This window comes from Salsuginibacillus kocurii DSM 18087 (assembly GCF_000377705.1).
Classification (GTDB): domain Bacteria; phylum Bacillota; class Bacilli; order Bacillales; family Marinococcaceae; genus Salsuginibacillus; species Salsuginibacillus kocurii.
Genome location: NZ_KB898623.1, coordinates 288358 through 346028 on the forward strand (window position 1 = coordinate 288358; position 57671 = coordinate 346028).

56 protein-coding genes and 2 other annotated features (2 of these 58 only partly in view) are annotated in these 57671 nt (G+C 41.6%); of the genes, 8 read left to right on the plus strand and 48 right to left on the minus strand.

The window, feature by feature from the left end:
* Positions 1 to 617: the 3' portion of a hypothetical protein gene (locus D469_RS0101485; protein WP_018921584.1), read on the plus strand. Its footprint begins 34 nt before the window's first position; 617 of the gene's 651 nt are visible here — the last part of the coding sequence; the start codon falls outside the window, past its left edge; it ends in the stop codon at positions 615 to 617.
* Positions 618 to 850: 233 nt separating this feature from the next.
* On the opposite strand, the gene D469_RS0101490 is transcribed toward D469_RS0101485, so the two are convergent.
* The 4 genes from D469_RS0101490 to D469_RS0101505 all read right to left on the minus strand — a co-directional run bounded on the left by D469_RS0101490 (position 851) and on the right by D469_RS0101505 (position 5633).
* Positions 851 to 2386: an S-layer homology domain-containing protein gene (locus D469_RS0101490; RefSeq protein WP_018921585.1), complete on the minus strand. Its 1536-nt coding sequence runs from the start codon at positions 2384 to 2386 to the stop codon at positions 851 to 853.
* Between the two features lie 297 nt (positions 2387 to 2683).
* Positions 2684 to 3328, minus strand: a complete 645-nt coding sequence (locus D469_RS0101495; protein WP_018921586.1) for an SDR family oxidoreductase — start codon at positions 3326 to 3328, stop codon at positions 2684 to 2686.
* Between the two features lie 92 nt (positions 3329 to 3420).
* Positions 3421 to 4596: an FtsW/RodA/SpoVE family cell cycle protein gene (locus D469_RS0101500; RefSeq protein ID WP_018921587.1), complete on the minus strand. Its 1176-nt coding sequence runs from the start codon at positions 4594 to 4596 to the stop codon at positions 3421 to 3423.
* A gap of 224 nt (positions 4597 to 4820) precedes the next feature.
* A complete protein-coding gene (locus D469_RS0101505) occupies positions 4821 to 5633 on the minus strand; it encodes a polysaccharide deacetylase family protein (RefSeq protein ID WP_018921588.1) in 813 nt (270 codons plus the stop codon).
* Positions 5634 to 5813: 180 nt separating this feature from the next.
* On the opposite strand from D469_RS0101505, the gene glnA reads away from it, so the two are divergent.
* On the plus strand, positions 5814 to 7175 hold the full coding sequence (gene glnA, locus D469_RS0101510) for a type I glutamate--ammonia ligase (RefSeq protein WP_018921589.1): 1362 nt from the start codon (positions 5814 to 5816) through the stop codon (positions 7173 to 7175).
* A gap of 223 nt (positions 7176 to 7398) precedes the next feature.
* Here glnA and D469_RS19400 read toward each other — a convergent pair whose 3' ends face one another.
* Entirely contained in the window at positions 7399 to 7914 is a 516-nt protein-coding gene (locus D469_RS19400) for a uracil-DNA glycosylase family protein (protein ID WP_338053730.1), read from the minus strand.
* Between the two features lie 259 nt (positions 7915 to 8173).
* On the opposite strand from D469_RS19400, the gene D469_RS0101520 reads away from it, so the two are divergent.
* Positions 8174 to 8512 carry a hypothetical protein gene (locus tag D469_RS0101520; protein WP_018921592.1) on the plus strand — a complete coding sequence of 113 codons (339 nt, stop codon included), beginning with the start codon at positions 8174 to 8176 and terminating at the stop codon, positions 8510 to 8512.
* Between the two features lie 81 nt (positions 8513 to 8593).
* On the opposite strand, the gene D469_RS0101525 is transcribed toward D469_RS0101520, so the two are convergent.
* The 4 genes from D469_RS0101525 to D469_RS0101540 all read right to left on the minus strand — a co-directional run bounded on the left by D469_RS0101525 (position 8594) and on the right by D469_RS0101540 (position 12110).
* A complete protein-coding gene (locus D469_RS0101525) occupies positions 8594 to 9064 on the minus strand; it encodes a chemotaxis protein CheX (protein ID WP_018921593.1) in 471 nt (156 codons plus the stop codon).
* A 71-nt stretch (positions 9065 to 9135) separates the two neighbouring features.
* Positions 9136 to 9495 (minus strand): response regulator, encoded by a 360-nt coding sequence (locus tag D469_RS0101530; protein ID WP_018921594.1) that lies wholly within the window; start codon positions 9493 to 9495, stop codon positions 9136 to 9138.
* 63 nt (positions 9496 to 9558) lie between these two features.
* Positions 9559 to 10014, minus strand: coding sequence for a chemotaxis protein CheW (locus tag D469_RS0101535; protein ID WP_018921595.1), 456 nt, complete (start codon positions 10012 to 10014; stop codon positions 9559 to 9561).
* A gap of 20 nt (positions 10015 to 10034) precedes the next feature.
* On the minus strand, positions 10035 to 12110 hold the full coding sequence (locus D469_RS0101540) for a chemotaxis protein CheA (RefSeq protein ID WP_018921596.1): 2076 nt from the start codon (positions 12108 to 12110) through the stop codon (positions 10035 to 10037).
* Between the two features lie 339 nt (positions 12111 to 12449).
* Here D469_RS0101540 and D469_RS0101545 point away from each other — a divergent pair, with 339 nt between their 5' ends.
* Complete coding sequence (locus D469_RS0101545) at positions 12450 to 12674, plus strand: KTSC domain-containing protein (protein WP_083910690.1); 225 nt, start codon at positions 12450 to 12452, stop codon at positions 12672 to 12674.
* 109 nt (positions 12675 to 12783) lie between these two features.
* On the opposite strand, the gene D469_RS0101550 is transcribed toward D469_RS0101545, so the two are convergent.
* From D469_RS0101550 to D469_RS22735, 14 genes are all read right to left on the minus strand, one after another.
* Complete coding sequence (locus D469_RS0101550) at positions 12784 to 12993, minus strand: CDGSH iron-sulfur domain-containing protein (RefSeq protein WP_018921598.1); 210 nt, start codon at positions 12991 to 12993, stop codon at positions 12784 to 12786.
* 353 nt (positions 12994 to 13346) lie between these two features.
* Positions 13347 to 13733 carry a DUF1516 family protein gene (locus tag D469_RS0101555; protein ID WP_018921599.1) on the minus strand — a complete coding sequence of 129 codons (387 nt, stop codon included), beginning with the start codon at positions 13731 to 13733 and terminating at the stop codon, positions 13347 to 13349.
* A gap of 223 nt (positions 13734 to 13956) precedes the next feature.
* Positions 13957 to 14781 carry a phosphate ABC transporter ATP-binding protein PstB gene (gene pstB, locus D469_RS0101560; RefSeq protein ID WP_018921600.1) on the minus strand — a complete coding sequence of 275 codons (825 nt, stop codon included), beginning with the start codon at positions 14779 to 14781 and terminating at the stop codon, positions 13957 to 13959.
* 22 nt (positions 14782 to 14803) lie between these two features.
* A complete protein-coding gene (gene pstA, locus D469_RS0101565) occupies positions 14804 to 15658 on the minus strand; it encodes a phosphate ABC transporter permease PstA (protein WP_018921601.1) in 855 nt (284 codons plus the stop codon).
* Positions 15651 to 16652 carry a phosphate ABC transporter permease subunit PstC gene (gene pstC / locus D469_RS0101570; RefSeq protein WP_018921602.1) on the minus strand — a complete coding sequence of 334 codons (1002 nt, stop codon included), beginning with the start codon at positions 16650 to 16652 and terminating at the stop codon, positions 15651 to 15653. The genes pstA and pstC overlap by 8 nt, the downstream gene beginning before the upstream one ends.
* Before the next feature lie 77 nt (positions 16653 to 16729).
* A complete protein-coding gene (locus D469_RS0101575; protein WP_018921603.1) occupies positions 16730 to 17668 on the minus strand; it encodes a phosphate ABC transporter substrate-binding protein in 939 nt (312 codons plus the stop codon).
* A gap of 224 nt (positions 17669 to 17892) precedes the next feature.
* Entirely contained in the window at positions 17893 to 18630 is a 738-nt protein-coding gene (locus D469_RS0101580; RefSeq protein ID WP_018921604.1) for an MBL fold metallo-hydrolase, read from the minus strand.
* A gap of 123 nt (positions 18631 to 18753) precedes the next feature.
* Positions 18754 to 19041: a 50S ribosomal protein L27 gene (gene rpmA, locus D469_RS0101585; RefSeq protein ID WP_018921605.1), complete on the minus strand. Its 288-nt coding sequence runs from the start codon at positions 19039 to 19041 to the stop codon at positions 18754 to 18756.
* Complete coding sequence (locus D469_RS0101590; RefSeq protein ID WP_018921606.1) at positions 19038 to 19388, minus strand: ribosomal-processing cysteine protease Prp; 351 nt, start codon at positions 19386 to 19388, stop codon at positions 19038 to 19040. Before D469_RS0101590 ends, rpmA begins: the two co-directional genes overlap by 4 nt.
* Before the next feature lie 11 nt (positions 19389 to 19399).
* Positions 19400 to 19708, minus strand: coding sequence for a 50S ribosomal protein L21 (gene rplU, locus D469_RS0101595; RefSeq protein WP_018921607.1), 309 nt, complete (start codon positions 19706 to 19708; stop codon positions 19400 to 19402).
* 13 nt (positions 19709 to 19721) lie between these two features.
* Positions 19722 to 19796: a sequence feature (ribosomal protein L21 leader region), on the minus strand.
* 48 nt (positions 19797 to 19844) lie between these two features.
* Positions 19845 to 21068, minus strand: a complete 1224-nt coding sequence (locus D469_RS0101600; protein WP_018921608.1) for an Rne/Rng family ribonuclease — start codon at positions 21066 to 21068, stop codon at positions 19845 to 19847.
* Between the two features lie 25 nt (positions 21069 to 21093).
* Complete coding sequence (locus tag D469_RS19405; protein WP_018921609.1) at positions 21094 to 21945, minus strand: M50 family metallopeptidase; 852 nt, start codon at positions 21943 to 21945, stop codon at positions 21094 to 21096.
* Positions 21938 to 22711: a M23 family metallopeptidase gene (locus D469_RS19410; RefSeq protein WP_018921610.1), complete on the minus strand. Its 774-nt coding sequence runs from the start codon at positions 22709 to 22711 to the stop codon at positions 21938 to 21940. The genes D469_RS19405 and D469_RS19410 overlap by 8 nt, the downstream gene beginning before the upstream one ends.
* Before the next feature lie 106 nt (positions 22712 to 22817).
* On the minus strand, positions 22818 to 23180 hold the full coding sequence (locus D469_RS22735) for a CHY zinc finger protein (protein ID WP_040606406.1): 363 nt from the start codon (positions 23178 to 23180) through the stop codon (positions 22818 to 22820).
* Between the two features lie 524 nt (positions 23181 to 23704).
* On the opposite strand from D469_RS22735, the gene D469_RS0101620 reads away from it, so the two are divergent.
* Positions 23705 to 24328 (plus strand): trimeric intracellular cation channel family protein, encoded by a 624-nt coding sequence (locus D469_RS0101620; RefSeq protein ID WP_018921612.1) that lies wholly within the window; start codon positions 23705 to 23707, stop codon positions 24326 to 24328.
* A gap of 147 nt (positions 24329 to 24475) precedes the next feature.
* Here D469_RS0101620 and D469_RS0101625 read toward each other — a convergent pair whose 3' ends face one another.
* The 15 genes from D469_RS0101625 to D469_RS0101695 form a co-directional block, all read right to left on the minus strand.
* Positions 24476 to 24655 (minus strand): hypothetical protein, encoded by a 180-nt coding sequence (locus D469_RS0101625; RefSeq protein ID WP_018921613.1) that lies wholly within the window; start codon positions 24653 to 24655, stop codon positions 24476 to 24478.
* Between the two features lie 256 nt (positions 24656 to 24911).
* Positions 24912 to 25715, minus strand: coding sequence for a septum site-determining protein MinD (minD, locus tag D469_RS0101630; protein ID WP_018921614.1), 804 nt, complete (start codon positions 25713 to 25715; stop codon positions 24912 to 24914).
* A 38-nt stretch (positions 25716 to 25753) separates the two neighbouring features.
* Positions 25754 to 26425, minus strand: a complete 672-nt coding sequence (gene minC, locus D469_RS0101635) for a septum site-determining protein MinC (RefSeq protein ID WP_018921615.1) — start codon at positions 26423 to 26425, stop codon at positions 25754 to 25756.
* Between the two features lie 137 nt (positions 26426 to 26562).
* Positions 26563 to 27081: a rod shape-determining protein MreD gene (mreD, locus tag D469_RS0101640; protein ID WP_018921616.1), complete on the minus strand. Its 519-nt coding sequence runs from the start codon at positions 27079 to 27081 to the stop codon at positions 26563 to 26565.
* Entirely contained in the window at positions 27078 to 28025 is a 948-nt protein-coding gene (gene mreC, locus D469_RS0101645) for a rod shape-determining protein MreC (protein WP_018921617.1), read from the minus strand. The genes mreD and mreC overlap by 4 nt, the downstream gene beginning before the upstream one ends.
* 176 nt (positions 28026 to 28201) lie before the next feature.
* Entirely contained in the window at positions 28202 to 29236 is a 1035-nt protein-coding gene (locus D469_RS0101650) for a rod shape-determining protein (protein WP_018921618.1), read from the minus strand.
* A gap of 326 nt (positions 29237 to 29562) precedes the next feature.
* Positions 29563 to 30264: a RadC family protein gene (gene radC / locus D469_RS0101655; protein ID WP_018921619.1), complete on the minus strand. Its 702-nt coding sequence runs from the start codon at positions 30262 to 30264 to the stop codon at positions 29563 to 29565.
* Positions 30265 to 30292: 28 nt separating this feature from the next.
* The gene (locus tag D469_RS0101660) at positions 30293 to 30859 is read right to left on the minus strand and encodes a Maf family protein (RefSeq protein WP_018921620.1); all 567 of its coding nucleotides are present in this window, start codon (positions 30857 to 30859) and stop codon (positions 30293 to 30295) included.
* A 120-nt stretch (positions 30860 to 30979) separates the two neighbouring features.
* Positions 30980 to 31945, minus strand: coding sequence for a hypothetical protein (locus tag D469_RS0101665; protein ID WP_018921621.1), 966 nt, complete (start codon positions 31943 to 31945; stop codon positions 30980 to 30982).
* A gap of 308 nt (positions 31946 to 32253) precedes the next feature.
* Entirely contained in the window at positions 32254 to 33018 is a 765-nt protein-coding gene (locus D469_RS0101670; protein WP_018921622.1) for a prepilin peptidase, read from the minus strand.
* Between the two features lie 157 nt (positions 33019 to 33175).
* The gene (locus D469_RS0101675; protein ID WP_018921623.1) at positions 33176 to 34885 is read right to left on the minus strand and encodes a sensor domain-containing diguanylate cyclase; all 1710 of its coding nucleotides are present in this window, start codon (positions 34883 to 34885) and stop codon (positions 33176 to 33178) included.
* A gap of 125 nt (positions 34886 to 35010) precedes the next feature.
* On the minus strand, positions 35011 to 36306 hold the full coding sequence (locus tag D469_RS0101680) for a bifunctional folylpolyglutamate synthase/dihydrofolate synthase (protein ID WP_018921624.1): 1296 nt from the start codon (positions 36304 to 36306) through the stop codon (positions 35011 to 35013).
* A gap of 127 nt (positions 36307 to 36433) precedes the next feature.
* Positions 36434 to 39076: a valine--tRNA ligase gene (locus D469_RS0101685; RefSeq protein ID WP_018921625.1), complete on the minus strand. Its 2643-nt coding sequence runs from the start codon at positions 39074 to 39076 to the stop codon at positions 36434 to 36436.
* Positions 39077 to 39320: 244 nt separating this feature from the next.
* Positions 39321 to 39535 (minus strand) — a binding site (T-box leader).
* Between the two features lie 636 nt (positions 39536 to 40171).
* A complete protein-coding gene (locus D469_RS0101690; RefSeq protein WP_018921626.1) occupies positions 40172 to 41158 on the minus strand; it encodes a protein kinase family protein in 987 nt (328 codons plus the stop codon).
* Positions 41148 to 42422, minus strand: coding sequence for a LysM peptidoglycan-binding domain-containing protein (locus D469_RS0101695; RefSeq protein WP_018921627.1), 1275 nt, complete (start codon positions 42420 to 42422; stop codon positions 41148 to 41150). The genes D469_RS0101690 and D469_RS0101695 overlap by 11 nt, the downstream gene beginning before the upstream one ends.
* Before the next feature lie 275 nt (positions 42423 to 42697).
* Between D469_RS0101695 and D469_RS22495 the strand changes: the two genes are divergently transcribed.
* Both D469_RS22495 and D469_RS19415 read left to right on the plus strand, forming a co-directional pair.
* The gene (locus tag D469_RS22495) at positions 42698 to 42997 is read left to right on the plus strand and encodes a hypothetical protein (RefSeq protein WP_051081156.1); all 300 of its coding nucleotides are present in this window, start codon (positions 42698 to 42700) and stop codon (positions 42995 to 42997) included.
* Entirely contained in the window at positions 42970 to 44004 is a 1035-nt protein-coding gene (locus tag D469_RS19415) for an MFS transporter (RefSeq protein ID WP_051081157.1), read from the plus strand. Before D469_RS22495 ends, D469_RS19415 begins: the two co-directional genes overlap by 28 nt.
* Before the next feature lie 195 nt (positions 44005 to 44199).
* On the opposite strand, the gene hemL is transcribed toward D469_RS19415, so the two are convergent.
* The 6 genes from hemL to hemA form a co-directional block, all read right to left on the minus strand.
* Positions 44200 to 45492 carry a glutamate-1-semialdehyde 2,1-aminomutase gene (gene hemL / locus D469_RS0101705; protein WP_018921628.1) on the minus strand — a complete coding sequence of 431 codons (1293 nt, stop codon included), beginning with the start codon at positions 45490 to 45492 and terminating at the stop codon, positions 44200 to 44202.
* 69 nt (positions 45493 to 45561) lie between these two features.
* Entirely contained in the window at positions 45562 to 46539 is a 978-nt protein-coding gene (hemB, locus tag D469_RS0101710) for a porphobilinogen synthase (protein ID WP_018921629.1), read from the minus strand.
* Positions 46536 to 47261 (minus strand): uroporphyrinogen-III synthase, encoded by a 726-nt coding sequence (locus tag D469_RS0101715; protein WP_018921630.1) that lies wholly within the window; start codon positions 47259 to 47261, stop codon positions 46536 to 46538. Before D469_RS0101715 ends, hemB begins: the two co-directional genes overlap by 4 nt.
* Positions 47262 to 47323: 62 nt before the next feature.
* Positions 47324 to 48256 carry a hydroxymethylbilane synthase gene (gene hemC / locus D469_RS0101720; RefSeq protein ID WP_018921631.1) on the minus strand — a complete coding sequence of 311 codons (933 nt, stop codon included), beginning with the start codon at positions 48254 to 48256 and terminating at the stop codon, positions 47324 to 47326.
* 69 nt (positions 48257 to 48325) lie between these two features.
* Positions 48326 to 49153: a cytochrome c biogenesis protein CcsA gene (locus D469_RS0101725; RefSeq protein ID WP_018921632.1), complete on the minus strand. Its 828-nt coding sequence runs from the start codon at positions 49151 to 49153 to the stop codon at positions 48326 to 48328.
* A 20-nt stretch (positions 49154 to 49173) separates the two neighbouring features.
* Positions 49174 to 50583: a glutamyl-tRNA reductase gene (hemA, locus tag D469_RS0101730; protein WP_018921633.1), complete on the minus strand. Its 1410-nt coding sequence runs from the start codon at positions 50581 to 50583 to the stop codon at positions 49174 to 49176.
* A 282-nt stretch (positions 50584 to 50865) separates the two neighbouring features.
* Between hemA and D469_RS0101735 the strand changes: the two genes are divergently transcribed.
* Entirely contained in the window at positions 50866 to 51342 is a 477-nt protein-coding gene (locus D469_RS0101735; protein WP_018921634.1) for a LiaI-LiaF-like domain-containing protein, read from the plus strand.
* A gap of 23 nt (positions 51343 to 51365) precedes the next feature.
* Here the strand turns inward: D469_RS0101735 and yihA are convergent, their stop codons facing one another.
* The 4 genes from yihA to tig form a co-directional block, all read right to left on the minus strand.
* Entirely contained in the window at positions 51366 to 51965 is a 600-nt protein-coding gene (gene yihA / locus D469_RS0101740; RefSeq protein WP_018921635.1) for a ribosome biogenesis GTP-binding protein YihA/YsxC, read from the minus strand.
* Positions 51946 to 54285 (minus strand): endopeptidase La, encoded by a 2340-nt coding sequence (gene lon, locus D469_RS0101745; RefSeq protein WP_018921636.1) that lies wholly within the window; start codon positions 54283 to 54285, stop codon positions 51946 to 51948. The genes yihA and lon overlap by 20 nt, the downstream gene beginning before the upstream one ends.
* A 657-nt stretch (positions 54286 to 54942) precedes the next feature.
* Positions 54943 to 56223, minus strand: a complete 1281-nt coding sequence (gene clpX, locus D469_RS0101750; protein ID WP_018921637.1) for an ATP-dependent protease ATP-binding subunit ClpX — start codon at positions 56221 to 56223, stop codon at positions 54943 to 54945.
* A 574-nt stretch (positions 56224 to 56797) separates the two neighbouring features.
* A protein-coding gene (gene tig, locus D469_RS0101755; RefSeq protein ID WP_018921638.1) for a trigger factor crosses the window boundary here: on the minus strand, positions 56798 to 57671 show its 3' portion. 443 nt of this gene lie beyond the right edge of the window; 874 of the gene's 1317 nt are visible here — the last part of the coding sequence; the start codon falls outside the window, past its right edge; it ends in the stop codon at positions 56798 to 56800.

A 57671-nucleotide genomic window follows, 5' to 3' on the forward strand; every position in this document is an offset into this window, starting at 1 on the left:
AGCGTGCAAAGGCCCAACTGTTTACGTATGGAGCAACTGAAGGAGAAGCCACTTTTTTATCTTTGCATCCTGATCATTATTCATCACCTGACTTCGCCAAAAGCTGGCTTAATGAACATTTAAGACAAAGATACTTTTTTGGGTTTGGTCAATCTTCGCAAACGGACGGAGGACATGGATACCATTGGACAGACGCAAAACAGGCGCTCACAGATGTAAGCACCCATTTCCATAGTTTAAAATTACTTCAACCAGAGATTATAGAAAGACCCATCATTATGGGCGGAGCAGAAAGTGGAGGAGACATTGCGCTGCGTGCCCTTATCGGCCACCAACTAGTTCCCTCTTCTACCTTTCTTGTTGTTCAACCTTCACTCATGCATCTTGATTTATGGGACAAGTGGTTAAATGAATTATCTCAACCTTTGCAAGGTACTATTGTAGCGTATGAACATTCACAGGCTGCAAAAAGAGCCGATAGTTTTGTTAACATGGCAGCTTATTACGGTATAGACTTAACTCTTTATCTCCGCCAGCAGCCATGCACAGGCTGGAGTGAAGATTTTCATGCTCTTCTTAATGAGAGAGCTCAACAAGCTGTAAATAGTCAACATTAGCGTACTCTCCCTAAAACGCACGTCAATAGTTTGAAAAAGCTCTGTCGACGAGTAGCGCTTCCATAGCCTCCGTTTCCACGGGTGGACTGGGAGCTTCTCTTCAAGCTGATGAGCTGCGAGGGCTCGCCAGGCTTCTCTCGCGCGTGGATATATGATGTCCAAAGAGGCCAAAGCGCGAATCTACGCTAACGTTGAACAGAGCCTTCTTAATAAATATCATAAAAAGATGTAGTTTATTCTTCTTCTAATAAAGGAGCAAAATGCCCACTTTCAGTAACACGTTTGACCGGGAATGAATAATCCTCTCCGACACCATCAAAGATCACCGTATATAATGAAGGATCATAAACAACGTAAATTCCATGCTCGGCAAAAGATACGCTCTCTTCGGTTATTTGCTCTGGTTCTGGCTCCCCTCCCGGTTCACGGTCCAGCCGATATAGTGGCGAGCCAGGGGACACTAGCGATGTAGCTGCCTGTCCAAAATATAAATGTTCTCCATATACATTAAATGGAAGCATAGGTCCTTCTCCTGCTGTCAAGATCGACTCTTCTTCCCCACTACGTGGGTTAATCCGTACAAGTTCCCCATTGTAATTACCAACATAAACGTAGCCTGCATCTTCGAACGCCATCCCAGCTTGAAGAGAAGATAAATGAGTTTTTTCGCCACTTGCAAGCTCATTAACGAATATTCCTTCTTCAATGTGTGTTGAAATTAGCTGCTCTCCATCATACGTAGTTAATAATGCCTCTTCTCCTTCACTCACACTGCCTATAGGTTCCCATTGCTCAGGCGCATCACTTTTGGCTCTTTGCACTTCTTCTCCAGTTTGAATCAATAATTGTTCACTATCTACGTAAAGCTGATCCACTGCGCCTTCATATAAAGTCTCCAATTGTTCTCCATTTTTGTTTATACGATGAACATTTTCTCCATCATTTATAAAATACAGCTCATCCCTCACACTATTTATATATTCGACATTTTTACCCTCTAAGAGTTCTTGTTGCATCGTCCCATCTAAAGATATTTTTTGCAGCGATTCTCCATTCGGGTTAACAAATACTTCGTTATTCTCAAAAGCTACCAGCCCTTCATTTGCCAAATTAGCTGGAGAGTTTCCTTCTTGAGGAATGCGAAATGCCTCTTCAAATATTCGAGATACAAAAGCAGCCCATTCAGCACGGCTGACTTCATTATCCGGTTGAAATGTTCCTGCCTCGTACCCTTCAGCCACCCGACTTGCTACTAAAGCATGAATAGCGTCATATGACCAGTTATCCTCACTTATATCCCTTAAATATGTACCAAAACGTTCTTCTGTCAATTCGTTTTCGAAACGCTCATGCAAGATCGCTGCCATTTCTTCACGACTTAAGGGTTCTTCCGGCCGGTACGTTCCATCGGGGTACCCATCAATCCAGCCTTCGGAAAACGCATGGCACACAGCAGCACTATAATACTGCTCAGCTTCGATATCTTCTAGCTCACACGTAGTGGCTTCCTCATTAACGCCGCCATCAATTCTTGTTAAGAGCAAAGCAGCATCGCCCCGTTTCACCTCGTTATTTGGGGCATATGTTGCATTTCCCACACCTTCAATCCAGCCTTCTTGAAACAGCCAATCAATTTCTTCTTCAGCCCAATGCCCGCTAATATCTTGAAATTCTTCAGTTTCCATAGCAAATCCTGAGGTAGCATGTAAGCTTCCACTCACGATTACACTAAAAGCAGTTAATACAAGAGCACCTTTAATTTTTTTCATTATGTATTCACCCATTTATGCTAAAATTTTCTTCTCTTTACTCAATGTAGCGTAGATGCTCAGGGTTGAACACCGTAATTTGTCACATCTTATCTTACAATGTCATTACAAACGTGCCCTTAGCTGCATTAGGTATATAAAAAGAGCCGCCCTTTTGAGGCAGCTCTTCTAACAAGACTCCTATCAAAACTGCAAGCCGTACAGGCTTTTAGCCAGTGAAGTGTTCTGTCTTCATTCTTCTCAATTAAGAACTTATTTCGTTATCATTTCCTTTTGAATAAGGTCAAAAGGGAACCTCTATATTTTTTGAATGGCTTCAGTGATAGCCCTCTCCCCATTTAACACATCAAATGTTTTACCGTACGTATTATTTCGCTCTAATGTTTCAACTAGCACTTCTGCTGTATCAGCGCGAGTAATAGCACCCTCTGTTCCTTTAAGTAAAGGTTCAAGCTGCACAGAACCAGTTGGCTCATCATTTGTTAATGGCCCCGGCCGTACGACAGTATAATCAAGGCCGCTCCCGCGCACATGATCATCAGCCAGCTTTTTTGCGACAAGATAGTGCCTGATTTTTTCGGGGCCTGCTTCAGGTTCATCGGCGCGCATCGCACTAAGCATAATATAACGTGAAATACCTTGCTTCTGTGCTTCATCAATTGTCTTTAAAGCACCCCATAAATCAATTAACATCGTCTTGTCCGCTCCGGTTGACGGCCCAGAACCAGCTGCAAAAATCACGGCCTCAGCTTCTGAAAAAGCATGAGAAATATCACCTTCTAAGTCTGCAATAACGGTTTTGTCAGCTCCCAGCTCTTCCATGTCTTTCACTTGCTCTTCTTTTCGCACCATTGCTATGGCTGTATGGTTTGCATCATTTCCCAGCTTTTCTACTACATGCCTAGCTACTTTACCATTTGCTCCGACGATTAAAACCTTCATCCTGGCTTCACTCCTTCAAGTTCATAATTCAGCATATCTCTTATTTTTTCCCAATATAAGCCAATACCTAAACCTGAATAGTTATTCCAACTTTACTTTGCCGGGTTTTCAAAGAAATACGATTTTGAATGATACCTGACACTAAGCACCAATCCAATAGCAAGCATTGTAGCTAAAAGCGAACTTCCCCCGTAACTAATTAATGGAAGAGTAAAGCCAGTAACAGGAAGAAGGCCAAGATTCATACCAACGTTCTGAAAAACTTGAAACGCAAGCATAGCAATGATTCCTGCACAAATGTAAGCGCCAAAACGATGGTGGCAGCGAAGGGCAATCATCATCATTTGATACAGCAAAACAAAATAAAGAGTAATTACTAAGGCAGCTGCTATAAACCCATGTTCTTCTCCAATGACTGCAAAGATAAAGTCCGTATGAGCTTCTGGGATATATACACTAGTGCCTTCGCTGCCCGTGAGCCTGCCAGAACCAAGGGCACTCATTGCCCGCGCCGTTTGAAACCCTTCATCTGAATATTCGAGCGGATTCAGCCACCCGTAAAACCTGCTCACTTGATAGCTAGGTAAATGTTGGAAAATATATTGTTCAACCAACTGTGGAAAGCGAAAAAATGCAAAAATAAAAAAGCTAAATAAAAGAACCGGTACGCCAAACAGTACGGCAAGCAGCCGAAAAGCAATGCCAGACACTAGCACCAACCCAACGAATATAGCAAGCATCATCATAATCATACCCATATCTGGCTGGCGCATTAATAATAAGACAGGAGGGATAAGTACAGCTAATAATTTTACAACGAGCCAAAGGTCATTTTTAAATACTTTTATTGCGTAATTTTGGTTATGTTTGTAAATGAGCGTGCTCATCGTTAAAACCATGAACACTTTCATAAACTCAGATGGCTGAAAATTCCCGATTAAAGGAAGGTCAAACCAACGTGTGGCTCCCATTCTTTCCGGAGCAAACCCACTCCCGGCTGCTACATCTAATATAACAAGCATGAGCAAGCCTGCTCCATACAAAAACCAATGAAGGAATAGATAGTATTCAAAATCAAAATGCAAAATAACAAAAGCAGTTATAAATGCTAAAACATAGAAAAACATTTGCCGCAATGAGAAATTAAAATTCTCAGGATGAATCTGCTGTGCGTAATACAAATAAAAACAGCTGATAACGGCAAACAAAAACAGCACAAAAAGTAAATTTATATCGTATTGTTTTTCAACTGGTTTTTCAAGACCCAACTTACATCACCTTATGCTTTCAATTAACATATAAAACTCAATACTCTATCTCATCATACATGAAAGGGAGCTTAACGTACATATCCATAAAGTGACGATTTTTCCTCTTTTCATGACCTTCTTGCCGCTGTTCGCCACTTTATTGCCTTTCCCTTCCCTTTACTTACTCTGTTAAAAACCCAAAAAGGACTCCCCCTTTGGGAAAGTCCCTTGTCTGCCGTACGTCATCTGGCCCTAGGAATATCAAACATTTCTTCTAAGGTCACAAATTCCAGACCCTCTTCCTGTAAAGCTGGAATGATTTCATGTAAAGATTCCGGCGTGCCCGATAAGTCTTGGTCCCAATTACCACCATCATGCATTAATATAACATCGCCAGGACCCGCATCTTCAAGTACATTACTAGCTATCTCTTCTGCACTTAACTGCTGCCAATCTAACGAATCTACTGACCAACCTGCAATCGCGAAATCGCGCTCCACTAAAAGTTCAGCTAACTCTTGATCAATTTCCCCGTAAGGCGGGCGGAAAAATTTCGGCTGGTAACCAATAATATCTTCGAGTACTTCATCTGTTTGTTCAAGTTCTACCAGTAACTGTTCTGGAGGCTCATCAGTCAAGTCGGGGTGCCAATACGTATGAGAACCAATCTGGTGGCCTTCTGCTTCCATCCTTGTTACAAAGTCTGGATAAGCTGCTGATCTAGCTCCTAGTAAAAAGAAAGTGGCAGGGACGTCGTATTCAGCCAAAATATCCAAGACCTCTCCTGTATATCGCGGGTCAGGCCCATCATCGAAGGTAAGAGCTACTTGATTAACATCTTCAGGTCCTTTGAAAACAACATTATCAGGGTAAATCTCTTGCAGTTGTTCAAAAATTGCAGGCGTATCCGGCCGATTCCCCTCTTCCGGCCCACCTTCTAATTCTGGGTCATCAGGATTTCTTTCTTTTGCTGAAAGCGTAGTTGCATCTCCTGCAGTCATACCAACTGCCATTACTAAAGCCATAAAGGTTACACTGATTTTTTGTACTACCATTTTTCCCTTCCTTTCCATATTCATTCATCACTCAGTGTAACCAGTTACCAACATACTATCCGAAATAAAAAAAGATGTTAGATTATCTAACAATTTTGTTGCAGCAATGTTCAGAACTTTCTATACTAATAAATAACATCGAGATGTTAACTAAATTAACATGCAGAAGGGGAGATTGGAATGACAACAACTTACGTACCGACAGAAGAGGCAACACTGGAAACTATTCGAGACATCATAGAAGCTAAAAACGTGGAACTACTACATTTACAATTTGTAGATATTGAAGGAATGCTAAAAAGTGTAACTGTTACCACGGATCAATTGGAAGATGTAGCTGCTGGACAAATTATGTTTGATGGATCTTCTATCAATGGCTTTTCTACCATTAATCAATCTGATTTATATTTGAAACCTGATATGAATACATTTGCTGTATTGCCTTGGACTGAAGAGGAAGACTACTCAGAAGGTCGTTTTATTTGTTCTGTAACGTACCCGGACGGCAGTGATTTTGAAGGGGACCCACGCAACGCTCTTAAAAATACGGTGGACCGCGCTGCGGCCTTAGGCTACAGTGTAAGTGTCGGACCGGAATTAGAATTTTTCTTGTTCGAAACTGATGAAAAAGGAAGACCAATTCTTGAGACACAAGACGATGGAGGATATTTCGAAACTTCCCCGCATGATGATGGTGAAAAAGTTCGCCTCCAAGTTTATAAAACGTTAAAGAAAATGGGCTTTACTATTGAAGCTTCCCACCACGAAGTTGCTCAAGGCCAGCATGAAATTAATTTTAAATATGCAGATGCGCTTGGAGCGGCAGACTTAGCAACTACTTACAAATGGGTTATTAAAACCGTTGCGAAGCAATTTGGGTACCATGCTTCATTCATGCCAAAGCCTATTGGCGGTGCAAATGGAAATGGAATGCATACAAACATTTCTTTATTTGATAAAAAAGCAGAAGCCAATGCTTTTTATGAAACAGCTGACGGAAAAGAACTATCCAAAACAGCTTATCATTTTATTGCCGGGTTACTTGATAATGTTGATCAGTTTGTTGCTGTTACAAACCCACTTGTTAACTCTTACAAGCGTCTTGTCCCAGGTTATGAAGCGCCGTGCTATGTTGCCTGGAGCGCCTCAAACCGTTCAGCTCTGATTCGGATTCCAGCCACACGCGGCAGTGGTACACGCGTGGAAATCCGCTGCCCAGATCCGTCTGCCAATCCGTACTTAGCCTATGCAGTCATTTCAGCTGCAGGTCTTGACGGCGTGGAAAGAGAACTAGAGGCACCGGTTGAAACAACTGATGATATCTTCAGCATGAGCGAAGAAGAGATTGAAGAAAGAGGCATCGCCAATTTACCTACAAGCTTAGCACAGGCTCTGGACGCGTTTGAAGAAGGAACAATTGGTGTCGATACTCTTGGAGAACATATCACCAATGAGTATCTCGAATTAAAACGTGAGGAATGGGATGAGTTCCGCACTACAGTACACGATTGGGAGGTAGCTAAATACCAAGGCAAGTTTTAATTATTTTAGCTGTACTTTTTTCCACCAGTGTAAAATATCTCTTTATAACGAGGCAAAGACCGCCCGACCAATGTTCGGGTGGTCTTTTTACAATATGTTTAAAATAAGCAAACAATATAATTACATTCGTAGAAAAACTTGCACTTTCTTTTAGAACAACATGATTCTTTTCCCGAGCTTTATCTTCTTTTATTTGAAACTTGAGCAGCTTACATACTTATCCTTATTTTATTTTTTCTTTCACTTCATACAGAATATCTCGTAACATTTTGGGGGTCAGTCGTTTCGTATTTAAATTATATTGAGAAGGATGATAGCAGCCAACCAAGGTTGGAAGAGTTGGCGTGTCAGTAAAGTAGCTAGCATTGTGAGCAAAAGCTACTTTGCTTATATCTTTTCCTAAAGACTTATAGTATTTTTTCATTTGTGCAAATGCTTCACCACCTAGAGCAACGATCACCTGTAATTGCTGCAGCCTTTTTATTTCTTGTTCTAAAAAAGGCTTACACTCTTCATATTCTGCAGCCACTGGTTTATTTTTTGGCGGGCAGCACTTCACTGCGTTCGAAATATACACATCTTTCAATCGTAAACCGTCATCGATATGGTGAGATTCTGCCTGCGTACTAAAACCAGTATCATATAAGCTTTGAAATAACGCGTGTCCTCCACCATCTCCAGTAAATGGCCTGCCTGTACGATTTCCCCCATGTGCTCCTGGAGCCATCCCGAGAATCAGGACCCGTGCATTTCATCCCCAAAGCCAGGTACCGGTTTTGCCCAATATACTTCATCCTGGTATGCTAATTTTTTTCCTTCCTGAGCTTCCCTCCAAGTGACTAAACGTGGACAGCTTTTACATTGAATGATTTTTTCTTTCTCTTTATTTCCGGCAAACAGCTGTAACACCTCCATCTCCATATTAAACGGCTGTACCCTTTTCAAAACTTTAGTACAATAAGGGTAAAATTAGGTATTAAAAAAGGGGGGACTGCCATATGCCGAACTATATGAAAGTAGACCGGTTGGTTTTCATCTTATTATTTATCAGCCTCTTGACCCTTCTGGTTATTAATGTTCAAGGTACAGAAACCTACCCGCTTATGATTGGCTCTGTGGTATTTTTTGCTCTCTCGGCCGGCTCTTATTTTCTGTTTTTCTCTTATATTACCATGTTTTGGTTTTACCAAATTTGGTTTTTGAACTTAGGTTTTATTATAGTTGGTTTATGGTTGGAAGGCGAAGACTTTTTGTTTATCCGTTTACTACTTTTGAGCTTATTGTTAGGTTTCCTCATTGTAGAACGATTGATCGTTCAACGAGATACGACCGATTAAACATTCCATTGACCCATTGTATCATCATGGAGGTTGTGCTTCTAAGACAAGAAGCTGCCCCAAAAAATGTGGGCAGCTTCTTCATTTTAATGCTTTACTTTTCTTAACAGAAACGTGAACATTTAAATCACCGATTTGGCTTGTAAGCGGAAGTGTGATAAAAGAGGATGAGGCATGAAAACTGGATGCCCCTTCATTGATAACAGGAGGCGTCACATCAATGGTGGTGGCTTCTTTTGACAATTCCGTAGCTGTCGTTCCTGCAATCCAATTGCCAAATTCTTGAATCGCACTCCAACTCATGTCATCTAAATGTTGAATATCCATTCCGCCCATCATTGTACCGACAATGGATTTCGCAGTGTCTTCTTTCATCGAACAGATAATTTGTCCTTCTAATTCCCCATTCACTCCTAGAATGACCGATATCTGCTCAGAAGCAATATCGGAGGCTGTAACATACGGAGCATTAACTTCTACACTCATGCCTAAGTGGGAAACCATAATTGATTTAGCTGCCCGTGTGATCGCATTTACATGATTTGCATCCATTTTAGTCTCCTGCCCTTCCCTACCTTTACCATAAGCTATTTGACGAACGTCTCAGATTCAGCCCTTCTGAATTAAGCCATCACTTTATTAATCGCTTCAAGAACCCGATCTGACTGGAAGGGTTTAACAATAAAGTCTTTGGCTCCCATTTGTATTGCTTCAATCACCATAGACTGTTGCCCCATTGCCGAGCACATAATCACCTTTGCCTCTGGGTCTATACCTTTGATTTCTTTTAATGCTTCCAAGCCATCCTTATCAGGCATAGTAATATCCATTGTTACTAAATCTGGATTTGCCTCTTTATATAAGGTAACAGCTTCTTCCCCATTGGCTGCCTCACCAGCAACTTCGAAACCGTTTTTTTCTAATATGTCTTTAATCATCATACGCATAAAAGCTGCATCATCAACAATAAGTACAGATGACATTTCGACACCCCATTTATTAATAATAACTCTACATTCTTTTCTTTCTATGTTCTTCAACAATTATTACGACTGCTTATCATGAAGCACTTTGTCTAAATTCAGTAATGTAAACAAGCGGCGGTCAAGCTTAATCACTCCACGCAGGTATTCTTCTTCCACACTTCCTACCACTTCAGGAGTTGGTTCAATTTTTTCTGCCGGTATATCAATGACATCATTTGCGCTGTCAACTATTAAACCTAGTTCGATATTATCTTTGGAAAGTACGAGAATCCTAGTTGTTTCATCATATTTTTTTTCCTCAATGCCGAAACGTTTTCGTAAATCAATCACTGGTGTAATAATACCGCGTAAGTTCATGACTCCTATGATATAAGGACTTACTTTCGGAATACGAGTTACTGTCTGCATCCGTTCAATAGATTGGACATAGTCTACTTCGATCGCGTATTCCTCATCTTTTAACTGAAACACAATCACTTTTAAATCTTGAGATGCTGTGGTTTCCGTAACTTCCATCTTCACCTCTCCATTCTCTGTTATTTAATTAAAGCATTTGTATCAACAATAAGTGCAACTTGCCCATCACCAAGAATAGTAGCACCCGAAATGGCAAATACATTGGTCAAGTAGCTTCCTAATGATTTTAATACAATGTCGTGCTGTCCAATTAGTGAGTCTACAACAAGGCCTGCCATCTTTTCACCTTTATTAACAAGCACAAGTGAATAATATTCATCATGTTGTCCTGCTTCCTGTACATCAAAGGTATCTTGCAAAAAGATAAGCGGAACGACTTTACCGCGAAAATCAATCACTTTTTGATTATGCGCACTGTATACATCTTCTTTGTTTACAATTGCTGTTTCAACAATCGAAGAAAGTGGTATGGCGTATTTTTCGGTTTGCACTTCCACTAACATGACATCAATAATTGAGAGGGTGAGTGGAAGTTGTATGGAAAAAATTGAACCCTTTCCAAGTTCAGAGTCCACCTCTACAATGCCGCCCAGTGATTCAAATGTGCTGCGTACAACATCTAAGCCAACACCGCGCCCTGAAACGTCTGTTACTTCTTCCGCGGTACTAAATCCAGAAGCAAATAAAAGACTAAAGATTTGCTGGTCGCTCATTTTCTCTATTTCTTCTTCTGTTACTACACCATTTGTCAAGGCTTTTTGGATAACTTTATCTTTATTAATGCCTGCCCCGTCATCTTCGATCTCAATAAACACATTGTTCCCGCTATGGTATGCACGTAGTTCAACTTGCCCTTCTTCTGATTTGCCCAGGTTTCTACGAACTTCAGGCTTTTCAATTCCATGGTCGATTGAATTACGAAGTAGATGCACGAGAGGGTCGCCAATTTCATCGATTATTGTCCGGTCTAATTCTGTCTCTGCTCCATGAATGGTTAAGTTTATTTGTTTTCCTAAGTCTTTAGATAAGCTCCGAACCATGCGCGGAAAGCGATTAAAGACTTGTTCCACCGGCATCATTCGCATGTTTAAAATAATTTCTTGTAAATCCCCCGAAATACGGGACATACGCTCTACTGTTTCATTTAGTTCACTATTGTTAAGCTCACTTGATATTTGTTCAAGACGGCCCCGGTCAATCACTAATTCTTCAAATAGATTCATGAGGACATCTAAACGTTCAATATTAACGCGGATCGTTTTATTTATATCGCTTTTCTTTGGCTGTTGATCACTACTTCCGCTATCTTCAACCTTTTGGTCCGGGGAAGAAGCGGGTTGTTTCTTAGTTGGAACTGACTTTTCTAAAACAGCAGTTTCTGTTGCTGCTGATTCTTGTTGGCCAAGGCCAGCCTTTAATTCGTTTACATTTATTTCTATCATTTGAACATTGTCAATCTCTGATACGTTTCTGATGCTTTGTTCCAACTCAGTTCCCGGTTCTTTTGTTAACAAAGTCACAACAAACTCATTGTCAAAATTCTCTTCTTCTAATTGATCTACAGGTGGGGTAGATTTAATTACTTCTCCCATATTTTCTAAGATTTCAAAAACCATAAATACACGTGCTGCTTTTAACATCGTATTTTCATCTAATTCGATCTTTAGTTGATAGACAGTGAAACCTTGCTCTTGTGACTGGGTAAGAACGGTCATTTCAAATTGATCAAAACCTTCATCTAGTACAGTACCCACTTCAAGCATTGCTTCGGTTTCCGAAGTAGCATTTGCAGTCTGATTAGGAACTTCAGGTACTTCCCCGTTCAAAGCTAATTCTAGCTGCTGGACAGCTTGTTCTATATCTCGTTTACCGTCTCCTCCGCTAGCTATATCTTCAATCATAGCTTCTAGGTCGTCTACAGACCCAAAGACAGCATCCATAACTTTATCGTCTGGTTCAAGCTGTTCATTTCGGATGGCATCTAGCACATTTTCCATCGTATGGGTGAGATGAGAAAGATCCTCATAACCCATTGTCGCAGCCATTCCTTTTAACGTATGAGCAGAGCGAAAAACTTCACTAACCAAAGATAAATTATTCGGCTGATTTTCTAATTCTAGTAAACTGTTATTAATTAGTTGTAGATGTTCTTGACTTTCGTCAATGAAGACATCTAAATATTCTACGTTACTCACTACCCCTTCACCTCATTCAAACCAATTATCATATATTCCCATGAGCTTTTTATCGAGCTCATCACTTGAACTTATTTATGTAAAAATAATAGAAAATAAGTGCATTTTCTCTTCCATACAGTAGAGCATCTCCTAGACTTTTTCATCATACCATATTTATTGGAATATAAGTATATTTTCACACATAATTTTATTTATCCTCTCCTAGTTAACCATACTATAAACCCAATGTTCATGATTCTAAAGACCCACTCCCTTCTTCAACCGTCTTTGGATTTGAGGTTTTTTGCCATATTATTTGGGGAACTCATATAGAAAAAGATAAAAAAGGGGGAGGTCATGATGCGCAGAGGATATAATCCCATGGGAGCGGACAATATTGATAAAGTGGAATATGATGGGCGGACAAAAACACTGTATGTAAAATTACTAAGTGGGAAAACATTTGTACATTACGATGTTACCCACCTTGAACATGTTAGTTTAATTTCAAGTGAATCCCAGGAAGACTACTATCTGACTCATATCTATGATAAATATCGCTCCCGGACGATTGAACCTTAGGCCTTTGTAGTTCTCGCTGCAGTCCATGCTCTACTTCACTAGTATAGCATGTTGATTAAACGTAGAAACACAAAACCCTGTTTCCTTTGGAAACAGGGTTAAGCACATGTTAGACATTTAAGTTAGCTGCACGCGCACAATCTTCAAAGTTACCGGCATGGGTTCCATCACAGAATGGTTTATTATCAGACTCTCCACAACGACAAAGGGCGATCTTACTTTTCGTGTCAAATATATTGCCTTCCATGTCAATAACCTCTACATCTCCATTGACCATTAATGGGCCTTTGTCCATCACTTTAATTTTTACATTACTCATTACACCACCCCTTTGTATAGCATTATTATACTTTATCCGTTCTAGAACATTTTTAATCTTATAAACGGAATTTTCTAAAAATATTGCATAACGCTATAGCCAAAAGCTGAGACAAGTGTTAATGCTTATATCATTATGTTTAAGATTCTTTGTATTCACTCTAGGCAAATGCTTTTACCACAGGCACCAAGGCGACATCCACTTCACCTTCACTAGTTTGATGTCGCCATGTTTACCTTTAAGCGGTCAACCACGATTCATACTCTTGCGTGATTTGGCAGGCTCGCTGTGCAAGCAACTTTTCGCATATTCCGAGCGCTGGATCGCTTTCATGCCCTGGACTAGCCTTACCCTTATGAAAAGATCACGCCGAATCCAAGGAAAATAACGAGAAGTAGAGTAATGGTAAACTGCACCCAATAATAAGTGCTCATACGCCCTTCAAATTCTCCTCGCTTCTTGCTCCCTAAAATTTTCTCCATTAAATAAATTAACCATAATGCCAGAATTCCTTTAATGGTGTAATTGATAGGAAGATCGCCGAGCGTTGTTAAATAGAAAAGAGTATATCCCCCGGAAACAATCATTAAGACATAAAATAATCGAGCAATTTGATGTGAAATGAAATAGCCTTTTTGATTCCCTTTAGATAGCAGTATGTAAGCTATAAAAAAGACAACCACTAAAAGTGACCAAACTGAGCTATGAATGATCGACATTACCGAATTAACTGCATCCATTACATAAGACCTCCTGTTACTGTTTTCTTCCAGTGTACATTATAGTACACGCAGCTCCAAGAAACTATGTTAAACACATAATGTTTGCAAAACAGTCATATTAAAAAATGAGAAGGTGGGAACCCTTATTTCAAAACTCATTTATTAATAGCACTTGCCGCTTCAATCACTTAAAAAAACGACTGTATGAACCAGCCGTTTCATCACTGAGTATTAAAAACCATTAACCAAATCGCCCATTAATATAATCATCTGTCCGATGGTCTGCAGGACGAGTAAACATTTGCGTAGTTAAATCAAATTCAATCACTTCGCCGTTTAAGAAGAATGCAGTTTTATCAGAAATCCGGTGAGCTTGTTGCATATTGTGAGTAACGATAATTAAAGAATATTGCTTTTTTAAATCATGTATTAAGTTTTCTAGCTTTAAGGTTGAAGAAGGGTCCAACGCAGAGGTTGGTTCATCCATTAAAATCACTTCAGGTTCTACAGCCAAGCATCTAGCAATGCACAGTCGCTGTTGCTGTCCTCCGGATAAGCCTAGCGCCGATTCATGCAGTCGCTCTTTTACTTCATCCCAAAGTGCTGCTTCACGTAAACTTTTCTCGACTAGCTCACGTAGCTTTTTTTTGTTTTTAATGCCATGCATGCGTGCTCCAAAGGCCACATTATCAAAAATGGATTTTGGAAATGGATTTGGCTTTTGAAAAACCATGCCCACTGCACTCCGTAGTTCAACCAAGTTCATTTCATGGCTGAAAATATCGGTATTATGATACATCACTTTCCCAGTCGTTTTTACTGTTGGAACAAGCTCTACCATTCGATTCAAGGATTTAAGAAACGTTGATTTCCCGCAACCAGAAGGACCGATAATTGCAGTCACACCATGCTCTGGAATTTGAAATGTTATATTTTTTAAAGCCTGATCGTGGCCGTACCACAAATTCAAATCCTGAACATCAAAGATTGGCCTACTTTTATCATTCAATGTCTGATTAGAATTCACAGGCTGCTTTGTTTGAACCTCTTGTGCCTTTATACTCATAGTTTAAATCCTCCCTATATTTTTACAACTGTTCATTTTTCGTTCGGTAGCGATTACGAATTACGATGGCAGTCAAGTTTAGCAATATCACAAGCAAAATTAAGACAAAAGCCGTGCCGAATGCAATCGGCCGCACTACTTCAGTCTGGTCATGCTGCGTAGCTAAAATATATAAATGATATGGTAGTGCCATAAACTGATCAGTTAAAGAGCTGGGAGCTACCGGTAAAAAATAAGCGGCTCCTGTTAGAATAATCGGAGCTGTTTCTCCAGCAGCACGAGCAAGCCCAAGAATCGAGCCTGTTGCCATCCCTGGTATCGCCGATGGCAGTACCAGTTGGCGAATTGTCTGCCACTTAGTTGCTCCCAAAGCTAATCCCCCTTCACGAAAAGACTGCGGTACACTACGAAGAGCTTCTTCTGTAGCTGTAATTACCCAAGGAAGAACCATAATCGATAATGTAATCGCTGCTGTGAGCAATCCTGTTCCCAATCCAATAAAAGATGCAAAGATGGCAAGACCGAACAGCCCATACACAATTGAAGGCACACCGGCTAAGTTGCGTATGCTCATTCGTATCATCCGCACAAGCGGACCTTGTTTTGCATATTCATTCAAATAGATAGCAGCCCCGATGCCTATAGGGACAGAAATTAAGATAGTTAAAGAAGCTACATAAAATGTCCCTACAATGGCCGGCCAAATCCCGCCGCTTGTCATGTTTTGTTCGGGCCTGGCAGTTAAAAAAGACCAGCTTAAAACACTAGCTCCTTGTATCACAATCCAGTACAAAAGAAAGAGGAGAGCGGCTACGGTTAAAGCTGCAAATAAGGCACATACTGAAAACCAAAATCGTTCGGTAGCTGTTTTATTCATGGCCCATCTTCCTCCTTTGCCTTGCCATTAGAAAATCAGCTGTAAGGTTTACAATAAAGGTAATAACAAAGAGAATAATCGCTGTTACAAACAAGGCGCTATAATGCAAGCTTCCCCACGGCACATCGGAACCTTCGATCGCAATATTTGCGGTCAATGATCGGACTGATTGCAGAAATTCAGGCAGCCACACACCGAAAAATTCAGTGACTGGCATATCAATCGCATTTCCTGCTGCCATAAGCACGGTCATCGTTTCTCCAACTGCCCGCCCAAATCCAAGCATCATTCCAGCAAAAATACCTGACATTGCTGCTGGTAGGGTGACGTTTCGAATTGTTTCCCATCTTGAGGCACCAAGAGCGTAAGCTGCTTCTCTATGCGCGCGCGGCACACTTTTTAAAGCATCTTCAGCGATACTGATGATAGTGGGTAAAGCCATGACGGACAAAATCACCGAAGCCGTAAATGCATTAAGGCCATTTGATAGGTTAAACACTTGAGCTGTGATTGGGGCTATAATTACAAGAGCAATAAAACCTAACACTACAGATGGGAAGATAGCTAATGTTTCTATCACCGGCTTTAATGTCTCTCTTACTCTTCTAGGTGCAATTTCAGCTATAAAAATAGCTGTGAACACCCCCCACGGGATAGCTATAAACAACGCGCCAGTTGTCACCATTAATGAACTCAAAATAAATGGTAGCGCCCCAAATCCTGGATCACTTGAAGAAGGATACCACCTTTGCCCAAACAAAAATTCAGCCAAACCTATCTCACGGATAGCGGGAATAGCTTCACGTACTAAGAAAAAAAGAATAAGAGCAAGAATGATGATTGCAATGGAGCCAAATAACGTGAAAAGACGAGCCATCACATAATCAACAACATTTGATTTAAATGATCTCTGTGTTAATTTTTCTTTAGTAACTTTTTTCAAGTTTTTAATTTCTTCATCGTGCGAAACCGTTTTGTTTGCATGTGAAGACATAACTTTCCTCCCTTTTCTATTAGAAGAAATAACCACAAGAAGCGACTAAGCTCACCCCTTGTGGAAATACTCATACTTTAATAATCTAGGTCAAGCTCTTCATATTTGCTTTCGTTATGTTCTACATCTTCCTCCGTTAAATGATAAAATCCTGTATCCGATAGGACCTCGCTAGCACGTTCATCTTGCGTAATCCATGTTAAATAATGATGGGTTAACTCATCAGGAATACCATTTGTATAAAAATTGAGAGGACGAGCAATCGGATAATCACCTGAATTTACATTCTCTTCGTCAAGAGGGGTATAGTATTCACCGCTTTCATCCTCAGCTACATCAACTGCTTGAATACTGTCATCAAAATAGCCAATTCCAATATAGCCAACCGCGCTTTCCTCCTGAGAAACCGCTTCTTGTATAGCCGATGAGCCTGGCATATACTGAGCTCCACTTGCGAAATCTTCACCGTCCATTATATTTTCGTTAAAATAGACATACGTACCCGAGTTTGATTGACGGGAGTAGACAGAAATATCTCCCCCATCATCCCAACCAAGCTCAGCCCAATCCGTAATATCGCCAACAAAAATTTGTTTTAGTTCATTTATTGTTAATTCATCTACTGGATTCTCCGGGTGAGTTGCTACTCCTAGCCCATCACGACCCACAATAAATCTATAAACCTCTACATCATTTGCTTCTGCCTCTTCAATTTCATCTTCCGCCATAAGCCGGGAAGACTGGGCGATATCGACATCATCATTGATGAGAGCGGATAAGCCCGTGCCTGAACCTCCTCCTGTTACCGAGATGCCTGCATTGTTGTTGATTTCATCCATATACGTTTCAGCAAAAGCCTGACCGAGGTTTACCATTGTATCGGAACCTCGAATTTCCAGTTGGCCAGATGGACCTTCACCAGTTTCAGATAAAGTTCCTTCTTCTTCACCACATGCAGCTGCCGATAAGCATAAGGCACCCATTAATCCAACTAACTTCAAAGATTTAAACTTCATTTTTGCATCCTCCCCCATCTTCTCTCTAATGTATTGTGTGGACCTGATTTGTTCCTCACAAGTTCAAGTATAGGAGGAAATAGTAAATAAAGTGTTTTATCGCGGTAAAAATTATGTAAATATAAATGAAGATTCTGAAAAATCCATTTACATTCTTAACAAATTTATCGTCAGCCCATTACTAAAACCCACTATCTGTTTCTTCAACAAATAGTGGGTTTTTCTTAGTTCCATTTTCTTGTCCAGCCTCTTCTTGCCACATGGACCGGACCGGTAAATTCTTCAGCGGCTTCCGTTCTAAGCTGGCCGTGGTCCCCGGTATGAGGCAAATGCGTAAGCAACAGCTCGTTGGCATTCGCTTTTTCGGCCAACTTTCCGGCTTCTGTGCTGTTCATATGCCCGATGTGGCTTCCATCAGTGCCGGCGTATAAACTACATTCACAAATAAACAAATCAACGTCCTGCCCCGCTTCTGCCAGCTTCTCTATATAGCTAGAATCTGCTGTATAAAAGAAACTGCCTGTTTCGTGTTCGACTTTCATGCCATAGCAGGGAACCGGATGATCCGTTTTAACAAATGTAAAAGTGAAAGGGCCGATTGTAAAAGGCTTTGTATCATCTATCGGAAAATGATCAACAAATCCTTCATAACCCAGAGCTGCAAATGACTCTCTATCTTCATTATGTCCATAAATTGTTAAAGGGCGCTCCTGCCCTTCCCCGTAATGACGAAGAATACGATGATAATGCAGCACTTTAACATCTGCTGCATGATCATGGTGATAATGAGACAAAACTACTGCATCCAATTGGTTTAATTCAGTGTAACGCTGCAGGTTGGAAATAACCCCGCTTCCACAATCAAGTAATAGCCTGAAACCATCGGCTTCTAGTAAATAACCTGAGGTCGCTTCCTTACTTTCAGGAAAACCATGCCAATACCCAACCACGGTTAATTTCATCGAAATCCTCCAATCTGTTCAATTGCTCGTAAACTCTCATTCTATTTGTATCACATTACCCTGCTGTCATGATAGAAAAAACCTCACCTTCCAAAAGGAAAGGTGAGGTTTGTACAAGAGCGCTTATGCTTCTTTAGGATAGACGCTCACTTGTTTTTTGTGTTTACCCTTGCGTTCGAAGCGAACAACACCATCGACTTTAGAGAAGAGCGTGTCATCTCCACCAATGCCTACGTTCTCTCCTGGGTAAATCTTTGTACCGCGCTGGCGTACTAGAATAGAACCGCCAGTTACGCTCTGGCCATCTGCGCGTTTCGCACCAAGGCGCTTGGAGATAGAGTCACGGCCGTTCTTCGTGCTCCCTACCCCTTTTTTCTGGGCGAAAAACTGAAGATCAAGGTTTACCATCATTGTGCTTCACCTCCCTTTTGATCATGAATTTCAATAAATTCATTATAGGACTCGGCAATCGATTGAAGGGAAACGATCATTCCTTCTACCAAAAGCTGAACCTCTTCATGCTTTTTAGCTGCGTTGCTTTCTGGAACCACACAGTGAAGATATCCGCCATCTTCTCCCATGTCTAATTGCAGAGATTCTCCGCAGAGGACATAGACTGAATTGATGGCTCCAAATGCTACTGCCGATGCCCCGGCACAGACAATATCATGGCCGTGGGGGCCAGCATCTGCATGCCCCGTCATCGAGAACGCTTGAATCGCTCCGTTTTTATGACGAGAAATGTTTACATGTATCATAACCGTTCCTCTTATGCATTGATGTTTTCAACAACAACTTTAGTGTACGGCTGACGGTGGCCCATCTTTTTACGATAGCCTTTACGACGCTTAAACTTGTAAACGATGATTTTTTTGTTTTTGCCGTTTTTCGCTACCTTTCCAGTAACTGTTGCTCCTTCAACGTAAGGAGAACCGACTTTTACATCGTCACCGCCAACAAACACGACGTTGTCAAACGTAACTTGGTCATCAGCTTCAGCATCAAGCTTTTCCACGAAGATCTCTTGTCCTTCTTCAACTTTTAGCTGCTTGCCGCCAGTTTCAATAATTGCGTACATATCCTTGCACCTCCTGAATACTTAGACTCGCCAACTCAGGTGCCGTAGCCGGACTTTTTAACCTGAATTTGTGCGGTTGAAGTTTGGTGCTCCAAACAACGAACAAAAAACATTTTAGCACGCGTGCCAACCCCTGTCAATTCTCGTTTACGTTATTAATTAGCCGGCCACTCCCTTCGCACGTTGGGCATATTCGTGACCATGCTGTATGAAGAGGGCTTCTCCTTGCTTTTCTAGTAATCTCCAATAAACCAAAGCTCGTCCAGCCGCCTATTTTAACCGTTAACCGATCTTTATCGACATATTCTTTTAACGTCTCTTCCACTTTATGCCTACTTTTTTCCTCATTCATCTGAATAAAATCAACCACAATCAAACCTGAAAGATTACGCAAGCGCAGCTGTTTTGCCACTTCACGCGCTGCTGCTTGGTTTACTGTTACTGCGGTTTTTTCAGCGTCCCCTTTTATATCCATGCCCCCACTGTTCACGTCAACAACTGTTAACGCTTCCGTTTCTTCGATTTTTATAGTCCCGCCCCTAGAAAGTTCGATATATGGCTTTAAAGCCGCGGTAAATGACTGTTCCAACTGCAACGAATTAAAGGGCGAATGATCCAGCACGGTGAAGTGAGGCAACACCGAAGGATTTTGGGTTAAAAGTGACTTTATTTGTTCAATATCCTCCACTTTATTGGTAACGATTTCTTGTACAGAATGCAAAGGCAGCTCAGCGGCTACAGAAGTTGTAAAAGAGCCCTGGTCATAAATGAGTCCAGGAGCTGAAATCTCGTTGGCTCTTTCTTCTAAGGTTCGCCAACGAGTTCGTAAAAACTCAAGGTCAGAAGATATAAGACTTTTAGGAACTGAAGCAGCTTCCGTCCGGAGAATCATTCCTTCCGCTTCACTTAATTGCTCTTCTCCCCACCTTCGCAGCTGAGAACGTGACTCTTCTGAAATGCGCTTAGAAACTGCCACATAATTTCCCTTTGGCATATAAATGATATATTTACTAGTTAACCCGATGCGAGCACTTAAACGCGGTCCTTTATCAGCTTGAGCTTCTCTTGTAATTTGCACTACAATTTCTTGGCCCTTGTCTAACACAGGAACCGTGCGTACTCCCTCCTCATTATAACAAGCAGGCAACTCTGACAAGTGTAAAAACCCATCTCGTTTCGCCCCAATCTGAATAAACGCAGCGTTTAATTCAGTTGCTACTCTTTTTACGATTCCTTTAAAACAAGCTCCTACTGGAAAAGAAGATCGTTCATCCACGAAAAACTCCAGGACTTCTCCATTTTCCAAAAGAGCGAGGCGAGTGTCTGTACTAGTATGATCTATTACTAACTGCTGACTCATTGCGACCCCTCTTTCATTTAAGTCCTTAAAAGGCCGGGCCAAACACCTTCCACAGCTCCCTATTCCAGTCATGCTCGCGCAAACTTAAATCAAGCAAGTCCTTTTCCTCAAGCTTATAACGGTCAGGCTTGATCCAATAACAGTGCGTCTTGCTTTTTTTTAAACTATATAATAAAGAACGGATGGTGGCGTTCTGGTCTACTATATCAAATTGTATAGGAGCAGAAGGCGGCTTGTCTAATCGTCCCACTAAAAAGCGAATAAAGATATAAGGAATTTTCTTATGTCTTTCCCACCACATAATACTTAAAAAAATAAGAATAGCCCAAAGTTGTAACTGGTGAGTAAAAAATACCGCTGTCATCAGCACAAAGCTAATAAAGAATCCTGCTGAAGTAAATAGATGAACTACCAGTGCTTTTCGGTAAGGCAGCCACCATTCTAATAAAAGTAAGTAGCACCTACTTCCATCTAATGGCCAGAGGGGAAGTAGATTAAAACATAATAATGCTACGTTGTAATAGGTAAATATAGCATGATCTGCAGCGCTCCATAGTGGGGTGCCAACCATTAAAAATGAACAAAAAAACAAACCTATATGCTGAGCTGGGCCGGCCAATACAACGCATAATTCCTCATGAAAGGGCTTCGTCCCCGTTTCATCTGTTTCAAATACACCTCCAAAAGGAAGGAGCTCAATTCTACGTATGCGCCAGCCAAACCAATGGGCAGCTGCCACATGCCCTAATTCATGAACAGTTACAATAGCTACAACCATCAGCACTTCATAAAAAAAGCCTGTGACAGTACCTACCCCCATCACAAGCCAAAACAAAGGATGAATCTTCACCTTTCTAAGCAAAGAGGGCTCAGTCAAAACTCATCACTTCCATTGGATCGACATATTCGTCATCTTTTTCCACAGCCAGTGAATAAACATCGTCCTGATCATTTACTTCCCCAATGGGTTGACCAGCCTCAACATGATCATACAAACGTACGGACTCTTCACTTAAATAACCGTACCATGACTCATGGCCATCTGGATGCTGTATAGCAACCGCCCTGTCCCATTCTTCATGGGTACCGACATGAATAACGAATCCTCCAGTCACCGAATGAACAACGTTATCGTTTATCGGCTGGAGCAGTACGCCCGTCCCATTTTCATCAAATTCTTCTAATACTGAGGTTGAAACATGCTCAGACACAGGCACACTTTCTAATTCTTCTTCAGGGACCCCTGGTGTTTCGGATGGTTCAGGAAAAAATGCCAATGGTGAGCCAAACCTTTCCTCGTACCAATGAGATACTGCCGCGAATTGAAAATGTTCTGTCATTGCTTCTTCAACCGTTGCTTGTGTACTTTGAAGTGCTGGATGTGTTGATTGAAAAAGCATTCCCATTAATAAGAATAGCAAAAGTGATGATAACCATTGCAGGAGAAACCGTTGTTTAAAACGGACTGAATATGAATCTTGATCTGATTCTGCTTCACGCCACGCGTAAAATTCAGGTTCATGAGATGGCATTTCATCATGGTTGGGTTGATACCCCCAGCCACTTGGGGCTTTAACTCTTTTTGTATCGGCTTTTCTACGGCGGTTTTTCAACTCTTTTTTTATTCTGCGACGTTGATCCATCTTCATCCCTCCGTAACAACCATAAGGAAGGTTGTCCTGTTACGAAGATCTGTATGCGGATGAATTCTCACCTATTCCTACAATTATAATTTCCAGTCTTTACTTATCAACTCTTGCCTTCTTGACTGGCCTCAGAAGAGCTAAAATAGAAATGAGTATGGCGACCACAGCCAGGATTAAAAGCAGCTCGGCAATTAAGGCATTGATAGTTTGAACTTAGATAACTTTCAAAAGTCATTAACTGGCCACAATGCCCGCACAGGACAGAGGGCTCATGCTTCCTGCTGGCTGGCCAAGGCTCAAAAGCAGCTACAACTAGCTCCTGATGACATTGATGACACGCATAAAAAACCTCACAACAAATACATTTTAGAGCAACAATATCTAAAGAAGTGGCATAATGCGCACAACGTGATTCTTGGTCAAGGTTCACCCCGCATACTATTTGGCCATGAAGGTTCCTTTCCATCTCTATCTCTCCTTTTTTAATTTCACTCGCTTTTACAGTTTATATTGCCCAACTTTTTTGCTAGGTTAATAATATATTTTCATTGGTAACCGATAAAGCTTCAAATAGCAAGCTTCTCCAACGATAACGTTATTCTACTATAGAAGTTCCCTCTGAGATAAGGCTAGTTGCTAAAAGATTGGTGGTTGATAATGAAGAGCGATAGGAATGCTGCGACATCTGTAGCAAGTTAAATCATATTTTTGCAGCTCACTTATTAATTAAACAGAATATGAACAGGGCATTAAATGTTAAACTAGGAGAGGGGGTAGGAATAGCGAATAGGGCCCCCTTAATACTCGGTAAAGCAATACGAGCCCTTATTAACGGCCAATCATCATTGTGGAAGTAAGTATAAAAGTTGTACTTTATATCTAAACCATATACAACTTGAATTTTTTCTACATTTACTTATTACGGACTCTTCATTAACAAGGGGGAGTACTTGAGACAACAAAGTGAATTCATTTGTGGGAGTTGGCTGCATGACTTGGGATATTTTAAATATGGTTGGGACGATTGCTTTTGCATTAAGTGGTGTTATCGTCGCAATGGAAGAAGATTATGATTTAATGGGTGTATATATTTTAGGGTTTGTGACTGCATTTGGAGGAGGAGCAATCCGAAATTTACTAATCGGGGTTCCTGTCTCGGCCTTATGGGAACAAGGTGATCTATTTACGATTGCTTTTATTGTGATGACGGTTGCTTTTATTATTCCGAGCCTCTGGTATAAACATTGGCAGAAATGGGGCATCTTTTTTGATGCAATTGGATTAGCAGCCTTTGCCGTGCAAGGAGCAATCTTTGCTACAGATATGGGCCACCCGTTCAGCGCGGCAATCGCTGCTGCTGCTTTGACCGGAACGGGTGGAGGTATGGTTCGAGATGTTCTGGCGGGGAGAAGACCAATGTTTTTACGACAAGAGATTTATATTGCCTGGGCCATGTTGGCTGGATTAATTATAGGTCTTGGCATTGTTACATCAACGCTTGGTTATCTAGTGTTGGTAGTTATGATTGTAGCACTTAGAATGGCCTCTGTGTATTTTGGCTGGCGCCTGCCTTATCGCTCACTCAATAAGAAAGAAAAAAAGCGTGAGGCGTAAGCCTATATGCAACATAAAATAAATGTATTCTTATCACTACCTGGCAGGAAAATGTATCAGTTTGAGCCCGCTTTATCCTGCTAGGTTTCTTATTAATAATTTTTAATAAAAAGAAGAGAACCCTTTTATCATTAAGGTCCTCCCCTGTTAGAAACGATCCTCCTTCCCGCTACGTTTTCGCCCTCTTCGCACCCGTGCTTTTTCATATATTAGTGTCATGTCCGTAGTATATTTTCTAAGGTATTCATGATTGTCCGTCTCTTTTGTTTTAGTTTTTAATTCCTCAATTCTCTTTTTTTCTTCTGGTGTATAAAAGTTGTCTACCACTTTTCTCACCACCTTTTTTGATTCGTTAGACCTCACCTTGCTTTTCATTTTGAAAAAACACAAAATTAAAGCGCTTACATTCTCGTCTGCACTATACCATATCTGGACCAAAAACGTAAATTATCTTTACTTCTAGTTGCCAAAAGCGTTCGCTTTATACTATGGTCCTCCTCCTTAGAGGGGGAGCGTGCAAGAACTCAATTTCTGCCTGCATGACAAAACCTCACCCTTTTAGGATGAGGCTTTTTATTTATTCTTATGCTTTTGCTTTTAACCCAATTAACTGTTTTAACTTATCCACGAAGGAGGGACGTTCTTCTAAGTTCATTAGCGGAACAGATTCGCCCAAAATACGTCTGGCAATATTACGGTATGCAAGTCCAGGCTTCGTGTCTGGCTGCATCGCAATCGGCTCTCCTTTTTGGGCGGCTTTTAAAACATGTTCATCGTCCACTACCATTCCAAGTAAATCTATAGCTAATGTAGAAACAACATCATCTACATCAAGGGCATCTTCATAACTGCGGTGTGGGCCTAACACTCGATTTACGACAAGTCGTGGTGATAATAGATCCTCTTGTTCAAGCAAACCAATGATTCGATCAGCATCTCTTACAGCCGAATTATCAGGGGTGGTAACCACAATTGCGGCATCAGCCCCGGCAACTGCATTTTTGTATCCTTGTTCAATTCCAGCAGGACAATCGATTAAAAGATAATCATAATGAGGACGTAACTCTTGAACCAGTGCTTGCATCTGTTCTGGAGTCACCGCTGATTTATCAGTTGTTTGAGCAGCCGGCAACAAATGCAAACATTCAAACCGCTTGTCTTTTACCAATGCTTGTTGTACTTTGCAACGTCCTTCTGCAGCATCAACTAGATCATAAATAATGCGGTTCTCCAGCCCCATTACAACATCAAGGTTCCTAAGCCCAATGTCGGTATCAAGCAAGCAAACGTGCTTTCCCTGCAAGGCAAGAGCTGTACCAATATTGGCAGTTGTGGTTGTTTTTCCAACTCCACCTTTTCCGGATGTGATTACGATAGCTTCTCCCACTGCAAATCCTCCTTCCTGCCGTGTTAAGCGCAGCAGCTTTAGCTGTGTACGTGCATTCCTCTGATCTTCTCAAACGTAATTTCATTTCTCTCCCCAGATATGTACGCATAGAGCAAATCGTTTCTGGATTCTACCTGTATTTTGTTACCTGCTTCCGGTGCTAAATAAATTGTATCATGAATCATCAATTGTGCTGGTTCCATAACAGCTGCTGCTACGACAGCATCTCTCCGCCCATTCACTCCAGCTTTTGCATTTCCTTGGAGCGTACCTAACACATATATACTTCCTGTGGCTTCCACCGTGCCGCCAGGATTCACATCTCCTATGACTAAAAGGTCACCTCGCGCCTGCAGGACTTGGCCTGAGCGTACAAGCCTGGCCATCCCTGTAAACTGAGCTTCTTCCTGCGCCTCTTTCGCTTCTTGCCAGGTCGTAACCTCACTTAATACATTAGCTACATGAATGCCTTCATGACGTTCAATCAGCTCAATGAGTGATTCTTTTTCCTCGCGATGAACATAGCGATACCCAAGGTCTACATTGACGTGAACATCAGGTCCATCTCCTGTAGGCATATGTTCTTCTGTCATTTTTTCTTCTAATTCCTTCATTAGTTCCTGAAGGCTGCACCGATCATCGAGATGTACTGTCAGGCCGGCTTTTGTTCCTTTGATTGTTACTAACTGCTTTGATTGGTCCGTGCGCATCGACCTCACCTCACCGGCACAAAAATCATTTCTATCTTTTGAATCAAGACTTTTACACTTCTATAAGCCGACTACTTTACTTTATTCGAGATTAAAACACATTCTCCTGCAATTTCCCTCATCTGTTTTACTCAGCTTCAAACTGAATTTGTACCTTCTCTTTGTAGTAATACTTTCATTAAATTACGGACAGGGTAAACAATAAGCAAGGCAAACCCTCCATTAATAAGGAGCGAAGGAACAAGCCTGGACTGGAAAAAAACATCCCCCTCCATCGTAGTTACCCCAACGACAGAGTAAAGCCCATATACCAGGGTTTCAAAAGCAGCAAAAGCAACAATAGCAATCACGACAATATAAAGCATGCTTTGTTTAATGACAGGTAAAGAAATTGAAAACAAATATGCAATAAACGTGCAGGTAAACATGTAAATCCCTAAAACATCTGTAAATACCACATCATATAACAAACCGAGACCAAGTCCATAAACCGCAGCAATTAAAGGGCCGCGAAAGATGCCAATCATTACTAGCAATACCATCGCCAACCTTGGTATAAATTGCAACGGCTGGTCTGGACTTACGAAGGTTTGAAACCAGATGCTCTCCACCAGAAAGAGAACGAAGACAAGAATTGGCGGTAGATAACGACTCACTGGCCTTCACCCTCTGGCAATTCGTCTTCAACCGGCTCGTCGACTCCCTCTTCGATCTCCTCAACCAAATCATCTTCTAACTCTTCTTCAATATCCTCTTCAAGTGAATCTGTCGTCCGTTCAATGACACGGACTTGTTCAATGTTATAAAAATCGGCTACAGGTTCTACGAGCGCATTCATGGTGAGACCGTATTCATCAGGCTCTACATCTTTTACTTCACCTATAGCAAGACTCCGTGGGAAGATACCGCCTAAGCCAGAAGTACTTACAAGCTGTCCTTCTTCAATTTCTGCTTCAGATTCAATCTTACGTAGTTGGAGAGCCTCATGTTCATTATTCCAGCCTTCTAGAAACGCATAAACTGGTTCATCATCGGTATGAACCATCGCGGACACCCGATTAGTCCGGTCATCATCTGATAACAATTGCACGGTCGAAGTGAATTGAGAAACATGTTGTACTTTCCCGATCAAACCTTGCGGAGTTACAACTGCCATATCCCGTTCAATTCCATGTTCACTTCCCTGATTAATTCCTATCGTTTCATTCCATTGATCAGGTGAACGATGTATAACGAGCGCTTCTCTCATAACATAATCAGATAAGCTATCCTCTGCATCAAGCATTTGTTGCAGGGTTTCATTTTCTTGTCGCAGCGTTTCTCTCTCAGAAGCAACGGAGGCGTATTCTTCTAACCGTGACTTTAATATTTGATTTTCTTCATAGACATTGCGTATATCTCTTACATCATCGACAATACCAGACACAAAATAAGCTGGACGCTGAAGGATGCTTTGTCCTACGCCAACCGTATCACGCACAAATTGTTCTGGCCAGGTAATCGTTTCTCGCTCTCTCATTGAAAAACCGACCAAGGCAACCAGGATAATAATGCCGACCATTAAGACAATTAAACGCTTATTTGAAAAAAAATGAGGCATAGCTCCCCACCTAATCCTAAATTAATTTCTTGTATTTCACTTTTTACATTGTACTAAATTTAATTGTAGTTACACAAAAGATTGCACTTAGTTTGCTGCGGTAGTTCTGCAAACAAACAAGATAAGCAGAAACCGGAAAGACTAGGCTTTCCGGGCTTTTCTTATACTTATTTAATCTATCGGTTTGATCGTGAAGTAATTCCGGCCCTTGAACGGAAAAGGTGTAGATTTTCAAGCGCTCTACCAGTACCGAGTGCTACACAGTCCAACGGTTCTTCCGCCACTAAAACGGGCATGTTTGTCTCTTCGGCCAGCACTTCATCCAATCCATGCAGCAGAGCACCTCCACCGGTAATTACAATACCTCGGTCCATGATATCTGCGGCAAGCTCTGGAGGTGTTTGTTCAAGTGTTGTCTTAACCATTTCTACGATTTGTCTAACCGTATCAGCTAAAGCAGCAGCAACCTCTTGTGCCTCAATCGTTAACGTTTTTGGAAGTCCGGTTACTAAGTCCCGTCCCCGTATCTCCATGCTTTCGACACCTTCGTAATCACCAGCTGAGCCAATTTCCACTTTCAAGGCTTCTGCCGTCCGTTCCCCAATCATCAGATTGTAGGACTTTTTAATGTATTGAATAATGGATTCATCCATTTCATCTCCAGCCACACGAATTGATTCACTTGTAACAATACCTCCAAGTGAAATAATTGCTACTTCCGTCGTGCCGCCACCAACATCAACAATCATACTTCCTGTTGGTTCCCAGACAGGCAAATCTGCCCCAATTGCTGCTGCAAATGGTTCTTCAATCGTATACGCTTCTCTTGCTCCCGCCTGTTTCGTTGCATCTTCTACCGCCCGTTTTTCAACGGCCGTAATACCAGAAGGCACACAAACCATAACATTCGGTTTACGCGTGAAAACACTGCGCGAGCGCTGGGCCTGATTGATAAAGTATTTCATCATGGTGGCCGTAGTATCAAAGTCGGCAATCACTCCATCTTTCATTGGCCGTACAGCTACAATGTTGCCTGGCGTTCGTCCTATCATGTTTTTAGCATCATTACCGACTGCTTCAATTGTATTAGAATCTGTACGCTTTGCCACTACTGACGGCTCACGCACTATTACTCCTTTTCCCTTTACGTACACAAGTGTATTTGCTGTCCCTAAATCGATCCCTAAATCTTTAGAAAAACCACCAAACATCTATGTAGCTCCCTTCATGAAACGCAATCAATGTCTATTAAGCTTCTCATCAATTATCCATACTTTTGCTTCCAACTATCAAAGATAGTGAATTCCTTCACTTGAAAAAGAAAAGATCCACCTAGCACATCGGAAAATGTGGGGAGGAAAAGTATTCGAATCATTGATGTTTCTTGCTTAGCCGCCCTTTATTATACTGAAAATAAATCTAAAAACATAGCCTTTCATAGACGTTTCACAAATTTACATCAATTGTCGCACCACTGGAAATATTTCTTTGACATTGTGGGAAATGAGGTCCAGATCATTAATTATTAAAAAGAGCATTAGGTCATATAACCAGCTTCTTTTAAACTAGTGAACGTTTTATCACCAATGATGACGTGGTCAAGAATATCGATTCCTAACAAGCGGCCGCAATCAACGAGTCTGTTCGTTACTTCAATGTCTTCACGACTAGGAGAAGGATCGCCGGAAGGGTGGTTATGCAGGCATATAAGCGAGGCAGCTGATCGACGGAGCGCTTCTTTAAAAACCTCTCTAGGATGGACAATACTGGCATTGAGGCTGCCGATGAACAGCGTTTCACGGTGGATAACTTGATTTTTGGTATCTAAACAAAGTGAAACGAAATGCTCTTGTCGTAAAAAACGCATCTCATCCATTACATAATTAGATACATCCTCTGGAGAACGAATAACATAAGGATCACTATTTTGATAGGTATGAATCCGACGGCCTAATTCAAGTGCTGCTCGAAGTTCGACTGCTTTGGCAAAGCCGATGCCTTTAATGCGCTGTAATTCTTCGAGGGTAGCCTCTTGAAACAGCTTCAAGCCGTCAAACTGAATTAACACCCGTTGTGCCAGCGTAAGAACAGATTCATTTTTGCTTCCTGTTCGGAGCAAGATCGCTAAAAGTTCTTGATTGGACAACCGCTCAGGCCCAACTTGTTGCATCCGTTCGCGCGGGCGTTCCATATCTGGCACCTCACGAAAAAGCAGAGGGTTTGGATTAGTCTTTGACATTGCTTATCCTCCAATCGACAATCAGCTGTTAAAGTGATTTTATTGCAAGCAATTTGCGATAGAGGGCGGCAATCGGCAAGCCAACGATTGAAAAATAATCTCCTTCCACACGTTCCACAAAACAAGCACCACTTCCTTGTATGCCGTATGCTCCTGCTTTATCCATTGACTCACCACTGGCAATATAGTCATCAATCTCTTGAGAGGAAAGAGGAAAAAAAGTCACCACTGCATGACCATAAAAAGTCTGAATTTGTTCTTTATCACTCCGAAGAGCCACACCCGTATATACTTCATGGGTATTTGCAGATAATGAAGCAAGCATGCGTTTCGCTTCTGGCTCATCTTTTGGTTTGCCCAAAATATGACCTAGATGTACAACTACTGTATCTGCACCAATTACAATAGAATCAGGCTCAACTTCTGACACCGCTTCAGCCTTCTGCTTTGCCAGCTGCATTACAACTTCTTGTGGAGAAAGATTAGGATCTACTTCTTCTTTGATATTTGGAATTTGAATCGAAAAGGAAAGGCCTGCTTGTTCAAGCAAGGCTTTTCGTCGAGGAGAACTGGATGCTAAAATAAGCGAATTCATGAAGGGGCCCCTTTCCAATATATGTTGCATATATTGTACTAAGTAAATCTAAGTTTACCAAATTCTTTGCCCACTGAAAAGAAAATGATGGAAACACAATTAACCACCTGAACATTTGAGCTATTCTATTAGAGTGACTAACGCTTCCATTGCTAGCTGATGTCGCTTTTTTTCATTTCCTTCCTTTTCCCATCCTGCCTTCACTTTTTCTAAACTTTCTATGATCTCATCGTTTAATTCATAAGTTTCCGCTTCACGAGCAGCTTCTTCAAAGCTATCCACAAGCGTTTCTGCTTTTCCTTCCAGTTCCTCTGAATTGGTGTTTATTGAATACTCAAGTGCTTCACTTAAAAATTGTTTAATATGTGTGCTTTCTTCATCAATAGATAATGTGAACGTCTCTGTTTTTTCAAATGTTTCAGGGAATTCTTCTAATGATAAAAGTTCACTTTCTGATTCTTCTGGAAGCATTGTCAAAAGAAGAAGGAGATGGTCTTCCGTTGGGACTACTGTACCGTAAACACCTTCAGCTTCTAGTTGTTCAAGGTGTTCGTTTGCCTTTGCTTCCGTTTCAAAGGCACCTGCTTGTTTCACATTAAATGACCATGTTGAATCTGAAGCTGCCGTTTCTTCACTTAATGTATCTTGGTCAAAAGCAAGGCTAGCAGGTTCTGTTTCTTCCGTCGCATCATTCAACCAATATAAAAAGATAAATCCGAACAATAAACCGAGGCTTACCGCCCCCATAACTAATGCAATCCAGCGTCCTAACCATAACTTTTGGTCATTCCCCGGCGGTGATTCATTCTTCTTTTTTTTTCGACTGAAGGGAAGGCCCGGGCTCCATGTTCGGTTGCCATCATCCCAATATGGACCTTGTTTTGTTTTGTATTCTTCCTGTTTGGAAGAAAAGTCAATAATTTTAGGCTCTCTGCTTTCTTCTTCAACACCTTCTTTTTCTTTCTCCATCCCTGTCTCTTCTGGTTCTTTTTTTTCTTCAAAAGAATTTTGTTTCGATTGTCCCTCATTTACCTTCATTTTTTTCCCATTCAAATGGACAGAAAACCGGTCTCTCCGTGGGCTCACGCTTGTCCCTCCCCCTGCTGCACGTCTATCAGTTAACATAAGCGTATCATAATAAATGTAAAAAAGAACAAGACATTTGTCGTCTTGTTCTAGTTCTATCTTTAATCATCTAATGGGCCTTTGCGTGAGGGGTGTTCTAGAAATTCATGTTTTAGCAGTTCTTCTTCTAAAGACTCTAGTTTAGGAGAATAAAACGTCGTAGCCTGAACGGTGATTATACCTTCCCGAACAGTGAAGGGACACGCTGCCTGTCTCTTCTAAGCCAAAAACGAAAGTGGACAAAACAGCTTGGGTATTAGGCACCTATTTTATAACCAAAGTCCTTTATACCAATCTAAAATTGACTCTCCTATGAAATAAGCGACCAGAGCACCAACAACGATAAACGGGCCAAACGGCATAGGGACGCCACGTTTTACATGACCGCTCAATAAACCAATTCCACCTATCAAAGCTCCGAGAAAGACAGATAGAAAAAAAGTAAGAAAGGTTAACTGCCATCCGGCTACAACGCCAATGACAGCAAACAATTTAATATCCCCGCCACCCATGCCGCCGCGGCTTGCCCATGCAATCGTAAATAACAGCATAAATCCAATTCCAGCCCCGAGAAGTGGTTCCCACCAGGAACCCAGGGGTGCGATGGTGAAGCGCAAACCAATAAGTGGGACAACAAAAAACAGGAGTAATTTATCAGGAATGAGCATGTACTTCAGGTCGCTGACCATGACGCCATGCAATAACAATATATAAAGAAGTGCTATAAGAAACTCTGGCTGCCAGCCAAAAGTTAACCAGGCAAATACAAAAAGTGAACCTGTGAATAGTTCCATCGTTGGATAAAGCGGGGAGATTGAGGTACAACAATAGCGACATTTCCCCTTTAAAGTGAACCAGGAAAATAACGGTATTAAATCATATGCCCGCAATGTCGTATGGCAACATGGACAACGCGAGCGGTCTAGTGTGAAAGATTCCTGTTTAGGAATACGAAGACCGACCACATTCATAAAGGAGCCGAACACAAGCCCAAGAGTAAAAAGATACAGGCCAATTCCAACAGTTATGGTCATAGTTTTTCCTTTCTTGAATGGTAGGCACCAGAGCCTAGTTTCCATACTTTCACAGATGTTATATAGGTGACTTTTAGTCTATCATAGTAATTAGAATGTACTGGGCGGGGCTGGAATGTTACAGACTGGCGGGGAGAACAATAACATAAGGAATTGTTCACACATGTTCCAGACTTCCAAACACAGACACCTTGTTCCTTCCCGCCTGTTTTGCTCCGATATACATGGCGCGATCTGCTTTTCTCAGTAAAGACAGAGGGTGATCATCATCTGGGATCGTCGTTATTAAACCGATACTAGCAGTCACTGAAACTTCCTCTACGTTGGTTGTTAAATCCGAAGCTATAGTAAACGATGTGTGAGCTATTTTTTGCCTGAGTTGTTCAGCAGTTGCTATTGCCTCACATTCATTTGTATCCTCTAAAATAACTGCAAATTCCTCTCCACCATAACGCGCGACTAACGCATGATCAGGAGATTCCTTTTGTAACAGCAGTGCTAACTCGCGTAAAATGATATTCCCTTTTTCGTGACCATAGTGGTCATTAATTGCTTTGAAATGGTCTACATCAAGTAAGAGAACCGTTAAATATTGCTTAAAAGCCCGAGCTTGCATAAATTTATTATGCAGCGCTTCTTCCAAGTACCGGTAATTGTATAGTTGTGTTAATGCACAGGTTTCACTTTCTTCTTTTACCTGTTCATAAAACCTTGCGTTGTCAATTGCTACATTTAAATAATTTGCCAAGAACTCTGCTATACTTACATGATCACTTTTGAATGCATGAGCTTCTTTGCTAGCAAGTGTAAGTACACCTCCCAGCTCACCACCTCGGTACATTGGTACACTAATGACGGCTTCACACTCCTCAAACTGCTCGGTAAGTATATTTTCTTTCCATTCACTAGCATTTGTGTATAACAGAGATTGTCTTGTTTTTAATACAGCTTCACTAATCGTGTCCCCCTCTATTAATGAACAAGGTAGATGGTTCTTGTCAAACCGGTCTGCCCAGTATATTGATAGAACATTATCTTTTACGTCATAGATTTGCAGAATATCTACCGGAAATAACTCACGTATCTTTTTCGAAAATAATTGGACAATTTGCGTTTCATATAATGATGTGCTCAGTTCATAACCTATCATGTTCACTTTTTCCAAGTAGATGCTCGTTTCGTCTGCTTGATAATAAAGCTTGAGCATTAATGCAAGAGTAAGAAAAGGCAGACCTACATAAAACAAGGCAACTGTTCCTACTTCATTAAATAAAAAGACAAGAATTAATCCAAATGGAACTTTCAACCCTGATAAAGTTAATTCCCAATAAAAGTCTTTGGTTAAATATGGAACAGGTCGATGCAGTACGAAATTTCGGAATACATAAATAAAAGAATGGTTAAAGATTGTATAAGTTGAAAAATAGATAAGCACAGGTATTAATTGCAGTGAAAGAGAGCCTTCCATAACAGGTGTTAATGAACCGCCAGCAATCCAGTACATAGCTGCTGCTGAAGTTGACGTGCATAAAAACATGACCGAATTGACTAGATAGCGATAGGATTCGCTCTTTTTCACACGTAATAAGACAAGTGAACTTAACACGGCAAGTTGGGTTACCAGAATTTCCGCAAGCAGGCCAAACTGTAAAAAGGTAGCGAGGGAGACACCTTGGAATAAGACTACGGATGAATTCTTCATCTTAATCGGAAACATGGCAACCAGAACAGCCAATACGGCAAATAACAGTACATCAACAAAATGAGCAGACAACCAGGGGGTGGGAAAATAGATAACGCCTATTAAATAACCCGCCGCACCAACTATCCAAACAGCTAATAACCACGTCATCTTATTTTCTGCCACTCCCTCCACCCCCTTTAGCTGCATGAAAAACCTTACGGCTAGCCGACTTCTAGCGTTAGTAAGTATTTGCTTGAGACCAATTCGTTGGTTTTCACTAACTCAATACTCACCCTTTTATCTGTTAATTACATAAACGTGGTTCTAACAGTAGATATAAAGTATAAAGAACCGGTAATTAATATGAGATCTGCTGGTTCGGCCTGTGCTTTTGTAGCATTAATAGCCTCAAAGACATCTTCAACCGGTTGAGCCCCTATAGTCATAGCTTTTCCCTTTACTTCTTCTGAACTCGGAGCCCGATACCCTTCAAAAGTCGTAAATTTTAGGGATGATAATGGAAAATCCATCAAAGACGCAAAGACTTGTTCCGGGTCTTTTTCACTGGTGCAACAGAGAATAAGATGGATTTGTTTATCTTTGTATTGCTGGCTAATATAAGAAGCTAAGGCATCAACCCCTTCTTTATTGTGGGCCCCGTCTAAAATGATAAGCGGATGTTCTTGCACCACCTCTAAGCGGGCAGGCCATTGGGCTCGTGTTAAACCGATTCTTATATGTTCTTCTTCAATGGGCAGCGCGTACATCATTTTTAAATAGTCAAGTGCTGCCATCGCTAACGCAGCGTTTTTTTGTTGATAGCCTCCTTTTAACCCAAGAGTTAGATCTTTTTTTGTACCAAACGGATAGATCGAGTAATACGAGAATCGTTCATTTCCCGCTTCTGCTTCTATATGAAAATCCTGGCCTAGTTCATATGTCTTGGTACGATTGTTTTTGGCTGTTTCGCGAATGAGCGTTAAAACTTCCGGATCTTCCTCTGCAGTAGCTACTGGTACCCCTGATTTAATAATGCCAGCTTTTTCGTAAGCTCTATCTATTTTTTCTTCCCCTAAAATAGCAGCATGGTCACTTCCTACATTCGTTATTAAACTAATCATTGGTGAGACGACGTTCGTACAGTCGAGGCGCCCTCCCAGTCCTGTTTCCCAAATTACAATATCCGGGAAAGCATAAGAAGCGAAGTATTTGATGGCTATCACGGTAACAAGCTCAAAAGAAGTAGGATGGCCCAGTGAAGATTCTTGCAGCTCATCTGCAAGAGGTTTAAGCTGGTTGGCTATTTCCAGGAATGCCTGTTTTGAAATGGGGTCTTTGTCTACCGCAATCCGCTCCCGAAAATCCACAATGTATGGAGAAGTGAATGTCCCGGTAACAATTCCCGCCTCGGTCAAAGAGGCCCGCATAAACTCAGCTGTAGAGCCTTTTCCGTTGGTCCCGGCAATATGTACCGATTTTAAACGCCGTTCTGGCGATCCTAACTTCGCTAATAAATGTTCCACTCGAGAAAGCCCTGGTTTTATACCAAACGGGGCTTGTTCTTCTACCCACTGTAACGCTTCTTCATACGTTTTTAATGTCATTATAATCACCTAACCTTTTTTGCTTCCTTTTTCGTTTCGTTACTACAGCTACATTGTTTCTACCTCTGTTTTTACGTAGCAGTATTGCAAAAATAAGCTGCCGCTGTATGGCGGCAGCCCTACCTACTTATGAGGATAAATCAACAAGGCGCGCAATTACTTTTTCACGCTTATCAATATAATCCCTTTCTTTGCTTCGTTCTTCTTCCACGACGTGAGCTGGGGCCTTACTTACGAACCCTTCGTTTGAAAGTTTTTTCTGAACACGCTCTACTTCTTTATCAAGCTTTTCTTTTTCTTTACGCAGGCGCTCCACCTCAGCCTCTACATCAATTAATCCTTCTAGAGGCATATAAAGCTCTGCACCACTTAATACATGAGAAACAGCTTTTTCAGGCGGGTCAATCTTCGTATCAAGGGTCAATGTTTCAGGGTAACAGAAACGGTCCAAGTAATCTTCGCCCCGCTTTAAACAAGCCAGGGTATCGTCAGTAGCTGCCTGAATTTGCAGCTTGATCGGTCGGCTTGGTGGAACTTCCATTTCTGCGCGTGTATTTCGAACTGTATGAATAACTTGTTTTAAAAGTTCCATATCCTTTACAGCTTCTTCATCTTTAAGCTCTTCAGAACTTTCTGGCCAGGCAGCTACCACGATGGAGTCTCCTTCATGTGGCAAGTGCTGCCAAATCTCTTCAGTGATAAACGGCATAAATGGATGAAGTAATCTCATCGTCCGGTCAAAAACATAAGCAAGCACAGAGCGCGTAGTCGCTTTTGCCTCCTCATCTTCTCCGTAAAGAGGGAGCTTCGCCATTTCGATATACCAGTCACAAACGTCATCCCAAATAAAGTTATACAATGTGCGGCCGACTTCGCCAAATTCATAACGGTCCATTAAGCGGGTGACATGTTCAATGGTCTCTTGCAACCGTGTTAAAATCCAGCGGTCGGCTATCGTTTTTTCTCCGGATATGTCGACTTCCTCAGGCTTAAGTCCATCCATATTCATAAGTGCAAATCGGGAAGCATTCCATATTTTATTGCCAAAATTCCAGTTTGCCTCTACTTTTTCCCAATGGAAGCGCAAATCATTGCCTGGTGTTGTGCCTGTTGCTAGTAAAAATCTAAGCGCATCGGCACCGTACTGGTCAATAACATCCATCGGGTCCACACCGTTGCCGAGAGATTTACTCATTTTACGCCCTTCTGCATCACGGACAAGTCCATGGATTAACACATCTTCAAATGGGCGTCGTTCGGTAAATTCAATTCCTTGGAAGATCATGCGTGATACCCAGAAGAAAATAATGTCGTAGCCAGTAACTAACACATTAGTTGGATAATAACGGTTAAAATCTTCAGCTCCTTCATCCGGCCAACCCATAGTAGAGAATGGCCATAACGCTGAACTAAACCATGTGTCTAACACATCATCATCTTGTTGCCAGTTTTCTTTATCCTCTGGAGCCGTGCGTCCGACATATAGCTCTCCTGTTTCTTTATGATACCAGGCCGGGATACGGTGCCCCCACCATAGCTGCCTTGAAATACACCAGTCACGAATGTTTTCCAGCCAATGCAGATAGGTCTTTTCAAAGCGGTCCGGAACAAAGTTTACGTTGTCTTCACTTTGCTGCTGCTTGATGGCCTGGTCTGCGAGTGGCTGCATATGAACAAACCATTGAGTTGAAAGGTATGGTTCTACCACTGCACCGCTTCGTTCTGAATGTCCAACTGCGTGAACGTGTTCTTCAATATTAAATAGTACTTCGTCATTTTGCAGGTCACTGACAATTTGCTTACGGCATTCAAAACGGTCAAGACCTTGGTAAGGACCAGCATTTTCATTCATGACACCACTTTCATCCAAAACGAGTACACGATCTAACTGATGACGGTTACCAAGCTCGAAATCATTAGGGTCGTGTGCCGGTGTCATTTTAACTGCACCAGAACCAAATTCCATATCTACATATTCATCAGCCACAATTTCAATTTCACGCCCAATAATCGGCAGAATCACTTTCTTTCCAACCAGATGCTGGTATCTTTCATCGTCTGGATGAACAGCAACTCCTGTGTCACCTAGCATCGTTTCTGGACGTGTGGTCGCTACTTCTATATATCCTTCTCCATCTACGAGCGGATATTTCATATGATACAGAGCGCCTTTTACTTCTTCGTATTCCACTTCAATATCAGAGAGAGCTGTTTGGGTAGCTGGATCCCAGTTAATAATGTATTCGCCTCTATAAATTAGACCTTTTTCATACAAGCGCACAAATACTTCTCGCACAGCTTCGGATAGCCCCTGGTCAAGCGTAAAACGTTCTCTCGAATAATCAAGCGAAAGACCCATTTTCCCCCATTGTTCGCGGATAAATTCAGCATACTCTTCTTTCCATTCCCACGATTTTTCAAGAAAGGTTTCACGGCCCAGATCATGTCTGGATTTCCCTCCTTCTTTTAATTTACCTTCTACCTTTGCTTGCGTTGCAATACCTGCGTGGTCCATGCCGGGAAGCCATAGTGCATCATACCCCTGCATGCGCTTCGCTCTAATTAAAATATCCTGCAATGTGACATCCCAAGCGTGCCCTAAATGAAGGCGCCCGGTTACGTTGGGCGGTGGAATGACAATCGTAAAGGGATCTTTTTCTTCTTCAGGCTTCGCCTCGAAAAAGCCATTGTTTACCCAGTAAGGATACCATTTTGCTTCAGTTTCTTTTGGGTCGTACTTTGTCGACATCGTTGTTTTCATTTCATCCATAAAGAAGCCTCCTTAATTAAATCTATCTGCTTGCCCATCCCGATAACTCGTATTTAAAAGTTAAGGTTGTTTTGAAGAGAGGGGCATTCTGTGAATTAGCTACAAGCGGATGTTTCCCCCCACAGCGTTTCAGCCACTTGATTGAGCTTCTCATATAAACTTCTTACTCTTTGCTTTGCCATTTAAGCAAGCTCACATTCTTTAGAGCGAAGGAGAAGAGCCAACACATAAAAAAACCCCTTCATCAAAGGACGAAGAGGAGTCGCGGTACCACCTTTGTTTACAGAAAAGAACTTTCTGTACACTTATCCCGATAACAGCGGGGACTGGTTTTCTCTACTTTTTTCAAGAAAACAGCTCAAAGGCGACCTTCCTCCGCACCTTATAAGAACCTTCCAGCAATTGGTTCTCTCTCTGGAATAAGAGTGGCGAAGTACTCTTCCTTTTCATAGCGTTTGCTTTATTTTCTTTATTGTACGTCGACGTTGAAGGGTTCGTCAATATTTCCCGGGTAATGATTGACTAATTTGACGGACATTCTATGAAAGGTTTGCATATATTATTATAAAGGCTTTGTTAATTTTGCTGTTGATTTTCTCTAAAAGACGCTCGCTTGCCTCGGGCATTGCTTCAGGTTCCTCGGGAAAAGAACCTTGCGGGATCTTCAGCTAATGCTATTTCCGAAGGCGTCTCGGACTTTTCTTTACAATCAACATAATTCTAATCTATCAACATTTATCCTTTAACAAAGCCATTATAAAAAGTGAAACGAGGGCCATGTTATGCGATATTTTCCTCCCCCTCCTCCTAAACCGCATTTCAAAAAACCTTATAAAAAAAAATACCGTATTCCATATTGGTTATTAAAATGGCGGCTTATTTTATTACAATGCTTACTTCCTATCATAATATTCCAGATTATACGCACACTCATCTTTCCCACCACACTAGATATTATCCTGGTCATAATCTTGATTATCGTGTGGTTCCTTCTTTATAAATAATGAAGGATGCTGCCAGTCTACTTCATGATACTTGTTTCGTTTATTACTCGTGTTCAACGAAGAAATTTTTATATAAAAACCCTCTGAACCATTACCCAGTAGGCGGTCCAGAGGGTTCATTTAATTGATGAAAGATTGTTAATAAAAGAAGTTCCTCTTCAAACTGAACACTCATCTTGCGCATCGACACATTCAGACGGTGAGAATTCTGAAGCGTTAAAAACAAAGGAACGGGAGAATAAAGAATAGAAAGAAGCAACCATTTTTCCTCTTCTAGCAAAGGCAGACGTTCTTCATAAAATTGCAGCCAAGTAATTGGATTAACTTCATAAAACAGACGTTTTTGCACAGCTGACCTGATCAATTGCGCAATGTCTTCAACAGGATGTCCAATTTTGGTTCGTTCCCAATTAATGAAATAGGTTTCTTCATTTGGGGTATATATCAAATGTTCTTCCTCGCAATATCCGTGCAAACAACCTCTGCGTGCTTTTTCTATCGAACATATCCGTTCGAACCATTTTTGATAAGCTTGTTTGCTTCGTTCCAGCGCTTTATAAAGGAACTCATAGTTTAACATATATTGCCTAGCAAGGGGACTTGGATAATAGAGACGTGAAAACTCTTCATGCTGAAACCTAAAAGTTTGTTCCCACTTCCTTATTGCCTCGGCATGATGTTTTTCATACGAAAGAAGCATGTTTTTATCGAGCGCTTTTTGGCGGGTACTATAGCGATGAAAACGGGCTAATTGATCCATCATAACAGGAAGTGGGTCCGCTGATGGACTTCCCGTACTATCCATCCAATAAGTTGCCATATAATCGTGTCCATTTATTCGAGTAATAGGGCTCCCATCTGCAGCAGCAAGTACAGACGGACCACTTTGAACTCTTTCTCTTTTTAGGATCATTAAATGTTGAAGCATTTGTTTCTGTTGAAGACGATCTGCTTTTAATCGTTTTAAAGCTATAGTAGTCCCGTTTTTTGAAATTCTACAAAGTCTGTCAGTAATTATTTCAGGTGTTTCCGTAAAGTGATACGCACGTTGGAGCGTTGGCAGGTGGTCATTGATCATGAATGGTCTTGCTTTCAGATTTTGGAATATAGAGCAGATCGCCGACTTCGACTTGTTCTTGGCGCAAACTATTCCAGCGAATCAGTTGACTGCTTGTCACATTATACCTGGTAGCAATTGTATCCAGTGACTCTTGATCCTGGACAATACATAAACGCCAACTCGTATAGTCTTCTTCACCTTCTAATGATAAAATATTAGTTAACGTGCTGGCAGTGGTCGGGCGTTCAACCTCCTCCCCACTTTCACTTTCCTCTTCGGCTGAGTAACTTTCATCTTCTACTTCCTCTGTTCGATGCTCATTTTTGGAAGTGATAGTCACATGTGTATCCTGCTCTTCTTCCTCTAAGGGCAAGTGACTAACTTTTGTTTCTTCCTCTAGCTCTTCAACACTTTCAACAACTGGCTCCTCACTTAACTCTTCGACGTCTTCTGCTTCATCAACTGCACTTCCTTCTTGTTCTGTTTCTACAACGTATTCTTCTATTTCCTGAGGCCTGTGCTCACCTGTTTGGGTAGTGTTCTCCCGTTGTGGAGAATAAGCATATAACTCACTTTCACTCTCATCTTCCTCTTCTTCTACGGAATAAGAATTAGAGGCAGGTTCATACGTGGAGTACGTAGCTTCGTCAGTTTCTGACAACCGTTCTTCCTCTTCAACCGTTTCGTCCTCCAGCTGGTTCGCTTCTTCTACTTCTTGTTCTGGCTCCCCTGGAGGCGAGTTTTCCTCTCTGTACTCATGAATGGATGCTCTATTGAATTGATCTTGTTCATACACTGGAAAAGAGCTTGCTTCGGTTGGTTCGGTCGGCTCTGCTTCTGGTTCTTCTCGCTCTTCAGTCATTCCGCTTACTGTTACATCAGCCGCTAGCTGAATACAAGTTGGGTCTGGAAGGTCATAATCAAAGCTGTCAATTTGCACATATACATCATCAATACTGTTAATGCGATGAAGTGGAATACTAATCTCGATCGGAAAATAATGCCGGATAAACCCTTCCCCACTTTGAAGAATAGACGCTTCATTGACAATTTGCGGAGGGGTAGGCGCTTCAGTGTCTCTTTTTCTTTCGTCATCTGTTACGGGTTGATAAGTTCCGCTCAGATGCAGGCCACCTTCAATACTTACTGAATCTTCGAATTCTTTGATCGTAATATCAGGTTCTAATTCCAAAGATTTTAACGCGCCAATTCGTTGTTCTTGATCAAGCCAAACTGACTCTTCCATTGTAAATGACAGGGTAGAGGTATGTTCATTTCCCATGTCATCTCCTCCTTTCCAGCTCACTTCCGCTACTCATACATTTCTACTTTATGAGAGAGCCGTCCGAGGTATGACTTTTTATTCCTTCATAAATAAAGAACCAATAAAAACTTTGAGTTTTTGCTTGGTAATACAATAGATTTCACTTACCCCATCTATAGAAATCACAGAAAAAAGTAGGGTAAAATAGAGCGTGGATTTAAAGCAAGAATTCTCTTGCTTTAAATAAAGAACATTACATAGTAGTTACTCTGGACAAAAAAGGTTGATAGCTTATGTCTTCGTTTCGCAAACGCTTAGCAAACGACCAACTGCCCGTAGCATTCTCTTTTTTCTACGGCTGGATCATCGTAGCAGTCGCCGCCTTATCCGCGTTTTTCTCAGGCCCCGGGCAAACTTATACGATTTCGGTATTTATCGACGCTTATATTGAACATTTTGATTGGTCGCGTACGATGATATCCAGTATCTATTCAGCTGCTACGCTCTTAGCCGGATTTTCTCTTTTCCTTATCGGTCGGTTAGTCGATAAAAAGGGCAGCGGTTTATGGCTGTTACAGTGGGGCTTTGCCTAGCTGCGGCTGCATTTATTAATAGTGCTGTTTTCGGACCGATTCTTATGTTTATTGGCTTTTTTATGCTGCGCCTGTTTGGCCAAGGCTCGATGACACTCGTCCCCAATACCCTGGTCCCCCAATGGTTTTCTAAATACCGGGGGCGGGCGATCAGTTTTATGACATTAGGGGTATTAATTAGTGCTGCTGCCCTTCCCCCTCTTAACTTATTTCTTATAGAAACGGGCGGCTGGCGTTTTGCCTGGCAAGTTTGGGGAATTTTACTTTTAGTAGTATTCGTCCCTTTAGCCTTTATATTTATACGCAACAAACCAGAAGATGTAGGCTTATTAGCTGATAACGAAGGAAAAGGAAAAAGTGCTGCTGAAAAGTCAGAAGCAGCTGTTTTAGCCGAGGAGAAAAAGCGAGTAGCTTCTTTTACAGTGAAAGAAGCCATGAAAACGAAATCCTTTTGGTTTGTTCTTTTTTGCGCTGCTGTACCCTCGCTTGTAAACACAGGTATCACTTTTCATTTATTTTCTATTTTAGGGGAAAAAGGAATATCAAGAACGTATATTGCATTTTTACTAAGCTTAATGCCGGTGTCAGCCTTTTTGTTCACCTTAATTTCTGGCTTCATCGTTGAACGCGTGCAAACACGGTTGCTCTTCTCTTCTCTCTTTCTTTTAAAGACGATGATAGTCATCTGGCTTATACTTACGGAATCTTTAATCGGAATTACTCTTTATGTTATTCTTTGGGGCGTGTTTGACGGAGCTACGAAATTATGTAATAACGTAATTTGGCCAAATTATTTTGGTTTAACCCATTTAGGGCAGTTACGGAGTCTAGCGACCACTTCGGTGGTGGTTGGTTCAGCCCTAGGCCCACTCCCGTTTGGCTACGCTTTTGACTTTTTTGGCAGTTATACTGAAATTTTACTCGCCACTGCTATGCTTACTCTTCTAGCCATGGTGCTTGCATTTGCTGCCAAGCCGCCACTAAAAAAGCCTCATTATTCGCTATAAATAGCTGTTGCCATATAAACTAAAGGATAGAAACGAGCCGTCGTAACTGGTCTAATTTAAAACCCCGCTCCAAAAAGTTGGAGCGGGGTTTCTGTATATTGAACGAGAGCGGCAAAACTCTTACGAAAGAACAGAGCGGAATTAGCAAAAGAGATGTAAAGTAGATCAGTGTTCCGTAACTGCTCCGTTTCTCAATTATTTAAGGGTTTTGAAGACTTCTTCTGCTGCTTCAACCGTTTGGTCAATTTCATCATCAGTATGAGCAGTAGACAAGAACATTCCTTCAAATTGCGAAGGAGCGATGGCAATACCCCGATCAAGCATTCCTCGGAAGTAACGGGCAAATAAATCAAGGTCCGAACTTCTTGCTGTCTCAAAGTCGTAGACCTCTTCGTCAGTGAAAAACAGACCAATCATAGAACCGGCTCGATTTATAGTATGCGGAATATCTTGGCGAGAAGCCGCCTCACTTAAATTATCTCCGAGCCTTTGTCCTAAGCGCTCAAATTCTTCATAATCTTTGGGTCCGACTTGCGCTAAGGTTTCGTAGCCTGCGGTCATTGCGAGTGGATTGCCTGATAGAGTTCCAGCTTGATAAATCGGACCATCCGGGGCAATCTGCGTCATAATATCTTTCTTCCCGCCATATGCGCCAACAGGCAAGCCGCCGCCAATAACTTTCCCAAGACACGTCAAATCTGGAGTCACACCATGTCTTCCTTGGGCACTATGATAACCAACTCGAAAGCCGGTCATGACCTCATCAAAAATGAGAAGACTGCCATACTGTTCTGTGATTTCCCGCACCCCTTCTAAATAACCTTCTTTAGGGTTTACCACTCCCATGTTACCAGTTATAGGCTCCATGATTACAGCGGCAATTTCATCTCCAAATTTTTGAAAAGCAAGTTGTAAACTATCTAAATCATTATAAGGAACTGTAAGTGTGTTTTCTGCCACAGACTCAGGAACCCCTGGACTGTCTGGAAGACCAAGTGTAGCTACGCCAGAACCCGCTTTGATTAGTAGCGAATCGCCATGTCCATGATAACACCCTTGCATTTTTACAATCTTATTTCTGCCTGTATAACCTCGAGCCAGGCGAAGAGCACTCATAGTAGCTTCAGTTCCTGAGTTCACCATTCGTACCACTTCAATTGAAGGAACTCGTTCAATAACGAGCTGAGCAAGCTTTGTTTCCATTTCGTGAGAAGCGCCGAAGCTTGTCCCTAAAGCAGTCATTTCCTGCAAACGATTGACGACCCGTTTTTCGGCATGGCCCACTAACAACGGTCCCCATGATAATACGTAGTCAATATATTCATTGTCATCCATATCATAAATATAAGGGCCTTTTCCCTGTTTCATATAAAGACCTTGTTCCATTCCTACCGAGGCATATGCACGAACTGGACTGCTGACCCCTCCTGGCATCAGCGGCTTTGCCTTTTCAAATTCAGCTTTAGAACGAGTAAATGAACGCTCCATTCAAAAATCCCTCCATTTAAAAACATTGGCTATGCAAATACATGCAGCTAGACTTCCGTACTATTTTCTTTATTCATTTAACCATTTCGCTACATCTTTGGCGAAATACGTAATCAATAAATCGGCGCCTGCTCTTTTCATACTAAGCAACTTTTCCATGACCACGTCTTTTTCATCAATCCAGCCATTTTGGGCAGCTGCTTTAATCATCGAATACTCCCCAGACACGTTATAAGCCACGACTGGATAGTCTGTTTTATTTTTCACTTCACGCACGATGTCCAAATAAGAAAGGGCTGGCTTTACAATAAGAAAATCTGCCCCTTCCTCTACGTCAGATGTTGCTTCACGCAGAGCTTCTGTCCGGTTGGCAGGGTCCATTTGGTACGTTTTCCGGTCACCAAAAGATGGTGCACTATGGGCAGCATCACGAAATGGTCCGTAATAAGCTGAAGAAAATTTTACTGCATAAGACATAATCGGTACATCTTCAAAGCCAGCTTCATCCAAACCTTTGCGGATGGCTGTGGTGAAGCCGTCCATCATATTCGAAGGCGCGATAACATCAGCCCCTGCTTCAGCCTGAGAGACAGCAGTTTTAACTAATAAGTCCAGTGAAGGATCATTCAAAATCTCTCCATTTTTAATGACACCGCAATGTCCATGGTCCGTATACTGACATAAACAAGTATCAGCAATAACAGTCAAGTCAGGCTGGCGTTCTTTCACCTGCCGTACTGCCTGCTGTACGATTCCATTATGCGCATACGCTTCTGAGCCATGTTCATCCTTCTCATTCGGCACACCAAACAAAATAACTGCAGGTATGTTGAGAGAGTTTAGTTCTTTCATTTCTTCATCCAAGTAATCTAGGGATACTTGATAAACACCTGGCATCGAAGCAACTTCTCGTTTAATCGAACTGCCTTCGACTACAAATACCGGATAAATAAGATCGGAAGGTGATAGAACAGTTTCTCTTACCATTTCCCGAATACCGGCTGAACGACGAAGCCGCCTGTGACGTCTGAATTGTAGTTCGCTCATTGTCTTCCACCTTTCCTGTACCATTCTTCGAGCGATAAAACCAACCCTTCAATTGTTGATTGTTCAGAAGTATGTACATCTTGGAACCCAGCCTGTAAAGCTGCTTCCTCCGTTATAGGACCGATACAAAACACTGTTAAAGACCTGGCCTGCTCTAGCATGTCTTTACCTGCTATTCCACAAAATGCGTTTACTGCGGAAGGGCTTAAAAATGTAATAACGTCTATTTCATCCAATGTAAGCGACTCTTTTAGCCTGGATTCATTTTCAGAGGCCATTACATTATTATATAGACAAATTGGGAGTACATTAAACCCAGCTTTTTGAAGTTCATCCCGCAGCACTGGCCGTGCTTGAGCGCTTTGCGGAAGCACAATCGTTTCCTCTGGAGAGATATGCTGAATCATTTTTGCTGCCAACGCTTCTGCATTATAACTAGTTGGAGCCAGTTCGACTTGAAAACCGTGCTGTTCTGCTTTTTGTGCGGTTTTCTCTCCTACCACAGCAACGTTTACGTTTATATTTTCTATAGCTGTCCCAGTCAAGTTACAAGCTTTAATCACGTACTCTACTGCATTAGCACTCGTGAAAACAAGCCATTCTGCATGTTGAAGGGCGCGTACAAAATCTCTCACTGTTTCCCGCCAAGGTTCTCTAGGCTGCAAGCGAAAAAGTGGAAGAGGCAAAGGCTCAGCTCCACGTGCTTTTAGCGGATCTGCCAAGGCCTCAACCTCCTCTTTTCTACGAGTAACCATCACCCGCAGTCCAGCAAGTGACCTAGACATTACTGATCAAGCTCACTTTTTACACGATCTAATATCTCTTTCGCTCCTCGAGACTGCAAGTTGTTTGCAAGCGAACGTCCCAATTCTTCAGGATTATTACCTACTCCACTCTCTTTTAATATTTGGCTGCCATCTGGTTCTCCAACCATCGCTTCAAGCGAGACGGCTCCGTCTTCTAAAAGTGTAGCATATCCTCCAATTGGTACCTGGCAGCCCCCTTCAATTTCGTGAAGAAAAGCACGCTCCGCTGTAACGCGGCGAGCAACGTCCTCATCATGCAAATGACTTAAAACTTCGAGCACATCTTTATCATTTTCCCTGCATTCAATGCCCAAAGCCCCTTGTCCGACAGCTGGAAGGCTCATTGTTGTATCTAAAAACTCGGTAACAATTTCTGTTGTCCATCCCATTCGTTCTAAGCCAGCCGCCGCTAAAATAATCGCATCAAAACCTTCTTCGCGAAGTTTCCGCAAGCGCGTCTCAATGTTACCTCGCACCCATTGTACTTTTAGGTCAGGCCTCGCGGCTAAAATTTGAGCAGAACGGCGCAATGAACTTGTGCCAACCACAGCACCAGCCGGCAGTTCTGAAAAAGGTACATGATCGTTAGCAATATAAGCATCTCGAGGGTCCACACGGTTCGTGATTGCTCCAATAGCAAAGCCTTCCGCCACTTCTGACGGCAAATCTTTCATGCTGTGGACCGCCATATCAATTTCACCATTTTCAAGCGCCTGTTCGATTTCTTTCACAAATAGTCCTTTCCCGCCAACTTTAGAAAGGGTTACATCAAGAATTTGGTCCCCTTTTGTAACTATTTTTTTGATTTCGAAGTGATACGGCAATTGCAAGGCATTAAGTTGCTCAATGACCCACTCCGTTTGCTTCATAGCGAGATTACTTTTACGTGTACCAATGACGATTGTCTTCATCGTCAGCCTCCTACATATATAAATTGATTGTACTTCCTCTTATTTCACAGCCTGTACTACTTATCCTAGTTAGTACCAAAAATGAAATTCTGTTAGTTCATCAGAAAGAAAATAGTTAATGAGCACTATTAAAAACGCAGCAATATTAAACAAGGCCATTCCATATCCTTGTCTAGCATTGACACCACGTTGGTATAAATATCCCCCATAAATAAGTAACACAGCGAAAGAACCGATTACTTTAGCATCCAAGAACGGTAACGTCTCAAGCTGCACCCAGGCCCAAATAAAACCAAGAATTAACCCTAGTAAAAAGGAAGGGTAAGCAACCATCGTTGATACAAAAGCGAAACGGTCTAATTTGGGCAAATGACCAAAGCGCACAAGCCGTTTTCCCCACTCTTTTTGCTTTAACATTTGACTTTGAAGAACATACATGAGCGAAAAGGCGAAGGCTACTGTAAAGCCCGCATAGCCAATTAATATCATGCTGATATGAATCACTAACAGCTCTGATACTAATAAATTCGTTAATTCGCTAGGGACGTCACCACTAGGGGCAAACAAACTGAAAGCCAGCATCGCAAAACCTACCACATTGGTGAAAAAAACTAAAAAGTCAACTCGAAAAAAATAGTTGACGACAAGTGATAACGTCACAAGCAGCCATGCATAAAAGAAAAGCCCTTCAAAGGGGGTGATAACAGGTAGACGATTGAATTCAATCGCTCGAAGGACAAAAAATGCAGTTTGTAACAACCATACAATAGAAAGCAACCAGAAGGCGAGACGGTTCACCTTCCGGTTGTTCTGAAGAAAATCAATAAAATATCCGAAGACACTCAAGCTATATAAAATAATAGTCGTTAAATAGATGGCATTTGCAGCGACAATCACCAGCTGAAAACTCCTCTCTATTAGGAGCGGATAACAACATCTTTCGCATATGCGTAAGGACTAAGGAGTGGTGCTCTTCTTCCTTCTTCTTGTCCACTACGCTCCTTCTGGTCTATTTCATCAGCCTTTAACTTGGCGGCTTCCGCCATTTTTGCGGTCTCGACTTCTTCTTCTAGGCCAAAAATCTCAGTAAACAAAGCTAATGATTCATCTGCATCTTCTTCCCCGGACATTTCTTTAGCCCGAGTCACCGGTTCACGCAGCAACTGGTTCACAATGCTTTTTGTATGCTTTCGCAATACTTTCTTTTCACGTTCGCCCAGCTCTGGCAGTTTTCTTTCAATACTTTCCATTGTTTCAGCCTGAATAGCAAGAGCCTTTGAACGAAGAGCAGAAATTACAGGAACCACTCCAAGTGTATGGACCCATTCTTTGAATGTGGCCAGTTCTGTCTCCAGCATTTCTTCAATGACCTGAGCTTCGCGCGTACGCTCAGCTACATTGGACTGCACAATTCCTTCAAGGTCATCAATATCGTACATATATACGTTCTCCAGCGAAGCCAATTCAGGATCAAGGTCCCGCGGCAATGCTATATCCAACATAAAAAGAGGGCGCCCTTTTCGTTTTTTCAGAATGCTCTCCATCATGCCTTTACTAATCACATATGATTGCGAGCCAGTTGATGAAATGACTACATCAGCCTCGGCTAGTACCTGTTCCAGCTCGTCCATCACGCGGGCTTTACCGAGAAAGCGTTCCGCCAGTTCCTGAGCCCTGGAATACGTGCGGTTTAACACAGAAATATCCGGTGCCCCGTTTGCGTGCAGGTGCTTGGCTGTCAACTCGCTCATCTTCCCCGCTCCAAGAACGGCCACTTGTTTCCCTTTGAAATCGCCAAATATTGTTTTGCCCAGCTCAACGGCAGCATAGCTGACCGACACAGCATTTTCGTTAATGGCTGTTTCTGAATGGGCACGCTTTGCAAACGTCACAGCCTGTTTAAATAGTTCATTAAAAATGGTACCAGTTGTACCTTCCTCTTGCGCATTAAAAAAACTGTCTTTTACTTGTCCGAGAATTTGAGTTTCACCCACTACCATAGAGTCTAATCCAGTTGTAACTCTAAGCAAGTGACGAATAGCTTCATCATTTTCCTTAATCGTGAGTGTATGTTCAAAATCCTCGACTGGGCGTCTGGACCAGTGAGACAAGAACTTTTTTGTGAAATGGCGGCCTGTATGGAGCTGGTCAACTACTGCATAGATTTCCGTGCGGTTACACGTAGAAAGAATCACGCATTCCAGCACACTTTTCATATTGCGTAATTGATCCAATGCTTGCGGCAGTTCGTCCTCTGAAAAGGCAAACTGTTCACGAATATCTATTGGTGCTGTCTTATAATCCAGCCCTGCGACGAGGATATGCATAGTACTCATTCACCCCCTAGTAGTTCAAACGATGATTGTTTTTTTGAAAAAAAGACATTATGATAAGAAAAGCATAAAATGCTTTATAAAAACGTCTATGATCAATGCATTTACGCTATGGTTAATATGAACTTGTCTTATTTCGTCACATTATAATAATTCTTAACTATTATAACATGCAAGCGATCATCTACCAAAAATGAAATGTGAACAGATTCTGAAAAGGTTACATATGTACGCCCACACCTGCTTGCCCAGCCGTTCAATAAAGGAGGATTTCGTGTGAAACGAAAAGGCTTATTTCCCGGATTACTGCTTATTGGTTCTGGTTTGTTTTTCTTACTACAAACATGGAATGCTCCATTTGCTGATTACTTTTTAAGATGGCCTTCCATTTTTATTCTTATTGGGGCAGCATTTATTATTCAAGGGCTAAAAAAGAAACAAGCTGAAAGCCTGCTGCCTGGCTTTATCTTTTTAAGTTATGGGCTCCATTTCCTTTTAGTGGAAATGGAGTTTTGGCCAGCTCATCCTGGTATGTATTGGCTGTTACTTGGATTTAGTTTTTTGCTTACATATATTGTTTCTAAAAAAGAAGGTCTTGGCCCGGGTATATTTTTATTACTTGTGGGGATCGCTCTATTTTTTGGTGAAGAAGTGATAGAGCTATTTGGTGCTTACTCTCAATATATTGAGCAGTTTTGGCCACTTGTATTTATACTTGGCGGTCTTTATTTTCTATTTGTGTATAAAAAATGAGGTAAGAGGAAGCAGCCTTCCTCTTACTTTTTCATTTCCGAAGCTCCCCATTGCTTTAAGGCCTTCCAGGCAGCATCCTTTCCTTCTCCGCTTTCTGTGGAGAAGAGAATTAATTCATCCTCCGCAGCCAGTTGCAATGTTTCTTTTACTTGCTTCACGTGACGAGGGCGTTTCGTTTTAGGTACTTTATCTGCTTTTGTTGCTACGACAAGGACTGGCAACTCATGGTGCTTTAACCATTCATACATTTGTTGGTCATCTTCAGTCGGCTTATGCCTCACATCCACCAGTAAAACAATTCCTTGTAATTGGTCACGTTCTTGCAAGTAGGTTTCAATCATACGGCCCCAGGCAGCTCGTTCTGTTTTGGACACTTTTGCATAGCCATATCCAGGAACATCGACAAAATAAAAGGCATCATTAATATTGAAAAAATTCAGCAGCCGTGTTTTTCCTGGTTTGGAAGAGGTATACGCCAAGTTTTTACGGTTTAATAACTTATTGATAAAAGAAGATTTCCCTACGTTTGAACGGCCGGCCAGTGCAATTTCAGGCCACTGACCATCAGGATACTGTTCAGGGCCTGGTGCACTGATATAAAGTTCAGCTTTTTGAATTTTCATTTGATTCTCCTAATGCAATATCTAATACTTCATCTAAATGAGAGACGAACAAATAAGTTAAGCCTTCACGTACACTCTCTGGGACGTCTTCTAAATCTTTTTCATTCTCCTTAGGAAGAATAATGGTTTTTAAGCCTGATCGATGAGCACTCATCGATTTTTCTTTCACGCCGCCAATCGGCAGCACTCGACCTCTTAATGTAATCTCTCCTGTCATCCCTACTTCTTTTTTAACCGGACGGTTTGTTAATGCAGATATAAGAGCGGTTGCCATCGTAATACCGGCTGAAGGCCCGTCTTTTGGAGTGGCTCCTTCAGGAACATGAATATGAATATCATGGTTTTCGTGAAAGTTTGGGTCGATTTTTAGTTCTTCTGACCGCGAGCGAATATACGTAAAAGCAGCTTTCGCTGATTCTTTCATAACATCTCCCAATTTACCGGTTAACGTAAGCTCCCCATCACCTTTTGTTAATAACACTTCGATAGCTAAAGTGTCTCCGCCTCCCGAAGTATAGGCAAGCCCTGTAGCTGTGCCAATTTGGTCTTCTACTTCTGCTTGTCCGTAACGATATTTTGGTTTTCCAAGCATGTCTTCTAATGTATTCGGGGTGACAACCACGCGCTTTTTCTCATTTGAAACGATCTGTTTAACTGCTTTGCGGCAAACCGTCCCTAATTGACGTTCCAACGTTCGCACGCCCGCTTCACGTGTATAATAGCGAATCGTTTTTAACAACGCATCTTCCTGCAGCCGCAGCTGTCCTTTTGTTAAGCCATGTTCCTGTAACTGTCTAGGTAAAAGATAGTTTTTTGCAATTTCTACCTTCTCGACTTCGGTGTAGCCGGCAATCGAAATAATTTCCATCCGGTCAAGCAGCGGTTCTGGGATAGCCCCTACATTATTAGCCGTAGTGACAAACATAACTTTGGATAAATCATAGGCTTCTTCAATATAGTGGTCACTAAAGGAATGATTCTGTTCTGGGTCTAATACTTCAAGCATGGCTGAAGACGGATCTCCCCGAAAGTCGCTTGCCATTTTATCAATTTCATCCAATAAGAAGACAGGGTTCACGGTTCCGGCACTGTGCATCCCTTGAATGATACGGCCCGGCATCGCCCCGACATAGGTGCGTCGATGTCCTCTAATCTCTGCATCATCACGAACACCACCTAATGAAGCACGGACAAATTCCCGCTCTAGTGCACGGGCAATCGACCGGGCTAGCGATGTTTTTCCAACCCCGGGGGGACCAGCCAAGCAGAGAATAGGGCCTTTAATTTCTTGGGTCATTTCTTGGACTGCCAAATATTCCAATACCCTCTCTTTGACCATATCCAGCCCGTAATGATCTTCATTGAGGATTGTTTCAGCATTCGTGATGTCCAAGCGGTCTGCTGTTTCAGAATGCCATGGCAAGGTCACAAGCCAATCAATGTAATTACGAATTACTGAACTTTCTGCAGAGCTGGCCGGTACTTTTTCATAGCGTCCCAGTTCTTTTTCAGCTTTTGCTTTGACGGCTTCCGGCATCCCGGCTTCTTCAATTTTTTCTTTCAGTTCATCAACTTCTCCGGTTTTTCCTTCTTTTTCTCCGAGCTCTTTTTGAATTGCTTTCATTTGCTCTCGCAAATAATACTCTTTTTGTGTTTGTTCCATGGATTTCTTTACGCGCTGGCCAATTTTCTTTTCCAGTCCCAGTACTTCTTTTTCATTATTTAAAATATCAAGCAAGGCTTCCAACCGTTCAGTCACATCAACCAGATTAAGAAGTGATTGTTTTTGTGAAACTTTGATCGGCAAATGAGAGGCAACAATATCAGCCATGCGGCCAGGTTCCTGAATATCTTGAACAGAAGAAAGTGTTTCACTTGATACCTTTTTCGAAAGCTTGGTAAATTGTTCAAACTGTTCGAGCACCGTCCGCATTAAAGCCTGTTGATTTGCATCTGCTGTCTCTGTTTCTTCAGGGAGCGTGCTCACATCAACTTCTAAGTATTCACCCTGGTCTCTAAATGCCTCAATTCGCGTCCGGTTCAACCCTTCAACTAATACGCGGATTGTACCATTAGGCAGTCGTAACATTTGTTTAATATAAACTAATGTACCCATATGATAAATATCATCTTCGCTCGGCTCATCTACTGATAAGTCCGTTTGACTTGTAAGTACAATTTCTTTTTTGTCCACCATTACTTTTTCTAATGCTTGTACTGACTTATCCCGGCCCACATCCAAATGTAAAACCATGGTCGGATAAACGAGCAAGCCTCGTAAAGGCAACAAAGGAATCGTCTGTTTTTTTTGTTTTGCCATGCTACCCCTCCAGTGAAGCATGTGTGGCTTCCCACACGCCATTGTACATTCTGTTAACACTATTACTATTATTAATAAGCTCTGTTTAGGACGTTGGTGATAAAGGTCTGGGACCCCCTGCAGGTCGTTCGCCTGAGGAAGATCATAGGTCACCCACGTAAGGCAGGTCATTAAAAAGAATATCAACCTACTCTTTATCAAAACTTTTTTAATACCTATATAGAATAGTTCTTTGGCTCTATCCTTTTAGATATGTAACTCCTGCTGACTGCCTTAAAACTATTATACTAAACGTGTTTCATTTTATCCTATGCCCAAACGTTTGTCTAATACATAAATAACGGAACGTGCTAATTAAATGACAAAGCACACTTGCAAATCGCATAAAGACTGTTGCCGACAGACCTACAGCTCCAGAGACTGGTGAGCCATCACTAGGGATTATCCTACAGACACTCACAGCTCACACGTAAAAAAAAGCCACGGTGGAACTATGAGGACTCCCCCTTAACAGAGCCTCATCCTTAGAAACAAGCTGCCTGCGCTACACTTTTAGTATACCCACTGCCTCTGTATTTAACTCCTGCAGCCAGCTGATATGTATAAAGCTTTAGTTGTGAAAAACGTCTCGAACATGTTGTTCGAGACGTTTTCAAGTTATGCACTTTCTCTTGGTTTGTCACTTAGTTTAACTTCTTTTCCTTCTTCGTCTTGAAGGATTGGTGAGCCGTCGTCAGTGACACATTCATCTGTAATAATGCATTTAACAATTTCTTCTTTAGAAGGCAGGTCATACATAACATCGAGCATAATACCTTCAATAATCGAGCGGAGACCACGGGCTCCAGTGTTTCGTTCAATTGCCTTTAGTGCAATTTGGCGAAGAGCTTCATCCGTAAACTCCAGCTCTACCTCATCAATTTCAAGCAACTTTTCGTATTGCTTGACTAAAGCATTTTTAGGTTGAGTCAAAATTTCCACCAATGCCTCTTCATCTAATGGCTTCAAGCTTGAGATAACTGGCAAACGCCCAATAAACTCAGGAATTAATCCATAGCGAAGTAAATCCTCTGGCAAAATGTTGCTTAGATATTCACTATCATCCATCTCTGCATTTTCAGACTCTGAGCCAAACCCAATTACCTTACGTCCGAGACGACGTTTAACGATTTGGTCAATGCCATCAAACGCTCCCCCTACAATAAACAGAACATTTGAGGTATCAATTTGAATAAATTCTTGGTGTGGATGCTTACGCCCTCCCTGCGGCGGAACGCTAGCTGTCGTACCTTCTAAAATCTTAAGCAAAGCCTGCTGAACACCTTCACCAGAAACGTCTCTTGTAATGGATGGATTCTCAGACTTCCGGGCCACCTTATCAATTTCATCAATATAGACAATGCCCTTTTCCGCCTTCTCAACGTCATAATCAGCAGCCTGGATCAATTTTAATAAAATGTTCTCTACGTCTTCACCTACGTAGCCGGCTTCTGTTAATGAGGTTGCATCAGCAATTGCAAACGGGACATTTAAAATACGAGCGAGCGTTTGGGCCATCAGCGTTTTACCGCTACCTGTAGGTCCAATCATACAAATGTTACTTTTTGATAACTCTACTTCTTCGTCTGAACTCTTATTCTGTCCAGCATTCACTCGCTTATAGTGGTTATATACGGCGACAGACAGCGATTTTTTTGCACTTTCCTGCCCAATCACATAGTCATCAAGAATTTCATTGATTTCTTGAGGCTTTGGAACTTCCTCTAACTCTGTTTCTTCTTCAGTACCAAGTTCCTCTTCCACAATTTCTGTGCAAAGCTCTATACACTCATCACATATATAAACACCTGGACCAGCAACCAGTTTTCTTACCTGATCCTGTGTTTTTCCGCAAAAGGAACATTTCAACTGCCCCTTTTCATCACTAAATTTCAACATGAGCGTTCACCCCTAACACGTTTATTGTACCTTTAGTACGGCTTAGCATACAAGCAATTCGATCAAACGGTTATCAGTTGCTTTATTAAGCACTCTGCTTTTTACCTTTGTATCTAGTGCAAGCTTATGCTTTACTTTTACGTTACGACTCAGAAAAACATGCGTACCATTCCACTTCTCTTTGGAAGTGTATGTATTGTATCACACTTTTACAGCAAGTAGAAAAAAATGGTTTCTAGCCAACTGGGACGGTGTCATACATTATTCTTACACTTTGTCCTTTATTTTACGTTGCATCTTGTTAAAATGTAAAAAGGTACGTGATTTAACTAAAGGTAACGTATAAGCTTGTCATCAGATTTCCCTAATTAGGTGATCTGCAAACAACACTTTTATGATTAATATTTAAAAATAGCTTCCCTTATTCTTCATAATAATATGTATTTGAAGCTAGTCATTACTCTTTTTCCTCGTCAATAAAATAAAAAAGTGAGACAGATAAAAAACTAAGCCGGCGAAATTAAGTAGTGTAAAACAAGGCACGGCTTAATGCGTGCCTTGTTTGTTTATTAGATTATTCGTTCGCCGCTTCTTGCTTTTCTACTTCTTTGCTATTTTCTACAAGAAGGTCAATTGCTTTTTGGATTTTAAGATCACCTTTTAAGGTTTCTTCTCCACCTTGCATAGCTAGCAGGTTACGAATTTCTTCTTTATCGCGCTGGTACATTTCAGCCATTTTTTCAAGTTCAGCATCTACATCTTCGTCTGTTGCTTCAACTTCTTCTGTTTCAGCAATTGCTTCTAAGACGAGATTCATCTGTACACGCTTTTCAGCTTCAGGCTTAAACTGTTCCTTCATTCCTTCTTCGTCTGTTCCTGCCATTTGGTAATACATATTCATATCCATGCCTTGGGCTTGCAGACGCTGCCCAAACTCTTGGATCATTCGTTCAGACTCAGAGGAAACCATCGCGTCTGGAATATCAACCGTTGCATTTTCTGCAGCTTTTTCTACAAGGGTGTCTTTTACATGATGGTCTTTTTCGTGTTCTTTATCATGAACAAGCTTGTCCTTCAATTTACTGCGAAGTTCGTCGAGTGTGTCTACTTCTTCGTCAACGTCTTTTGCAAACTCATCGTCGAGTTCTGGCAATTCTTTACGCTTAACTTCATGAAGTTTCACTTTGAAGGTTGCATCCTGACCAGCAAGCTCTTCAGCATGATATTCTTCCGGGAATGTAACTTCCACATCTTTCTCTTCACCAGCTTTTGTACCAACAAGCTGTTCTTCAAAACCAGGGATAAATTGACCTGAACCGATTTCAAGGGAATAGTTCTCTGCTTTTCCACCTTCAAATGCTTCACCATTTACGAAGCCTTCGAAGTCAAATACAGCTGTATCGCCTTCTTGCACTTCTCCCTCTTCTACTACCACAAGGTCAGCGTGG

Excerpts from the sequence above, each read along its gene's own strand:
- D469_RS22495 (WP_051081156.1), top strand. The coding sequence starts at position 42,698 with ATGTCTTCGTTTCGCAAACGCTTAGCAAACGACCAACTGCCCGTAGCA.
- D469_RS0101685 (WP_018921625.1), bottom strand. The coding sequence starts at position 39,076 with ATGGATGAAATGAAAACAACGATGTCGACAAAGTACGACCCAAAAGAA.
- yihA (WP_018921635.1), bottom strand. The coding sequence starts at position 51,965 with ATGAAAATTCAAAAAGCTGAACTTTATATCAGTGCACCAGGCCCTGAA.
- D469_RS19410 (WP_018921610.1), bottom strand. The coding sequence starts at position 22,711 with ATGGATCAACGTCGCAGAATAAAAAAAGAGTTGAAAAACCGCCGTAGA.
- D469_RS19415 (WP_051081157.1), top strand. The coding sequence starts at position 42,970 with ATGGCTGTTACAGTGGGGCTTTGCCTAGCTGCGGCTGCATTTATTAAT.
- D469_RS0101495 (WP_018921586.1), bottom strand. The coding sequence starts at position 3,328 with ATGAAGGTTTTAATCGTCGGAGCAAATGGTAAAGTAGCTAGGCATGTA.
- D469_RS0101555 (WP_018921599.1), bottom strand. The coding sequence starts at position 13,733 with ATGGATGCAGTTAATTCGGTAATGTCGATCATTCATAGCTCAGTTTGG.
- D469_RS0101490 (WP_018921585.1), bottom strand. The coding sequence starts at position 2,386 with ATGAAAAAAATTAAAGGTGCTCTTGTATTAACTGCTTTTAGTGTAATC.
- D469_RS0101575 (WP_018921603.1), bottom strand. The coding sequence starts at position 17,668 with ATGAAGTTTAAATCTTTGAAGTTAGTTGGATTAATGGGTGCCTTATGC.
- D469_RS0101525 (WP_018921593.1), bottom strand. The coding sequence starts at position 9,064 with ATGGATGCAAATCATGTAAATGCGATCACACGGGCAGCTAAATCAATT.
- hemL (WP_018921628.1), bottom strand. The coding sequence starts at position 45,492 with ATGGAGCGTTCATTTACTCGTTCTAAAGCTGAATTTGAAAAGGCAAAG.
- glnA (WP_018921589.1), top strand. The coding sequence starts at position 5,814 with ATGACAACAACTTACGTACCGACAGAAGAGGCAACACTGGAAACTATT.
- D469_RS0101660 (WP_018921620.1), bottom strand. The coding sequence starts at position 30,859 with ATGAATTCGCTTATTTTAGCATCCAGTTCTCCTCGACGAAAAGCCTTG.
- D469_RS0101620 (WP_018921612.1), top strand. The coding sequence starts at position 23,705 with ATGACTTGGGATATTTTAAATATGGTTGGGACGATTGCTTTTGCATTA.
- D469_RS0101580 (WP_018921604.1), bottom strand. The coding sequence starts at position 18,630 with ATGAAATTAACCGTGGTTGGGTATTGGCATGGTTTTCCTGAAAGTAAG.
- hemC (WP_018921631.1), bottom strand. The coding sequence starts at position 48,256 with ATGAAGACAATCGTCATTGGTACACGTAAAAGTAATCTCGCTATGAAG.
- radC (WP_018921619.1), bottom strand. The coding sequence starts at position 30,264 with ATGTCAAAGACTAATCCAAACCCTCTGCTTTTTCGTGAGGTGCCAGAT.
- D469_RS0101550 (WP_018921598.1), bottom strand. The coding sequence starts at position 12,993 with ATGAGTAATGTAAAAATTAAAGTGATGGACAAAGGCCCATTAATGGTC.
- hemB (WP_018921629.1), bottom strand. The coding sequence starts at position 46,539 with ATGAGCGAACTACAATTCAGACGTCACAGGCGGCTTCGTCGTTCAGCC.
- pstB (WP_018921600.1), bottom strand. The coding sequence starts at position 14,781 with ATGAGTATAAAGGCACAAGAGGTTCAAACAAAGCAGCCTGTGAATTCT.
- clpX (WP_018921637.1), bottom strand. The coding sequence starts at position 56,223 with ATGTTGAAATTTAGTGATGAAAAGGGGCAGTTGAAATGTTCCTTTTGC.
- mreC (WP_018921617.1), bottom strand. The coding sequence starts at position 28,025 with ATGCCTCATTTTTTTTCAAATAAGCGTTTAATTGTCTTAATGGTCGGC.
- D469_RS0101680 (WP_018921624.1), bottom strand. The coding sequence starts at position 36,306 with ATGACATTAAAAACGTATGAAGAAGCGTTACAGTGGGTAGAAGAACAA.
- minC (WP_018921615.1), bottom strand. The coding sequence starts at position 26,425 with ATGCGCACGGACCAATCAAAGCAGTTAGTAACAATCAAAGGAACAAAA.
- D469_RS22735 (WP_040606406.1), bottom strand. The coding sequence starts at position 23,180 with ATGGAAAGGAACCTTCATGGCCAAATAGTATGCGGGGTGAACCTTGAC.
- D469_RS0101695 (WP_018921627.1), bottom strand. The coding sequence starts at position 42,422 with ATGGGAAATGAACATACCTCTACCCTGTCATTTACAATGGAAGAGTCA.
- lon (WP_018921636.1), bottom strand. The coding sequence starts at position 54,285 with ATGGCAAAACAAAAAAAACAGACGATTCCTTTGTTGCCTTTACGAGGC.
- D469_RS0101650 (WP_018921618.1), bottom strand. The coding sequence starts at position 29,236 with ATGTTTGGTGGTTTTTCTAAAGATTTAGGGATCGATTTAGGGACAGCA.
- D469_RS0101690 (WP_018921626.1), bottom strand. The coding sequence starts at position 41,158 with ATGATCAATGACCACCTGCCAACGCTCCAACGTGCGTATCACTTTACG.
- hemA (WP_018921633.1), bottom strand. The coding sequence starts at position 50,583 with ATGCATATCCTCGTCGCAGGGCTGGATTATAAGACAGCACCAATAGAT.
- D469_RS0101535 (WP_018921595.1), bottom strand. The coding sequence starts at position 10,014 with ATGGAAGTTACGGAAACCACAGCATCTCAAGATTTAAAAGTGATTGTG.
- D469_RS0101530 (WP_018921594.1), bottom strand. The coding sequence starts at position 9,495 with ATGTCATCTGTACTTATTGTTGATGATGCAGCTTTTATGCGTATGATG.
- pstA (WP_018921601.1), bottom strand. The coding sequence starts at position 15,658 with ATGAATAAAACAGCTACCGAACGATTTTGGTTTTCAGTATGTGCCTTA.
- D469_RS0101520 (WP_018921592.1), top strand. The coding sequence starts at position 8,174 with ATGCCGAACTATATGAAAGTAGACCGGTTGGTTTTCATCTTATTATTT.
- D469_RS0101600 (WP_018921608.1), bottom strand. The coding sequence starts at position 21,068 with ATGAGTCAGCAGTTAGTAATAGATCATACTAGTACAGACACTCGCCTC.
- rpmA (WP_018921605.1), bottom strand. The coding sequence starts at position 19,041 with ATGATGGTAAACCTTGATCTTCAGTTTTTCGCCCAGAAAAAAGGGGTA.
- D469_RS0101590 (WP_018921606.1), bottom strand. The coding sequence starts at position 19,388 with ATGATACATGTAAACATTTCTCGTCATAAAAACGGAGCGATTCAAGCG.
- D469_RS0101670 (WP_018921622.1), bottom strand. The coding sequence starts at position 33,018 with ATGACCATAACTGTTGGAATTGGCCTGTATCTTTTTACTCTTGGGCTT.
- D469_RS0101505 (WP_018921588.1), bottom strand. The coding sequence starts at position 5,633 with ATGGTAGTACAAAAAATCAGTGTAACCTTTATGGCTTTAGTAATGGCA.
- D469_RS0101545 (WP_083910690.1), top strand. The coding sequence starts at position 12,450 with ATGATGCGCAGAGGATATAATCCCATGGGAGCGGACAATATTGATAAA.
- rplU (WP_018921607.1), bottom strand. The coding sequence starts at position 19,708 with ATGTACGCAATTATTGAAACTGGCGGCAAGCAGCTAAAAGTTGAAGAA.
- pstC (WP_018921602.1), bottom strand. The coding sequence starts at position 16,652 with ATGTCTTCACATGCAAACAAAACGGTTTCGCACGATGAAGAAATTAAA.